Annotated in this window: 41 protein-coding genes; 30 read left to right on the plus strand and 11 right to left on the minus strand. The window is 73.9% G+C overall.

Features of this window, described 5'->3' with window-relative positions:
• Positions 1–122: 122 nt before the first annotated feature.
• Both ACZ5NJ_RS08795 and ACZ5NJ_RS08800 read right to left on the minus strand, forming a co-directional pair.
• Entirely contained in the window at positions 123–2126 is a 2004-nt protein-coding gene (locus tag ACZ5NJ_RS08795) for a galactose-binding domain-containing protein (RefSeq protein ID WP_468764309.1), read from the minus strand.
• 275 nt (positions 2127–2401) lie between these two features.
• Positions 2402–3844 (minus strand): hypothetical protein, encoded by a 1443-nt coding sequence (locus ACZ5NJ_RS08800; protein ID WP_468763990.1) that lies wholly within the window; start codon positions 3842–3844, stop codon positions 2402–2404.
• Positions 3845–4218: 374 nt separating this feature from the next.
• On the opposite strand from ACZ5NJ_RS08800, the gene ACZ5NJ_RS08805 reads away from it, so the two are divergent.
• Positions 4219–5205, plus strand: coding sequence for an alpha/beta fold hydrolase (locus ACZ5NJ_RS08805; protein ID WP_468763991.1), 987 nt, complete (start codon positions 4219–4221; stop codon positions 5203–5205).
• 284 nt (positions 5206–5489) lie between these two features.
• Complete coding sequence (locus ACZ5NJ_RS08810; RefSeq protein ID WP_468763992.1) at positions 5490–5765, plus strand: hypothetical protein; 276 nt, start codon at positions 5490–5492, stop codon at positions 5763–5765.
• Positions 5766–5775: 10 nt separating this feature from the next.
• Here the strand turns inward: ACZ5NJ_RS08810 and ACZ5NJ_RS08815 are convergent, their stop codons facing one another.
• Entirely contained in the window at positions 5776–6231 is a 456-nt protein-coding gene (locus ACZ5NJ_RS08815) for a GNAT family N-acetyltransferase (protein WP_468763993.1), read from the minus strand.
• Positions 6232–6419: 188 nt separating this feature from the next.
• Positions 6420–9902 (minus strand): M28 family peptidase, encoded by a 3483-nt coding sequence (locus tag ACZ5NJ_RS08820; RefSeq protein ID WP_468764310.1) that lies wholly within the window; start codon positions 9900–9902, stop codon positions 6420–6422.
• Between the two features lie 172 nt (positions 9903–10074).
• On the opposite strand from ACZ5NJ_RS08820, the gene ACZ5NJ_RS08825 reads away from it, so the two are divergent.
• From ACZ5NJ_RS08825 to ACZ5NJ_RS08870, 10 genes are all read left to right on the plus strand, one after another.
• Positions 10075–11037 (plus strand): LysR family transcriptional regulator, encoded by a 963-nt coding sequence (locus tag ACZ5NJ_RS08825; protein ID WP_468763994.1) that lies wholly within the window; start codon positions 10075–10077, stop codon positions 11035–11037.
• 68 nt (positions 11038–11105) lie between these two features.
• On the plus strand, positions 11106–12551 hold the full coding sequence (locus ACZ5NJ_RS08830) for a glyceraldehyde-3-phosphate dehydrogenase (RefSeq protein ID WP_468763995.1): 1446 nt from the start codon (positions 11106–11108) through the stop codon (positions 12549–12551).
• Between the two features lie 94 nt (positions 12552–12645).
• On the plus strand, positions 12646–13005 hold the full coding sequence (locus ACZ5NJ_RS08835) for a zinc ribbon domain-containing protein YjdM (RefSeq protein ID WP_468763996.1): 360 nt from the start codon (positions 12646–12648) through the stop codon (positions 13003–13005).
• 394 nt (positions 13006–13399) lie between these two features.
• Complete coding sequence (locus ACZ5NJ_RS08840) at positions 13400–13585, plus strand: thiazolylpeptide-type bacteriocin (protein ID WP_468763997.1); 186 nt, start codon at positions 13400–13402, stop codon at positions 13583–13585.
• A gap of 117 nt (positions 13586–13702) precedes the next feature.
• Positions 13703–16411 (plus strand): lantibiotic dehydratase, encoded by a 2709-nt coding sequence (locus ACZ5NJ_RS08845; RefSeq protein ID WP_468763998.1) that lies wholly within the window; start codon positions 13703–13705, stop codon positions 16409–16411.
• Positions 16412–16481: 70 nt separating this feature from the next.
• Positions 16482–17618 (plus strand): lantibiotic dehydratase C-terminal domain-containing protein, encoded by a 1137-nt coding sequence (locus ACZ5NJ_RS08850; protein WP_468763999.1) that lies wholly within the window; start codon positions 16482–16484, stop codon positions 17616–17618.
• Positions 17615–19444, plus strand: coding sequence for a hypothetical protein (locus ACZ5NJ_RS08855; RefSeq protein WP_468764000.1), 1830 nt, complete (start codon positions 17615–17617; stop codon positions 19442–19444). Before ACZ5NJ_RS08850 ends, ACZ5NJ_RS08855 begins: the two co-directional genes overlap by 4 nt.
• Positions 19441–21357, plus strand: coding sequence for a TOMM precursor leader peptide-binding protein (locus tag ACZ5NJ_RS08860; RefSeq protein ID WP_468764001.1), 1917 nt, complete (start codon positions 19441–19443; stop codon positions 21355–21357). The genes ACZ5NJ_RS08855 and ACZ5NJ_RS08860 overlap by 4 nt, the downstream gene beginning before the upstream one ends.
• Positions 21358–21385: 28 nt before the next feature.
• Positions 21386–23059 carry a thiopeptide-type bacteriocin biosynthesis protein gene (locus ACZ5NJ_RS08865; RefSeq protein ID WP_468764002.1) on the plus strand — a complete coding sequence of 558 codons (1674 nt, stop codon included), beginning with the start codon at positions 21386–21388 and terminating at the stop codon, positions 23057–23059.
• A 126-nt stretch (positions 23060–23185) separates the two neighbouring features.
• Complete coding sequence (locus ACZ5NJ_RS08870; RefSeq protein ID WP_468764003.1) at positions 23186–24103, plus strand: DMT family transporter; 918 nt, start codon at positions 23186–23188, stop codon at positions 24101–24103.
• A gap of 161 nt (positions 24104–24264) precedes the next feature.
• Here ACZ5NJ_RS08870 and ACZ5NJ_RS08875 read toward each other — a convergent pair whose 3' ends face one another.
• A complete protein-coding gene (locus ACZ5NJ_RS08875; RefSeq protein WP_468764004.1) occupies positions 24265–25680 on the minus strand; it encodes an STM4012 family radical SAM protein in 1416 nt (471 codons plus the stop codon).
• Positions 25681–25867: 187 nt separating this feature from the next.
• Here ACZ5NJ_RS08875 and ACZ5NJ_RS08880 point away from each other — a divergent pair, with 187 nt between their 5' ends.
• Together ACZ5NJ_RS08880 and ACZ5NJ_RS08885 are read left to right on the plus strand one after the other, a co-directional pair.
• Positions 25868–26968: a DUF1152 domain-containing protein gene (locus ACZ5NJ_RS08880; RefSeq protein WP_468764005.1), complete on the plus strand. Its 1101-nt coding sequence runs from the start codon at positions 25868–25870 to the stop codon at positions 26966–26968.
• A gap of 45 nt (positions 26969–27013) precedes the next feature.
• A complete protein-coding gene (locus ACZ5NJ_RS08885; RefSeq protein WP_468764006.1) occupies positions 27014–29161 on the plus strand; it encodes an FUSC family protein in 2148 nt (715 codons plus the stop codon).
• On the opposite strand, the gene ACZ5NJ_RS08890 is transcribed toward ACZ5NJ_RS08885, so the two are convergent.
• Both ACZ5NJ_RS08890 and ACZ5NJ_RS08895 read right to left on the minus strand, forming a co-directional pair.
• Positions 29133–30131, minus strand: coding sequence for an FAD binding domain-containing protein (locus ACZ5NJ_RS08890; protein WP_468764007.1), 999 nt, complete (start codon positions 30129–30131; stop codon positions 29133–29135). The genes ACZ5NJ_RS08885 and ACZ5NJ_RS08890 overlap by 29 nt on opposite strands.
• Positions 30128–32689 (minus strand): molybdopterin-dependent oxidoreductase, encoded by a 2562-nt coding sequence (locus ACZ5NJ_RS08895; RefSeq protein ID WP_468764008.1) that lies wholly within the window; start codon positions 32687–32689, stop codon positions 30128–30130. Before ACZ5NJ_RS08895 ends, ACZ5NJ_RS08890 begins: the two co-directional genes overlap by 4 nt.
• A gap of 265 nt (positions 32690–32954) precedes the next feature.
• Between ACZ5NJ_RS08895 and ACZ5NJ_RS08900 the strand changes: the two genes are divergently transcribed.
• The 13 genes from ACZ5NJ_RS08900 (at position 32955) to ACZ5NJ_RS08960 (ending at position 48633) form a co-directional block, all read left to right on the plus strand.
• On the plus strand, positions 32955–34403 hold the full coding sequence (locus tag ACZ5NJ_RS08900) for an MFS transporter (RefSeq protein ID WP_468764009.1): 1449 nt from the start codon (positions 32955–32957) through the stop codon (positions 34401–34403).
• A 104-nt stretch (positions 34404–34507) separates the two neighbouring features.
• A complete protein-coding gene (locus ACZ5NJ_RS08905; RefSeq protein ID WP_468764010.1) occupies positions 34508–35698 on the plus strand; it encodes a trans-sulfuration enzyme family protein in 1191 nt (396 codons plus the stop codon).
• Positions 35699–35761: 63 nt separating this feature from the next.
• Positions 35762–36268 (plus strand): MaoC family dehydratase, encoded by a 507-nt coding sequence (locus ACZ5NJ_RS08910; RefSeq protein ID WP_468764011.1) that lies wholly within the window; start codon positions 35762–35764, stop codon positions 36266–36268.
• Between the two features lie 72 nt (positions 36269–36340).
• A complete protein-coding gene (locus ACZ5NJ_RS08915; protein WP_468764012.1) occupies positions 36341–37180 on the plus strand; it encodes a class I SAM-dependent methyltransferase in 840 nt (279 codons plus the stop codon).
• Complete coding sequence (locus tag ACZ5NJ_RS08920) at positions 37177–38223, plus strand: methyltransferase domain-containing protein (protein ID WP_468764013.1); 1047 nt, start codon at positions 37177–37179, stop codon at positions 38221–38223. The genes ACZ5NJ_RS08915 and ACZ5NJ_RS08920 overlap by 4 nt, the downstream gene beginning before the upstream one ends.
• A 59-nt stretch (positions 38224–38282) precedes the next feature.
• Positions 38283–39176: a diiron oxygenase gene (locus ACZ5NJ_RS08925; protein WP_468764014.1), complete on the plus strand. Its 894-nt coding sequence runs from the start codon at positions 38283–38285 to the stop codon at positions 39174–39176.
• A gap of 34 nt (positions 39177–39210) precedes the next feature.
• Positions 39211–40074: a class-II aminoacyl-tRNA synthetase family protein gene (locus ACZ5NJ_RS08930; RefSeq protein ID WP_468764015.1), complete on the plus strand. Its 864-nt coding sequence runs from the start codon at positions 39211–39213 to the stop codon at positions 40072–40074.
• 1 nt (position 40075) lies between these two features.
• Positions 40076–40840, plus strand: coding sequence for a 4'-phosphopantetheinyl transferase superfamily protein (locus ACZ5NJ_RS08935; protein WP_468764016.1), 765 nt, complete (start codon positions 40076–40078; stop codon positions 40838–40840).
• Positions 40837–42045 carry a methionine adenosyltransferase gene (gene metK / locus ACZ5NJ_RS08940; protein WP_468764017.1) on the plus strand — a complete coding sequence of 403 codons (1209 nt, stop codon included), beginning with the start codon at positions 40837–40839 and terminating at the stop codon, positions 42043–42045. The genes ACZ5NJ_RS08935 and metK overlap by 4 nt, the downstream gene beginning before the upstream one ends.
• A gap of 1 nt (position 42046) precedes the next feature.
• Positions 42047–43030, plus strand: a complete 984-nt coding sequence (locus tag ACZ5NJ_RS08945; protein ID WP_468764018.1) for a carbohydrate kinase family protein — start codon at positions 42047–42049, stop codon at positions 43028–43030.
• 1 nt (position 43031) lies between these two features.
• Positions 43032–46487, plus strand: a complete 3456-nt coding sequence (gene metH, locus ACZ5NJ_RS08950; RefSeq protein WP_468764019.1) for a methionine synthase — start codon at positions 43032–43034, stop codon at positions 46485–46487.
• Positions 46488–46522: 35 nt separating this feature from the next.
• Positions 46523–47929 carry an adenosylhomocysteinase gene (gene ahcY, locus ACZ5NJ_RS08955; protein ID WP_468764020.1) on the plus strand — a complete coding sequence of 469 codons (1407 nt, stop codon included), beginning with the start codon at positions 46523–46525 and terminating at the stop codon, positions 47927–47929.
• Between the two features lie 11 nt (positions 47930–47940).
• A complete protein-coding gene (locus ACZ5NJ_RS08960; RefSeq protein WP_468764311.1) occupies positions 47941–48633 on the plus strand; it encodes a maleylpyruvate isomerase family mycothiol-dependent enzyme in 693 nt (230 codons plus the stop codon).
• Positions 48634–48675: 42 nt separating this feature from the next.
• Here ACZ5NJ_RS08960 and ACZ5NJ_RS08965 read toward each other — a convergent pair whose 3' ends face one another.
• Positions 48676–49422, minus strand: coding sequence for a PIG-L deacetylase family protein (locus ACZ5NJ_RS08965; protein WP_468764021.1), 747 nt, complete (start codon positions 49420–49422; stop codon positions 48676–48678).
• Between the two features lie 145 nt (positions 49423–49567).
• Between ACZ5NJ_RS08965 and ACZ5NJ_RS08970 the strand changes: the two genes are divergently transcribed.
• The 3 genes from ACZ5NJ_RS08970 (at position 49568) to mshA (ending at position 54707) form a co-directional block, all read left to right on the plus strand.
• Positions 49568–51370: an asparagine synthetase B family protein gene (locus ACZ5NJ_RS08970; protein WP_468764022.1), complete on the plus strand. Its 1803-nt coding sequence runs from the start codon at positions 49568–49570 to the stop codon at positions 51368–51370.
• A 221-nt stretch (positions 51371–51591) separates the two neighbouring features.
• Positions 51592–53166 (plus strand): class I tRNA ligase family protein, encoded by a 1575-nt coding sequence (locus tag ACZ5NJ_RS08975; protein WP_468764023.1) that lies wholly within the window; start codon positions 51592–51594, stop codon positions 53164–53166.
• Positions 53167–53366: 200 nt separating this feature from the next.
• Complete coding sequence (gene mshA / locus ACZ5NJ_RS08980; protein ID WP_468764024.1) at positions 53367–54707, plus strand: D-inositol-3-phosphate glycosyltransferase; 1341 nt, start codon at positions 53367–53369, stop codon at positions 54705–54707.
• A gap of 320 nt (positions 54708–55027) precedes the next feature.
• On the opposite strand, the gene ACZ5NJ_RS08985 is transcribed toward mshA, so the two are convergent.
• From ACZ5NJ_RS08985 to ACZ5NJ_RS08995, 3 genes are all read right to left on the minus strand, one after another.
• Positions 55028–56080: a helix-turn-helix transcriptional regulator gene (locus tag ACZ5NJ_RS08985; RefSeq protein WP_468764025.1), complete on the minus strand. Its 1053-nt coding sequence runs from the start codon at positions 56078–56080 to the stop codon at positions 55028–55030.
• 133 nt (positions 56081–56213) lie between these two features.
• Positions 56214–56654 (minus strand): Fur family transcriptional regulator, encoded by a 441-nt coding sequence (locus tag ACZ5NJ_RS08990; RefSeq protein ID WP_468764026.1) that lies wholly within the window; start codon positions 56652–56654, stop codon positions 56214–56216.
• A 109-nt stretch (positions 56655–56763) separates the two neighbouring features.
• A complete protein-coding gene (locus ACZ5NJ_RS08995; RefSeq protein ID WP_468764027.1) occupies positions 56764–57669 on the minus strand; it encodes a class I SAM-dependent methyltransferase in 906 nt (301 codons plus the stop codon).
• Between the last annotated feature and the right edge of the window lie 2 nt (positions 57670–57671).

Consider the following 57671-nt stretch of genomic DNA (forward strand, 5'->3'; position numbering starts at 1 on the left):
GGGGATCGCGGCCTCGGTGACTTTCCCCACCCCCTCCACAGAGGACATCGGGGCAGGGGGCCCCTTTTCTTCTGGGGGGGGGGGGGGGGCCCCCCCCCCCCCCCCCCCCCCCCCCCCACGCCTCAGCTGCTGAAGACGCCGACCTCGTGCAGGGAGTAGCCCCACTGGGTGGCGCGCCGGACCCCCTGGACCCTGAGCCAGCGGGCCGTCACCCCGTCGAACCGGGCGGTGTCCAGGCCCCCGTCGCTGTCGCTCGTCGACCAGACAGTCTGCCAGTTCGAGCCGTCCGTGGACGTCTCGATCCGGTACGCCTTCCCGTACGCGCGTTCCCAGTCGAGGGTGACCCGGCCGATGCGGTGCGCGGAGCCGAGGTCGATGCGCAGCCACTGGTCGTCGTTCCACTCGCTGGCCCAGCGGGTGCCGGAGTCGCCGTCGACGGCCCGGGCGGGCGAGTAGTCGACGAACGGGTTCCACCACTCGGAGGTGGACGCCGAGGCGGACGAGCCGGCGGCCAGGTTGACGCTGCCCTGGTGCTTCTCGGAGGCGCCCCAGGTGGTCAGGTAGGACTCGGCGCCCTTGAACAGGTCGTCGACCACGTCCTGGCCGCCGACGAGCCGGATGTCCTCGATCCAGTCGGGCACCAGGCCGTAGTGGGCGGCGCCGTCGGTGTTGAGGTCCCAGGTGCGCTGCCCGGCGGTCTGCCGGTCGATGACCGAGCCCCCGTCGGTGCTGCGGAAGGGGTACTTCACCGGGTTCGGGGTGTTCGCGCCCCGGGGGCCGGGCCAGCCGCCGACGCCGTTCATGTCGGTGCCGTAGCCGTAGCCCACGTGGTACTTCTCGCGGAGCGCGTCCGTACGCTTGGCCTCCGCGCTGAAGGCCTCCGAGCCGTTCATGTACTGGGCGGCGAATCCGCCGAGTTTGTACAGGCGCTCGGTCCAGCCGAGGTCCATCCAGCTGTGCGAGGAGATCACGCCCGGGTAGGACTCGGACTCCAGGATGTCGAAGGCCCGGCCCGCGGCCTTCACGCTCATGTGGTCGACTTCGAGCATCATCTTGCGCTTCATCATGCCGCGCACGGCGTACTCGCCGAGTTCGGTGAGCCCTCGGGTGTTGCAGCGCGCGTCGGCGGAGTACGAGGGGACCGCCACGCCCGCCGGGAGCTCCTTCTGTGCCGTGGGAGCGGGCGCGAGGCCGATCGGGTTGTCCTTCTGGGGGCCGGTGCACGGCTCGGTCTTCCAGAAGGTTCCGGTCGACAGGAACTGGCCGACGTTGATCGCCGTGCCCAGGGCGCCCTCGTCGAACCGGACCCCGCACAGGGCGTTGTCGAACTTGTGGCAGAGGAACATGCTGCGCACACCCAGCTTGTACAGCTCGTCCAGGCCGCGGTCGACGTCCTCCTTGGAGCACTGCGCGACGTCGAGGATCTGCTTGCAGCCGAAGGGCTCGGAGGTCTCCACACCCATGACGACGGCCAGCTTGCCCTGCTTGATCACCTCGCGGGCCTGGTCGGAGCCGGTGACGATGCGGAACCAGCCCTTTCCGGGGCCGCCGTACATCTTGTCGATGAACGCCTGCATGTCGTACGTCTTCTGCGCCTCCAGGCGGATGGCGGTCATCTCGTCGCAGCCGCGGTCCTTGAAGAAGTAGACCGAGCAGATCACCCCGTTGGTGACGAGGTCGTTGACGAGGACCCGCTGGCCGCCGCGCCAGGCGCGTTCCACCCAGGCGTAGTAGTTCTGCTGGTGGGTCAGGGAGTCGTGGGCGGGCCAGTCCTTGAAGGTGGGCCAGCCGTCGGGGTCGTGCTTGCCGTCCCCGCCCTTGGTGATGAAGTCGAAGACGGCGAGGCTGCCGTCGGGGTAGTGCTCGGGGCAGTCCTTGAGGGCGTCGGCGACGCCGAGTTCGGAGAAGGGCTTGCCGCAGATGAGCCGGCCGCCGAAGCCCTCGTTGGACATCAGGTGGTCGTGGGCGTCGACGAAGCCGCGGACCTTGCCCTGGGCGTCGGTGCCCTTGAAGGGCTCACCGGTGACGTCGATGCCGGAGTCCGGCTGCGGCCGGGCGGTGGGGTTCCACCAGCCGGGGTCGGCGGCCGGGTCGGCGAGGGAGGCGGGCGCGGGCCCGAGCACCATGGCGCACGCGGCGAGGAGGAGCGCGAGCAGCGCGAAGGGGCGCCGACGGCGGTGGCGCGGGCGCGGGGGAGGGTGAGGGGTCAAGGTGATCACTCATGCCTTCGGTCGGCGGAGAGCGCGGTCGGACCGAGGCATGGATTGTCATGCCCGGCACAATGGTGGGCATGAGAATCGCTACTGGCGCGTAAGGAGTCAAGAGTCCGGGACGCTTGACCTGATGGACCGTCGGATGCCGTGCGCAGGCGGACGCCCCCGGATGCGGGCCGCCGTCCCGGTCACGGAGCGGAGCCCGGGCCCTGGCTGGGGGTCGCCGTGCCGAGGCGGTGTTCCGCCAGCGCCTTCGCCTTTTCCAGGAGTTCCGCGAACGGCTTCTGTGCCATGGAGCCGCGTACGGGGACGAGCCCGTACCTTCCGTGGTTCCTCCGCTCGTTCGGGCTGTATCGGGGGTGGAATGGTTTGTTCTCCTCAGGAGGCCCCAGCTGCACGAACAGGAACGGATGGGCCGGGTCCGTCGTGTGCCAGAGGGTGATGCGCTGCCGGCCTCGGGTCATGTTGAGGATTTCATTGCTGTTCGTGACAATGCCCTGATATCTGTAGTACGGAGGGTCCGGCCCCGGGGGCAGCTTGTCCGTCTTCTCGTTCTGCACCACCGTCCAGTCCTTCCGCTTGGTCACGTAGTCGTCGTTGATGGCCATCCTGTCCTTCCGGGCCACCCACACCTCGGTTTCGATCTTGATCGTCTCGTACGGGGCCTCCGCCGGCCTGTCGATCACGGCGACCTCGTCCTCTTCCCATTCCTCCCCCGGATTCAAGGGTCTGCCCGACGGCTGGATGAATTCGTCCGACTTGATGACCCTCTGCTTTGCGGCGTCCTGCGGCTTCGCGCCGGCGGGCTGTCCGCGGACCCAGTAGATGCTGCCCAGGACGTAGACGGGGATCCGGCCGGTGTTCTTCATCTGGATGTGGAACGGAACGAACAGCTTCGTGCGCTCCTCGTTGAGAGCGGGGGCGCCGAACACGGGTGTGATCTCCATCAGCGGAGACGTCGTGGCGGGGATGTAGACATGGGTGTACGCGAGGTTGGCGAACGCCAGGAGGGTGGAAATGATCACCCCGATCGCGATCCGCCGGGGATTGGGCAGCCCCTTCCACGCCCGGTCGTGGATGAGCACAGACAAGGCCCAGAGGGACCAGGGGATGAGGACACACCAGAGCAACAGCCAATGCGTGTACCGCCCGCCTCTGATTTGCACGAAGAGCAGGACCGCACTGGCGCAGAGGGAAGCCGCCGCTGCGACCAGGATCAACGTCCCCGAATACCGGATTCTCCGTTTGCCCCAGTAGTCGAAGGTGGCTGCCGCGGCCGCCATTTCGGTCACCGTCAGCAGGAGGAAGATGACCCCGGTGATGCGCCCGGGATAGGTCAAGGCCGTGAAGGCGTCCGATATGCCGATCCTGACGAATACGTATGCGGTTGCCAGGAGGCCGATCGCCACGAGGAGAGCGCAGATCCGCCTGCGGCACGTGTGGTCCGGCCACACGGTACCGTCACCGCCGTGCCAGCGGATGTCGAATGAGAAGGGGATGCCGGAACGGCGCAACAGTTTCTGGAGCCCCCTGGGGCTGCGGACCTTACCGACGGGCTTGTCGTCGATGGTGACCTTCCGCCACCCGAACGCATCCGGCGGTCCCACGGCTACCACGGGTGTGTTCGCCATGACTCCAGTCTGCTTCCGGACCCGCGTGAGCGCCCCCGGAGGCGACAGCGGATGCGGTCCGGCGGGGAGTGGGGCGAAACTGGAAGTGACTCCTGCCTCGCTCTTTTTCGGGAGGTCCCCATGCGCAGAAGGATTCTCGGCCTTGTCGCCGCCGTTGTATTCGCGGTTCTCGGTGTCGGGGTCCCTGCCGCACAGGCCGACGTGGACACCAACACGTGCAGGCACGGCGGGGGAACGGTCGAGTACGACCCCTCGACAGGATTGTGGACCTGTGTCGGAGGCGTGCGCGACGGAGAGGCCATCGTCTGACGCGGCCCCGTGAGGGGTGTCCGGAATCGTCCGGCGGCGGAGGAGCCCGCGCCTAGAGTCGCCGCATGAACGAACCCGAAGACACCAGGAGTTCCGGAGCGCGCTCCCGGCGCGGGGTGCTGAAGGCGGCCGTGGCGGGGGCGGGGGCCGTGGCCGCCGTCGCGGCCGGCGGGGGCGTCGCGTACGCGGATGAGCGGCGGTGCGCGGCGCCCGTGTTCGTGCTCGTGCACGGGGCCGGAGGGAACTCCTGCGAATGGGCTCCCGTCCTCGCCGAGCTGGGGCTGCGCGGGCACAAGGCCGTCGCCGTCGACCTGCCCGGGCACGGGCGCGGCGCCCACTACCCGCTCTCCTACCAGACCCCGCAGGACCTGGAGGCGCTGCGCACCGAGCCCTCGCCGCTCGGGACGGTGACCCTGGACGAATTCGCCGAGCACGTCGTGGGCGTCGTGCGGCGGGCCTCCCGGCTCGGGGCGGTGGTGCTGGTCGGCCGGAGCATGGGCGGGGTGACCCTCAACGCGGTCGCCAACCGGGTGCCGGAGCTGATCTCCCACCTGGTGTACGCCTCCGCGTTCTGCCCGACGGGGCACGCCTCCGCCACGCGGCTGATGTCCACCCCGGAGGCCTCCACCAGCGCACTGCCGCGGGTGGACCGGGTCGAGACCCCGCCTGAGCTCGGGGTCGACCGGGTCAACTGGCGTTCCGGGGACCCCGCGTTCCTCGCGGCGGTCAAGGAGGCCCTGGCCGCGGACCGGTCCGACGCCGAGGTGCGGGCGCTGATCGCCACCCTGGAGCCGGACGAGTCGGCGGCGATCGGGAACGCGGACGCCCGGGGGCTCCCGGAGGCGTGGGGGCGGGTGCCACGCACGTTCCTGCGGTTCACCCGGGACCGTACGATCCCGCTCGCGCTCCAGGACCTGATGATCCGCGAGGCGGACGCGGCGACCCCGCGCAACCGCTTCCGCGTCCGCTCCCTGGCCGCGCCGCACGCCGGCCCCCGGGACGCGGCGGTGTGGGCGGACGAGCTGGAGCTGGCGGCGAGCGCGTGCCGCTGACCGCACCTCCGCGGCGGCGCCAGGCCGTCTCTTCCGGATCTTGCCTGGCCCGCGCCGCCCGGCACCGCACCTCGCCGCCTTGGCGGGGCACCAAGTACGTCCAGTACGGCGGCGCCCCGCCAAGGCGCCGATGCACGGCACCTGGGGGCACCTCCCAGCGGTAGCTGGGGGAACGACGCGGGCTTGACCGGCAAGATCCGAAAGAGACGGCCTCGGGGGCCGGGTGGGCGGGGTGGCCCGCGTCGGTCCGGCGGGGTGCGGGTGCGCGGCCTATCGTCGGGGGTATGAGCGAGACCGTCGTGGTGTACGAGTACGACCGGCCCGGCGCGGTCCACCCCGCCGGGGAGCCGGCCCCCCGGGACGTCCTGCGGGTGCACGCGGCGCCCACCGCCCCGGGACGGCACGACGTCCGCGGCCCGCGGACCCTCTGCGGCCGGGACACCTTCGCCATGGAGACGGCCTCCTGGCGGCACTCCGGCCACCCCGGCTCGCCCTGGTACCCCGAGGAGTACGCCGACCGTGTCTGCCCCGCCTGCGCGGACGCCGCCGGGGAGGTGTGAGCGGGAGCGGTCAGGCGCCGGGGGCCATGTCGTACGTGACCCACATGGTGCGGGTGGCCACCTGGTCGTACTTGGACCGGGCCCGGTGGTTGTCGTCGGCGGTGATCCACCGGACGACGCTCCAGCCGCGTTCCGCCGCCAGCTCGCGCAGGGCGGCCAGCAGCAGGTCGGCCGCGCCGGAGCCGCGGTGTTCCGGGGCCACGAACAGGTCGTCCAGGAAGCAGCCGGTCGTCGCGGACAGCGGACGGGCGAACGGGCGGTAGTGGGCGAGGCCCAGCAGCCGGCCCGCGGCGTCCTCGGCGACCAGGGCGCCGGTCTCGTGCGCGGGGTCGTTGATCCAGGCCCACACCGTCGCGGCGGCCTCCTCGGTCTGCTCCACCCCGTAGAAGTCGGCGTAGCCCCGGTAGAGGGAGCGCCACTGGGCGAAGTCCCCGGGCCGGGCGGCGCGGACCACGATGTCGGACATGTGCGGTGTCTCCTGGGATCGGTGTACGGGGAACCGATCATGCCGGAGGGCCCTGCGGCCCGGGAGGCGCCGCCGTGTCCAAAGCCGGGCCCCTCTCCTTCCGTGATGGACAGCCGGGGGCCGGCCGGACGCGGCGGAGCCCGGTCCGGCGGGGTGCCGGACCGGGCTCCTGAGGTGGTGCGGGGTGGTCAGCTCACCCGGAGGGTGACGTCGTCGACCACGAAGGAGGTCTGGAGGGACTGGTCCTCCACGCCCTGGAACGCGAGGGTGACGGTCTGCCCGGCGAACCGGGAGACGTCGTAGCTCTTGAGCACGTAGCCGGAGCCCGCGTCCACGTTGGACAGGGTCTCCAGGGTCTGGCCGCCCACCGAGACGGTGAACGTGTCGTAGACGGTGTTCCCGGTCTCGTCGGTGTCGATGTGCAGGTAGAAGGCGAGGCGGGCCGAGGAGCAGCCGGCCGGGAGGGTCAGTGACTGCGAGGCGCTGTCGGTGCGCGGCGAGCCCCAGCCGTTGAGCCACGCCATGTAGGCGCCGGCGTGCGGGGCCTCGCCGGCCTGGTTGGTGATGACCCCGGAGGTGGTGCTCCAGGGGCTCGCGCCGTTCTCGAAGCCGCCGTTGGCGACGGTCTCGGCCGGGGTGCAGCTGCCGCCGCCCCCGCTGATCGTCAGGGTGTAGGTGGTGCTGTGGGTGGCGGTGCCGGTGCCCGTCACGGTCAGGGTGGCCGTCCCGGGGGCGGTGCCCGCGGCGACCTGGACGGTGAGGGTGGCGGACTGGCCGGACTGGACGGAGGACGGGCTGAGGGTGGCGGTGACGCCGGCCGGGGCGCCCGAGACCGTCAGCGCGACGTTCTGGGGGCTGCCGCTGACGGTGGCGGTGCTCACCGTCGAGGTGACGCTGCCGCCCGGCGCGGCGGTGCCGGCGGCGGGGGAGGTGGAGAGGGAGAAGTCGGAGGCCGGGGTGCCGCTGCCGACGGCCTGCTTCCAGATCGCGTAGGCGACGCCGTCGGCGCTGCGGTCCAGGACCGTGGCGTTGATGTTGCTCGGGGTGTCGCAGGAGCTGTGGTAGCAGGAGTCGTACGCGGCGTTCGCGGTGCCGCCCCACTTCGAGGCCTGCGCGGAGGTCTTGCGGGCGCTGGCGCCGGCCGCGTAGCCGGAGGTGGGGATGCCCGCCTGCTGGAAGGAGTAGTCGTCACTGCGGCCCTGGCCCTCGGTGTTCTCCTCGGGGGCGAGGTTCAGCGAGGTCCAGTACGCCTTCAGGGGCGCGGCGGTGGTGGAGCCCAGGTTGTTGATGAAGTAGCCGCCGTTGGGCGAGCCGACCATGTCGAAGTTGTAGTAGCCCTTGATGGCGGCGCGCTGGGCGCTGCTCAGCTGGCCGACGTAGAACTTCGAGCCGTTGAGGCCCTGCTCCTCGTCGGTCCACCACGCGAAGCGCACGTGCTTGGTCATGGTGGGGTTCTTCTGGGCCAGGACCAGCGCGTTCTCCAGCAGGGTGGCCGAGCCGGAGCCGTTGTCGTTGATGCCGGGGCCGGCGGAGACGCTGTCGAGGTGGGCGCCGAACATCACGGTCTGGTCGTCGGGGCCGCCCGGCCAGTCGGCGATCAGGTTGTTCGACGGGTAGGTGCAGGAGGTGCAGCTCTGTTCGGAGACGGTGTAGCCGGCGGCCTGGAGCTTGCCCTTGATGTAGGCGAGGGACTGGGTGTGCCCGCCGCTGCCGGCGCGGCGGTTGCCGCCGTTCTGCGAGGCGATGGTGCCCAGCTGGTTCAGGTGGGCCTGGACGTTGGCCGCGCTGATGTCCGGCGGGGTGGTGGGGTCGGGCTGGCCGCCGCCCACGGTCAGGGCGTAGTCGGCGGTGTGCGCGAGCGAGGCACCCTGGCCCTTGACGGTGACCGTGGACGGGCCGGGGGCCGTGGTGGAACTCGCGGTCAGGGTCAGGGTGGAGGACTGGCCGGACTGCACGGTGGCCGGGTTGAAGGAGGCGGTGACGCCGGCGGGCAGGCCGCTCGCGGAGAGGGTGACCTGCTGGGCCTGGCCGGTGGTGGTGCTGGTGGCGACGGTGGTGGTCACCGAGGCGCCCTGCTGCACGCTGCCCGAGGCCGGGTTGAGGGTGAGCGAGAAGTCACCCTGCCCGCTGGGGGCGCAGGACGGGTCACCGGACTGGGCGGGCACGCTGATGGCGTCCCAGGCGGCCTTGGTCTTGTTGAACAGGTCGCAGCTCGCGTCCAGGGTCTTGGCGGAACTCAGCGTCGCCGTCCGGTACTTCTTGTACGACATGCTGCTGGTCTTGAGCAGCATGCCGCCGTAGAAGATCTTGCCGGCGTTCTGGACGCCGACGCCGGTCACCGTGGACTGGTTGCAGGTGCTGCTGCTCGGCTTGCCGCCGCCGGGGTTGCTGCCCTCGGCCAGCAGGTAGAACCAGTGGTTCAGCGGTCCCGCCGCCGCGTGCACCTCGGTGTTCGGTATGGAGGAGCTGTAGCAGGACGGGTCGTTGTTGACGGCCGAGGGGTTGTACATGTTCCGGATCGGACCCCGGCCCTGGAGGTTGATCATCTCGCCGACGGTGTAGTCGGGGGTGTCGTACGGGGAGGGCTCGTTGGCGTAGGCCTCGGTCAGCGCGCCGAAGATGTCGCCGGTGCCCTCGCCGAGGCCGGACTCCTGGCCGCTGGTGCCGCCGGGGGTGTTGGTGTCGATGGCGTGCCCGTACTCGTGGCCCACCACGTCGATGCCGGCGATCCACTCGTTGGCGCTGTTGTGGCCGATGGTGACGGAGCTGCCGTCCCAGTACGCGTTGAGGTCGCCGAGCCCGACCTTGCCGGGGAAGCTGCGGCCGTTGCCGTCCACGCCGCTGCGGCCGAGCCACTGGCGGAGCATGTCCCACTGCTTCTGCGCCGCGAACATCAGGTCCGTGCACCCGGTCTCCTTGGAGGTCGGGTTGCCGGTGCCCCAGGAGTCCGAGGACTTCGAGAAGACGGTGCCGGTGCTGTAGTCCTGGCAGCTCAGACCCGGGCGGTTCGGGTCGCGCAGGGAGTACGTGCCGCCGGACGCGGTGGTGTCGACCGTCAGCGGGTTCGGGCCGTTCCACTTGCTGGTGCCGGTGCCCGCGACGACCTCGTCCCAGCGGTCGACGACCTTGCCGGTCCGGGCGTCCACGTAGACGTGCATCCGGCTGGGCGCCGTCTTCGTCGCGCCGGTCAGGACCGTCTCCCAGGCCAGCACCGGCTTGTCGTCCTTGAGCCGGACGACCAGGCGGCTGCTCTCGACCTTGTCCACCTTCGTCAGCTCGGCCCGCGAGGAGGACTCCGCCGCCTTGGCGGTGACGGTGGGGGTGACCGACACGTCGATCACCGTCGAGGAGGCCGACTGGAGGGCGCGGACCTTGCCCTCCCCGTCCGCGAGGACGACCGCGTCGCCGCCGACGACCGGCAGGCCGCGGTAGCTGCGCTCGTACGCGACGGAGAACAGGTCCTGTACCCAGGGGGTGACCAGGCGGCGGTCGTACTGCTGCTGCGGCTGGTTGACCAGGCTGTCCAGGCCGCTGCGGACGGCCGCGTCCGCGGCGGCCACGGCCCGGTCGGCCCGGGAGGGCCGGGGCGGTACGGGATCTGGCTGCTGCGCGGCCGACGCGGTACCGGCCAGCGCACCGGCGAGGCTCGCGGTCAGCGCGAAGGCCGCCACGGACGCCGTCCATCTGGTGGGCTGCACGAGTCCACTCCGATCGTGTGTGTGGGGGGTGTCTGGCTGTACGCCGTCGCCGAGTATGGGCGTGTGCATGGCGGGATTGGGACATCCCTGCGGGCATAAGGCGCGGGTTATGGTGCCGTGCGGTCGCGGTTCGTAAGCTGCCGGGATGCAGCTGGAGTTGAGGCACCTGCAAGCCGTCTGCCGGATAGCGGAAGCAGGCAGTCTGGGCGCGGCGGCGCGGCGGCTCGGGGTTTCCCAGCCGGCGCTCTCCGCCCAGCTGCGCAGGATCGAACGGGTCACCGGAGGCGAGCTCTTCGTCCGCGGCCGCAGCGGCGTGGAGCCCACCCCGCTGGGCCACTTCGTCCTGTCCAAGGCCCGCCGCGTGCTCGGCGAGATGGACGCCCTGGGGGCCGAGGCCCGGGCGCTGTCGGCGGCGCCGGTACCCCTGCGGCTCGGCTGCATCCTGCTCGTGCTCCTGGACGGCCTGCTCGCGCGCACCGACCTGGCCCCGGCCGGGCGGGAGGTGGCGGTGGACCTGGAGAACTCGGTGACCACCCTCGTGCGGATGCTCGGCGCAGGCCAGTACGACGCCATCGTCTACGGCGAGGTCAACGACTACGAGGTGCCGCTGCCCGGCGGCGTCCGGGCCCGCACCGTCGTGCCCCGCGAACCGTTCTGCATCCGGATGTCCGCGCGGCACCCGCTGGCCGGCCGCGCCCGGCTGGACCTGGCCGACCTGGGCGGCGAACAGTGGATGACCCTGGTCCAGGACGACGACGGCGGTCCCGAGGCCCTGGTCGAGGCCTGCGCCAAGGCCGGTTTCACCCCCTCGCTGCGCTACCGGATCACCGACCGCAAGATGCAGCACGACCTGATCGCGGCCGGCCGGGCGATCTCGCTGAGCCAGCCCACCGCCCCCGCCGTGCCGGGCACGGTCATGCGCCCGCTGGCCGGAACCCCGATCACCGGCCGGATCCGGCTGGCCTGGAACCGGGCGTCGGTCTCCGCCCGCCAGGGGGAGCTGCTGCACCGGGCGGCCGTGGAGGCGTACCTGGCGAACGTGGACAACAACGCCTTCCACCGGACATGGTGGGACGCCCACCCGGAAGCCCACCCGAGCCTCGGCTGACCCCTGCAGAAGGGTCGGATTCCGGTCGGGTTACCATATGAGCGCCGCCTAGCTCGAAAGATAACTCTGTGACTGTCAACGAGGACTCGTTCAGCAACTGGAAGACCCGCGAGGAGATCGCGGAGTCGATGATCCCGATCATCGGGAAGCTGCACCGCGAGCGGGATGTAACGATCCTGCTGCACAGCCGCTCCCTGGTGAACAAGTCGGTGGTCAGCATCCTCAAGACCCACCGGTTCGCCCGGCAGATCGACGGCGAGGAGCTCTCGGTCACCGAGACCATGCCGTTCCTGCAGGCGCTCGCCGCACTCGATCTCGGTCCGTCGCAGATCGACATCGGCATGCTCGCCGCGAACTACAGCGCCGACGACCGCGGACTCTCCGTGGCCGACTTCACCGCCGAGGCCGTCGCCGGCGCCACCGGTGAGAACAAGCTGGAGGGCTCCTCCGGCCGCGACGTCGTCCTCTACGGCTTCGGCCGCATCGGCCGCCTCGTCGCCCGCCTGCTCATCGAGAAGGCCGGCTCCGGCAACGGTCTGCGCCTGCGCGCCATCGTCGTCCGCGGTGGCGGCGAGGCCGACCTCGTCAAGCGCGCCTCGCTGCTGCGCCGCGACTCGATCCACGGCCAGTTCCAGGGCACGATCACCGTCGACGAGGCGAACAGCACGATCGTCGCGAACGGCAACACGATCCGCGTGATCTACGCGAACGACCCCTCCGAGGTCGACTACACGGCGTACGGCATCAAGGACGCCATCCTCATCGACAACACCGGCAAGTGGCGCGACCGCGAGGGCCTGTCCAAGCACCTGCGCCCCGGTATCGACAAGGTCGTCCTGACCGCCCCGGGCAAGGGCGACGTCCCGAACATCGTGCACGGCGTCAACCACGACACGATCAAGCCGGACGAGCGGATCCTGTCCTGCGCCTCCTGCACCACCAACGCCATCGTCCCGCCGCTCAAGGCCATGGACGACGAGTACGGCGTGCTGCGCGGCCACGTGGAGACGGTCCACTCGTTCACGAACGACCAGAACCTCCTGGACAACTACCACAAGGCCGACCGCCGCGGCCGCTCCGCGCCGCTGAACATGGTCATCACCGAGACCGGTGCCGCGTCCGCCGTCGCGAAGGCGCTGCCGGACCTCAAGGCCCCGATCACCGGCAGCTCGATCCGCGTCCCCGTCCCGGACGTCTCGATCGCCATCCTCAGCCTGCGCCTGGGCCGCGAGACCACCCGCGACGAGGTCCTGGAGTACCTCCGCGGTGTCTCCCTGCACTCGCCGCTGAAGCGCCAGATCGACTTCACCACCGCCCCCGACGCCGTCTCCATGGACTTCGTCGGCTCGCGCCACGCCTCGATCGTGGACGCCGGTGCCACCAAGGTCGACGGTGACAACGCGATCCTGTACCTCTGGTACGACAACGAGTTCGGCTACTCCTGCCAGGTCATCCGTGTGGTCCAGCACGTGTCCGGCGTCGAGTACCCGACCTACCCGGTCCCGGTCGCCTGACCCTTCCCGGCAGAGCGTGTCCCGGGGTGCCCCGTCGACCCCGGTCGGCGGGGCACCGCCGCGTCGTGCGGACGGGCCTCCCTAGACTGGACGGGTGACCGACAACGCACTTCCCCCCTGTCCCGCATGCTCCGGCGTGTACACCTACGAGATGGGCGCCCTGCTCGTCTGCCCCGAGTGCGGGCACGAGTGGCCCGCCGCCGCCTCCGCGGCCGGCGACACCGCGCCCGAGGAGCGGGTGATCAAGGACTCGGTCGGCAACGTGCTCAGCGACGGCGACACCGTCACCGTCGTCAAGGGCCTGAAGGTCAAGGGCCACCCGACCGGCATCAAGGCCGGCACCAAGGTGCGCAACATCCGCCTCGTCGACGGAGTCGACGGCCACGACATCGACTGCCGGATCGAGGGCTTCGGCTCCATGCAGCTGAAGTCGAGCGTGGTGAGGAAAGGCTGATTTCCGACTGACATCCCACCGACCTCCGCCCCCGTCCACCCTCCGGTGGGCGGGGGCGCCGCCGTTTCCGGGGCTCCCGCGACAGGGTTGTTTCAGCCGCGGTGGCCCGAATTACGCGATCTGCCCCGACGGGGACGCCTCTTTCCGCGAAAACGCGCCAGAAGCCGTACGGGTCCGCAAGCGCGTCCGGATCTCGGCTCTAGCGGACCGTCGAGCCACCAGGTGATCCTGGGTTCCGGGTCAGCCGCTCCACAGGCCGGAAGGGATCGATATCCGGCCGGGCCGAAACCCGAGCACATCCGGCATTCCCTTCCGCGGGGAGCGGCCTTTCACCGGCCCGCGGACCTTCCACCCAGTGCCATCGGCTTCCGCTTCCACACTCAGGGAGACACCCATGTCCGACACCGCGCGCACCCCCGAATTCGGCTTCGAGGACCTGGACCTCGACCTCGGCGACCTGACCGTCACCGCCATGCGGGACACGGTCGCGCTGCCCGAGGGCGGCGCCTCGTGGGGCTCCTGCTCCTGCCAGGGCTCCTCGTCCTGCCAGAAGCCGACCGTGGACACCCCCATCCTCTGACCCCGCGCGGGGCCGGCTCGCCCGACCCCTGCCATCCCGACGCGGACCCGCTTCCCGCCGCACCCCGAGTGCGGCGGGAAGCCCCCGCGCACCCACCCACCCAGGACGGGGACCAGCATGCAGCAGCCACCCGGCACGCCGCCCGGAGCCCCGGCCGGGGCCGGAGACGACGCCGACGCCTACCGGGTGTCCTCCGCGCCCTACGTGCTGGTCCGCGCCACCGTACTGGCCCACCCCGCCCAGACGGCCGCCGCCACCGGCTTCCGCACCCTCCTCGCCCGGCTCCACGACCTCGACCGGCAGCTGCTGGAGAGCACCGCCCCGCTCTGCGACGACCTGCACGACAGCCGCGCCGGCCACCCCGCCGCACTCCACCGCGACGTGGTCCTCCCGCTGCGCCGCGCCCTGCACAACGGGCGCGAACCCCGCCCCGCCCTGCTGGAGCGCCTCGGCGACCTCCCCGACCGGCTGCCCCGGCTCGCCCACTGGCTCGACCTGCGCACCCGCCGCGCCGCGCTCCTCGCCGGCCTCGCCCCCGCCGCCGAGCGGGCCCTGAACGCCGAACGCCGCGCCCTCGCCGCCCTGTGCCGCGAGCCGGCCCTCACCAAGGCCGTCGCGCTCACCAGCGCCGACCTGTTACGGGCCGTCGAACGGGCCGGCACCGGCGCCCAGGACCGCAGGACCCGCAAGGAGGAACCCGCCGTCCTGCGCTACGCCCTGCGGGCCAGCACCAAGACCAGCCCGCTGTCCTGGTTCACGGCCGTCGGCTGGGGCCCCCTGCCGGCGGCCCCGGGCCGCGCCGTCCCCTCCTGGGGCCGCGCGCCGCTGTTCACGGGACCCCTGCGCGAGGTCGTACAGCCCAGCCGCACCCTGACCACCGCCCTGACCCTCGCCCTCCTGGACGCCCCGCACCGCCGGGCCGCCCTGCCCCACCGGATCACCAGCACCGCCCGCGTCGCCGACGGGCGGGCGGCGTACTCCCGCGACCGGACCGCCTTCGCCGGGGGCCGCTACCTCATGGCCGCGGAGGACGAGGCGCGGCTGCCCCGCACCGGCCCGCTCGCCCTCGTCACCGAGCACGCCGGACATCCCGTACCCCTCGACGACCTGACGGAGCTGCTGGCCGCGGCCCTCCCCGGCGGCGGGGACGGCGACGCGGACGGACGGGCCGCGGCCGCCGGGTTCCTCGCCCGGCTCGCCGGGACCGGCCTGCTCGTGCCCGCCGACCCGGTCCCCCCGCAGGACCCCGATCCGCTGGGCCGCATCGCCGGCTGGCTGCGCTCCCTCGACGGGGCCACCGCCGAGGAGGCCGCCGAGGACGCCGCCCACGCCGGCCGCCTCGACGTGCTCGCCCGGCTGACCGCCGCCTTCGCCGAAGCCCCCGCCGCCGCCCGCCCCGCCCTGCTGACCGGCCTGTCCCACCGCTGGACGGAGGCACTGGCCGCCGCCGGACGCCCCGTCCCGGCGGTGTCCGCCCCGCTCAGCCCGGTCTCCGAGGACGTCGTCGCCCCGCGCCCCCTCGACCTCGACGGCTTCCTCGGCCCCGCCGACCACGAGGCGCTCGGCGAGGTCACCGCCCTGGCGGAGCTCTTCGACCTCGGCCACCTCCTGCGCCGGACCGTCCGCGACCGCTTCGTCGCCCGCTACGGCCCCGGCGGCCGCTGCCCCCACCCGTGGGAGTTCGGCGCGGACATCGCGGAGGCCTGGGAAGCCGCCGGACGGCTCGCCGCCCTCGACCCCTCCGACCCCCTCCCCAGCGGCACCGACGGGCCGGCGGCCCTGCGCGCCGAGGCCGTCCGGGCCGTCCGGGACGCCCTGCACGGCGACCCGGCCACCACCCCCGAGGTCCTCCTGCCGCCGGACCTCCTCAAGGGACTCGGCGACCGGCTGCCCGGCTGGGCCCTCTCCCGCCCGCTCAGCTACGCCTACTTCCTCCAGCGCGACCCCCGCCACGGCCTGCTCTGCGTCAACCAGGTCTACGGCGGCTGGGGCCGCTTCACCAGCCGCTTCCTGGACGCCCTCGACCCCGCCGCCCGCACCGAAGTGTCCCGGCAGGTCCGCCGCGCCCTCGGCCCCGGCGCGCACGCCGCCCAGATCCGCCCCGTCGGCGGCTTCAACGCCAACCTCCACCCCCTCCTCGTCCCGGACGAGATCGGCCCCGACCGCCGCTGGGCCTCCCTCGGCGAAGCCGACCTGGAACTCGTCCACGACGAAGCCGCCGACCAGGTACGCGTCCGGCTGCGCGGCACCGGCGAACCCCTCGACGTGCTCTACCCCGGCTTCCTCGCCCCGGTCCTGCTGCCGCGCCGCCTCGGCGCCCACCTCAGCGACCACCCCCACGGCCTGGTCGACCTCCGCCCGCTCGTCCCCCGGGGCACCCGCCCCGCGCCCGGCGGCGGCCCCGTCACCCACGTCCCCCGGCTGCGCCACCGCGGCCTGGTGCTCCGCCGTCGCCGCTGGCTGCTGCCGCCCGACGCCGTGGAGCGGCTGCGCGCCGACCTCACCGCCGCCGGACCCGTCCCCGTGGAGGCCGCCGCCCGCTGGCGCGCGGCCCTGGACCTCCCCGAGCAGGTCTTCCTGCACCCCGCCGGAGCGGTACCCACCGGCCGGGCCGCCGAGGACTTCCTGACCGGGCTCAGCCGCCCCAAACCGCACCTCGTGGACCTCGGCAACGCCCTGCACCTGCGCTGCCTGCCCAAATGGCTCTCCCGCCACGGCGCCGGAGCCGTCCTCGAAGAGGCCCTGCCCGCCCCCGGAGGCTTGGACGACCCGGCCCGCGCCGTCGAACTCGTCCTGGAGGTCTACCGGGCCGGGCGAGGGCGATGAACCGACGGACCCACGAAGGAACGAGCCGATGACCCGGCACCGGACGACGACGGAAGGGGGAACGGCGCACATGCCTCCCCACGAACACGCCCTCGACGTGGTGGCCCACTACCACCACCCCGACAAGGCCCCCCTGCTGCGCGGGGCCCTGCTGCCCCTCGCCGAGTCGGCCGTCGCCGGCGGCCTGGACGCCCACGTGGAACGCCACTGGCTGCACGGCCCCCACCTGCGGCTGCGGCTCCGGGGCCCCGCCCGGCAGGTGGCCCGCACGGCGGACTCCGCCGCGGCCGCGCTGCGCGACTGGCTCCGCGACCACCCCTCGCACGCCGACCTCACCGACGCCCAGCTGCTGGAGCGGGCCGCCGAGGCCGGCCGCGCCGAGCTCGTGCCCCCGCCCTACGGGCCCATCGAGCCCGACAACACGGTCCGGATCGAGCCCGTCGACCGCTCGTCCGTACGGGGCCTGCTCGGCGAGGACGGCGCCGACCTGCGCGACGACCTGCTCCGGGCCGGCCTGGGCGCCCTGCGGGCCGGCGCCGGCTTCCTCGGGGAACACGGCGACGGGGCGCCGGCCCGGATCCGGCTCGCCGTGACCGCCCTCGCCGCCCACGCCGGAGCCCACCCCGACGGGCTGGCCGGCGGCCACTGGTCGTACGTCTCCCACCTGGAGGACTTCCTCCTCCACGACGACCCGGACGGCCGGCTGCGGCAGCGCTTCGAGCAGTACGCCGAACGCGCCGACACGGCGGTGACCGCCCTCGTCGGACGGATCGCCGACGGCGGCGCACGCGGCTGGGAGCGCGCCTGGCCGGAGTTCTCCGCCGGCGCCCGGCGGCTCGCGCGGGCCCGCCACGACGCGGGCGCGGACCTGTCCGGCACCCCGGCCGAGTACGGCGCCCGCGCCCTCGCCACCGGCGACGCCGGCACGGCGGAGCGCTGGAACCGCGACCTCCGCACCCGGTACAGCGAGTTCCACCACCTGCTGGGCCGCGCCGACCCCCGGGGGCGGATGTTCGCCAGCCCCGACTACCTGGTCCACCGGGCCTGCACCAACGCCCTGTACCGGCTCCTCGCGATCTGCGACGTCCGCCCGCTGGAGCGGTACCTGGCGGCGCACCTGGTCATCCGCGCGGTGCCCGGCCTGACCGGCAGCGACTGGCGCACGGAGCTCGCCGAGACCATCGACGCGGTGGAGGGCCGGGCATGACCACCGCCACGCGCCCGACGACCGTACGGAGACTGCGGCCCGGGGTGGCCGTGACCCCCCTGCGGGCCGGCCTGCACCTGAGGGGGCGGAGCGGCAGCCTCACCCTGGAGGGGAGCGACGCGCTGCCCGCCCTCTGGAAGCTGCTGGAGGAACCGCTGCGGGAGGGCCGGCTCGAAGACCTCCTCGCAGGGATGGCACCGGGGTCGGCGGTGCGTGGGGCGGTGGAGGCCCTGCTGCGGCAGCTGGAGGCGCACGGCCTGCTGACCACCGGGGAGGCGCGGCCCCCGGATCCCGGCCCCGTCGGGCAGTGGCTCGCGGAGAGCGCCGGGCGGCCCGCCGCCTCGGCCGCCGCGCTCGCCGTCGCCTGCGCCGAGGTGCTGGCCGGGGACCCGGACGCGCCGCTGCCCCGGGCCGCCGCAGACGCGCTGGCGCACGCCGGACTGCCCGTCACGTACACCGCCGACCCGGACCTGCCCGCCGGCCGGGTCCTGCTGCGCGTCCACGGCGCCGGCCCGGACCGGGCGGTCGCCGCCGGACGGTGCGGCGGGGGCGGCTACGCGACCGCCCCCGGCAGCCCCGCCCAGGCCCGGGCCGACGCGCGGGCCCTGGAGGCACGCCTCGGACCCGCCGGGGAGGCGGCCCTCGCCGCCCTCGTCCCGCTGCTGGCCGGGACGGCCGCGCACCGGCTGCTGTGCGCGGCCGCGGGGCTGGCGGACCCGGCGGCCGAGGGCGGGGACGAACGGCTGCTGCCGGGGCTGCCCGCGGTGCTCCTCGCCGACGCCCGGCCGCTGCGCGCCGACTACCGCAGCTGGCTCGGCCCGGAGCGGCTCGACGCCGACCGGCGCACCGGCCTCGCCCCCGCGCGGACCCTCGGCGAGGCACTGCGCCGGCTGGACGCCCTCGGCGATCGGCGCTGCGGCCTCCTGCCCGGGCCGGAGCCGGCCGACCTGGGCCAGCTGCCCGTGCCGCTCGCCCGCTGCGTGCTCCCCGGGGCCGGGGGGCCGGGCGGGCTGCTCACGGGCGGGGCGCCCCGGCTGGACCTGGCCCGGCTGGAACTGTTCTGCCGGGCGGCCGAACTCCTGCTGGGGGAGGGCCGCGTCATCGGCGCCGACCCCGGGCACGCCCGGGGACGGGCCCTGCGCGCGGCCGCCGCCCGGCTCCCCGCAGGGGCGGCCATGCCCGAACGGCGGTGGTCGGGACATCCGCAGGCCCGGCACTGGTGGACGACGCTGACCGGCCGCCTGGGCGTGCCGGCCCGGCTGGAGGTCGTGCGCGCGGCCCCGGACGAGGAGGTGTACCGCGCGGTCGTCCACCGCACCGGCCCCCCGGCCCCGCTGCCGCTCGGCGAGGCCGTGGAAGCCACCCCGGGCGACGCGGCGGCCTTCGCCGCCCTCACGGCGGTCGCCACCCTGACCGCCACCACCCCCGCCTCCACCCCCATGGGCGACACCGCATCCACCAGCGCCACCGCCTTCCGCCCGCCTGACCCCACCCCGCCCGCCGGGCCGGGTCGCCGGCGGGTTCCGCCCTCGGGCGGGGCCGTCGCGCCCCTGGCCACCGCCGGGGCGCGGATCGCCGCCTGGGAGGACGCGGGCTGGACCAACGGCTGGATGGCGGACGTGGCCGGCCGTGAGGAGGCGTTCCAGGCCGCACTCCACCGGCTCACCGGATCCGCCCTCCTCGACGCCGCCGACGCCGACGGGCCCTCCGGCCGCCTCGAACCCGCCGCCGGTCTCCACGGCCGTGGGGCCGCCGAACTATCCGCGCAGCTGAGGGCGTTCGGGTTCACGGTGCTGGACCTCGTCACCCAGGAGGAGGCTTCATGAACGTGCCCGGGCCCCTGGGGGTCCTTTCCGTTCCGGTGCTCGGGCCCGCCGCCGCGCTGGCCCTCACGGGTGGTTCCGCGGTGGTGCTGATGACCCGGTGGACGCTGGGGCTCGCCGAGGAGCTGAGCCGGCACGCGCTCGCGCACCCCGTGGCCCTGGTACCCGTACGGTTCGACGGGCCGCTGGCCGTGGTCGGGCCGCTGCTGGCGCCCGGCGCGGCGGCCTGCCTGAGCTGTACCGAGTTCCAGCGGCTGGCCACCACCGGGGGACGGGTGCCCTGGCGGAGCCCGCTGCTGGAGCTGGCCGGAGTGCCCTCACCGGCCCTGGCCGCCCCGCTCGGCGCCCTGGCGCGGGACCTGCTGGCCGGGGAACGGGAAGGCGAACGGCGGGAGGAGGGCGACGGGGCGGGCATCGTGCACGTCGTCCATCAGGGGCGCGGCACCTGGTCCACCCACCGCCCCCGCCCGATCGGCGGCTGCGCCGTCTGCCACCCCCTCCCCGCCGACTCCGCCGCCGAGCCCGCCCCGCTGCCCGGCGCGCCCCGCCCGCTGCCCGACCCGTACGTCCTGCGCCTCCCCAACCCCCGCACCGCGGGCCCCGAACGCCTGCGGGAGGCGCTGCACGACGAGCGGTTCGGGCCGGTGCGCGGCCTCTTCCGCTCCGAGGACTCCGCCTTCTCCCTGACCAGCGCGCTCGTCACCGACGGCCGGCCCGTCGACGACGGCGGGTACGGTCGCGGCCGCGACTTCGCCGACAGCGAGCGCATCGCCCTGTTCGAGGCCGTCGAACGGTACGCGGGCATGCGCCCCACCGGCCGCCGCACCGACCTGCGCGCCTCCTTCGCCGCCCTCGGCCCCGACCGGGCCCTGGACCCCGAGCGGCTCGGCCTGCCCGACCCCGCCCACCACGGGCACCCGGCCTCGACGACCGTCCCGTACGCACCCGACCTGGAACTGGACTGGGTCCGCGGCTGGTCGCTGACCCGGCGGCGCCCCCTGCTCGTCCCCGAACACGTCGCCTACTGGGACGTGCCCGGTACCGGCCGGCCGCGCGTGGTGTACGAGTCCTCCAACGGCTGCGGCCTGGGCAGCAGCCCCGAAGAGGCCGCCCTGTACGGCCTGTTCGAGGTCGCGGAACGCGACGCCTTCCTGATGGCCTGGTACGCCGCCACCCCGCTGCGCCGCGTCGAGCCGCCCCCCGACGACCCGGACACGGCCCTGCTCGCGGACCGGGCCGCCGTGGCCGGCTACCGGCTCCGGCTGCTCGACGCGACCAACGACTTCGGGATCCCGGCGGTCGTCGCCGTCTGCCGCTACGAGGGCTCCCACCCCGACGCGCCCCGGATGCTCCTCGCGGCGGGCGCCCACCACGATCCGCGCGCCGCGATCCGCTCGGCCGTGGCGGAGGTGGTCACCAACGTGCTGGAATCCCCCGGGCGTTCGTTCGCCGAGGACGGCGCCCGCGACCCCCGCCGGCTGCGGTCCATGCTGGAGCGGCCCGAGCTGGTGGTGGGCCTGGACGACCACGTGGGGCTCAGCGCCCTCCCCGAGGCCGCCCCGCGCCTGGAGTTCCTCTTCGCCGACACCCCTGCCGTCACGGCCGAACACGCCTGGCCGGGAGCGCCGGAGCCGGTCGCCGACCTCGCCGCGCTGCTCACGGCCACCGTGGAGCGGCTGGCCCGCGCCGGCCTGGAGGTGGTCACCGTCGACCAGACCGAACCGGGACTGCGCGACCGGCTCGGCCTGCACTGCGTGAAGGTGGTCGTCCCCGGCTCGCTCCCGATGACCTTCGGGCACGTGAACCGGCGCACCCGGGGCCTGCCCCGGCTGCTGGAGGTGCCGCACCGCCTGGGCCGCACCCCGCGACCGCTCCGCCACGAGGACCTGGCCCTCCACCCGCACCCCTTCCCCTGACCCGCACTCCTCCCGCCAAGGACCGCAGATGACCACGACCGACCCCTGGTACAGCCTCCACGTCTTCCTGCACGCCGGAACGGAGGACACCGACGCGTTCCTGCTCCGCGACGCGGCCCCGCTCCTCGACGGTCTGGTCGCGGCCGGGGAGGCTGAACGGTGGTTCTTCATCCGGTACGCGGAGGACGGCCCCCAGGTCCGCGTCCGGGTCCGCGGACTCGCCCCGGACGCCGCCGCCCGGCTCCCGGACGAACTGGCCGGGGCCGCCGGGAAGGTGGCCCCGGTGTCCGGCCCCTGGTCCTCCCGCCACGGCGAGGTCCGCGCGGTGCCGTACGAGCCCGAGACCGAGCGGTACGGCGGCCCGCGCGCGCTGCCCCTCGCCGAGGAGGTCTTCACGGAGTCCTCGCAGGTGGTGCTGGGGGTCCTGCGGGACCTCGCCGCCGGGGGCGGGGCGTCGGCCCGGCTGACGCACGCCTGCGACCTGGTCCACGCCACGGTGCACGCCCTCGGCCTGGACCGGCTCACCGCCGCCCGCTGGCTGCGCCGGCACGCGGCGGGCTGGCGGTGGGTGCGCGAGGTGCCGCTGCTGCCGGGGGCCTCCGTGCACACCCGCGTCAACTCCGTCTACGCCGCGCAGCGTTCCGGCCTGGAATGGCGGGCGCAGGGCCTGCGCGAGCGGCTCGCGGACGGCACCGCGGCACCCTGGCTGCTGCGGTGGGACCGGCGGGTCCGCGCCACCGACGGCCTGCTGCGCGCGGGGGAGGCGGCGGAGGCGGCACCCGACGCGACGGCCTGGATCTGGGGCTCACAGCTGCACATGCTGCTCAACCGGCTCGGGGTGACCCCCGACGAGGAGCGGGCCGTGTGCCGGCTGGTCGCCCGCACCCTGATGGAGACCGGGGAGCCGGCCGACTACTTCCCGGCCGGGCACACCGCCCCCGACCTCCAGTACCTGGAGCGCAGCAAGTTCCAGATCGGCCGGAACGAGGACACGGCCCTGCGCGCGCTGCCCTCCGGGCCGCCCGGCCCCGCACCGTCGGCGCCCGAACTGCCCCTGCCCGCCGGCCCGCTGCCCGCGATGTCGCTCGGCGCCGCCCTCGCGGGCCGGGCCTCCGTGCGCGGGCCGCTCGTCGGGCCGCTGGACGCGGCCGGCCTGGGCGCGCTCCTGTGGCACTCGACGGCCGACGGGGAGGACGGCGGACGGCCGCTGCCCGCCGGCGCCCCGGTCCACCGCGCCCACCCCAGCGCGGGCGGCCTCTACACGGCCCGGGTGCGGCTGCTGGTGCTCGACGTAGAGGGCGTCCCGGCGGGCACGTACGACTGCGTGCCCGAGCGGCGGACCCTGCGGCCCGTCGGCCCGGCCCCGACCACGGCGGAGATCGCCTCGCTGTCCACGTACCTGTCCCGGCCCGCGACCGACCCGCACTGGATCGGCATCGACGCCGCCCCGCTGGTCCTCGCCCTGTACGCGGACCTCGGCCTGCTGCGCCGCCGCTACGGGCTGCGCGCCCTGCGCCTGGCCCTGCTGGAGACGGGCCACCTGGCGCAGAACCTGCTGCTCACCGGCACGGCCCTGGGACTGGCCGGCACCCCGCTCGGCGGGTTCCACGACGACCTGGCCCACGAGCTCCTCGGCCTGGACGACCTGGAGCAGCCCCTCCAGTACCTGCTCCCGCTCGGACGCCGCCCCGCCGCCGGGTGACGGGTTGGTGTGAAGGCACGGACCGACCGGTGGTTCCGCATGGAATCTTATGGTTTCGGACAGTAGGTCTGGCCGGTCCCGCCCCGATAGCTTCGCCACGACCGGAACGTGGTGGAGGGGGTTGTCATGGGAGCGGTGGCGTCCGTGCTGGCGGCGGCGGTGCTGTGGGGAACGGTGGGGCCCGCCCAGCTCTGGGCGGACACCGGGGTGCACCCCGTGGCCCTCGGGGCCTGCCGGATGCTGCTGGGCGGGCTGGCGCTCAGCCTGGTGACGGTGCGCCCGGCCGGGCTGCGCACCCTGCGGCGGCCCGGGACGGGGCGGTGGCTGGGACTGAGCGTGCTGGTCACGGCGGCCTTCCAGGTGTGCTTCCTCCAGGCCGTCGAGCGCGGTGGGGCGGCCCTCGCGACGGCGGTCGCCTTCGGGACCGTGCCCGTCGTCGGCGGCCTGTGCGCCCGGGCCCTGTCGGGGGAGCGGCTGACGCCCCGCTGGCTGGGGGGGACCGGCTGCGCCGTGATCGGGATCGGACTGTTGCTGCTGCCCAGGAGCGGGGCCACCGCGGACCTGACGGGCGTGCTGTTCGGCGTGGTGGCGGGGGCGAGCTTCGGCGTGTACATCGCCGCCACGAAGGAGCTGGGGGCACGCGGCGCGGACCTCGGCGCCGCGGCCCCGGTGAGCGTGCTGTGCGCGGGACTGCTGGTCTCCCCGTACCTGCTGGTGGCCCCGCAGGGCCTGGCCACCGTCCGCTCGGCGGCCCTGATCGGCTGGCTCGGCCTGGGCACCACCGCCCTGGGCTACCTGCTGTTCACCCGGGGCGTCGGCCGGCTCGGCGCCGCCACGACGGGGACGCTGAGCCTGACCGAGCCGCTGGTCGCGACGGTGCTCGGGGTGGCGGTGCTGGGGGAGCGGCCGGGGCCGTCCGCGGCGGCCGGGGCAGCGCTGCTGCTGCTCGGGCTGGTCCTCGTCTCCCTCCCCGAGCGCCGCCGCCCGCCGCGACCCGGCCCGGCCCCGCACACCGAGCCGCAGCCGGCTTCCCGCGGTGCCTAGCCCGTCTCTTCCGGATCTTTCCTGACCCGCGCCGCCCGGCACCGCACCTCGCCGCGTTGGCGGAGCACCCGAGTACGTCCAGTACAAGGGCGCCCCGCCAACGCGCCGATGCACGGCACCGGACGACGCGGGCTTGACCGGCAAGATCCGAAAGAGACGGCCTAGCGGTCCTGGTAGGAGCGCATGTTCTCGTTCACGCGGTCGGAGAAGAACATGGGGCCGACCGCGTCGGCCCAGGCCATGCCCTCCAGGGTCAGGGCCAGCGCGCCGCCCCGCTCCCGCAGCCAGCGCCGCTCCAGCAGGGCGGCGAGCTGCGGGCCGAAGTCGTCCTCGAAGCGGGTGGCGAACGCCTCCTCGTACGCGGCGGGGCGCAGGCCCGTGGACTCCAGCAGGTGCTGGAGCACGTACATCCGGCGCCGCTCGCCCTCGTCCATCCGGAACGCCCACTGGGCCCGGCGGAACCGCTCGGTCGGGGTGGCGATGTAGTCGTCGATGATCCGCCGCACCTCCGGCACCGCCACCGCGTAGTCGGTGGTGTAGTGCAGGCCGGTGGTGAACGAGCGGGCGCCGACGCCGAGTCCGACCATGCCGGCCTGCTGGTTGTACTCGCTGATGCTGCTGCCGTCGGCGTCGTCCACGGCGGCGGTGCCGATCCGCCGGAACACCCGCATGGAGGTCTGCTCGTACCCGGAGGAGAGGAGGTAGTCGCGGCCGTAGCGGTAGAGCCGCAGCCGCTGGTCGTTCCACTCCTCCAGGGTCTTGGCGTGGCGGGAGCTCAGCCCGGTGAGCGGGCGCACGTACAGCGGGTAGAGGTAGACCTCCTCGGGCTCCCAGGAGAGGGCGGCGTCGAGGGACACCTTGAAGGTTCGCTCGGTCTGGCCGTCTATGCCGTAGATGAGGTCGATGTTGAGGACGGGGAAGGCCGCCTCCTTCAGGCGGGCGAGCGAGGCCTCCACTTCCTCGCGCTTCTGCGGCCGCACCGCCGCGCGGGCCTCCTCGTCGATGAAGCTCTGCACCCCGATGCTGACCCGGGTCGCCCCGCGCTCGGCGAGGACGGCGATCCGGTCGGCGGTGGCGGTCGCCGGGGAGGTCTCCACCGACCAGGAGGCCGCCTTGAGGTCGGCGCCCATGACCTTCTCGCTGATGTCGCAGAGCCGGGTGAGCTCGTCCGCCGTCAGATAGGTCGGGGTGCCCCCGCCGAACGCGGCCAGGGTGAACCGGACGGGCTCGCCCTTGGCGTCGAGGGCCTCCCGGGTGACGCGGGCCTGCCGCTCCAGGGTGTCGAGGAACGCGCCGGTGACCTCCTCGGGGGCGCCGGTGCGGGTGAAGAGGTTGCAGAACCCGCAGCGCATCTCGCAGAAGGGCACGTGCACGTAGAGGGAGAGCGCGTCGAGACGCTCCTTCGACCACAGCTCCGAGAGCAGCGGGCCGTCCTCCAGCAGGCGGTAGGCCTTCTGGTGCGGGTAGGCGTACACGTACTGCTCGTACGGGGTGCGCGGCTCTTCGGCGGCCGCGGCCGCGGCCGCGGTGGCGGGGCGCGGAACGGTGGGCATGGGGAGCGGAACAGACTGGGTCATGACGGGAATTGACTCTCTTTCAACAACCGGTCAGATCACTGTTCGTGACAGTTCGTCACCCTAGGGGTCCGGCCGGGCCGATTTCTGTAGTGCAATTCCCATAAACTGGGTTTCACCGTGTAGAGATTCATATGTACTTTTTGGTGGAACGGCCCATTCCGTCCCCGGCTGCGGTTCCGTTTCCCGTATGAAGAGACTTCTCATCGCCGCGGGCGGCGGCGGCGACCCGATCACGGCGGCCATGGTCCACGCCGCCCTCCACGGGGCCGGTGCCCCGGCCCTCGTCCTCACCTACGCCTGGGAGCGCCTGGTCGTCGACCCCGTACCGGGACCCCGGAGCGCCGCCGACTTCACCGGCACCGAAGCCGCCGCCCCCGGCCTCGCCCTGATCACCCCCGCCAGCGCGCCGGTCGCCCCGGCCGGCTCGCTGCTGCCGAGGCTGTCGGGCGCCCTGCGGCCGGAGCTCGGACTGCTCGACCCGTACGGCGGCACGCGCGGCCTGGCCCGCCAGATCGCGGCCGCCGCCCGCTGGTGCGGGGCCGACCGGATCGACCTCGTGGACGTGGGCGGCGACATCGTCGCCCGCGGCGACGAGCCCACCCTGCGCAGCCCCCTCGGCGACGCCCTCGCCGTCGCCGCCTGCGCCGCCACCGGCCTGCCCACCACCGTGTACGTCGCCGGCCCCGGCCTCGACAACGAGGTGCCCCTGCCCGACCTGCTGCCCCGGCTCGGCGCGCCCGCGCTCACCCTCGGCGCCGCGCACACCCGGGTGGTCGTCGACGTCTTCGACTGGCACCCCTCCGAGGCCGGCGCCCTGCTGGTCGCGGCCGCCCGCGGGGTGCGCGGGGTCTGCGGCACCCGCGACGCGCCCCGGCCCGTTCTCCTCGACGACACCGCGCGCCAGGTCCACCGGCTCACCCTGGACCGGGTCCTGCGGCTCAGCCCGCTCGCCCGGGCGCTCGCGGGCTGCGCGAGCCTCGAGGAGGCCGAGGAGGCCTCCCGCGCGGTGTGCGGCTTCTCCGAGATCGAGCGCGAACGCCGGCGCGCCGCGCACCCCGGCACCCCGCCCGCCCCGCAGCGCCCGGACCGGGACCGCGCCACCGTCCTGGACCGCTTCGCCGCCTGGGAACGGGAGACGCTCGCGCGGGGGATCGCGTACGCCACGACCCGCCGCATCACCGAGGAGCTCGACCTGACCGCCACGGAGGCCCGGGCACTGCTCACCGGGCTGCGCACGGCCGGCCCCCCGCGCCACGTACCCCCGCTGTGGCGGCTGGCGGCGGGCTGACCGGGTCGTGGTGCCGGGGCGCGGGAGGGAGGTGATCCTGGGGGAATGGGTGGTGTGCCCAGACGGTGGATCCCGCAGGCCTACCGGGCCCCGGCGGTCCGGGCGGTCCGGGTGGCGCTGGTCGGCGCCGCCGGGTTCTACCTGTTCCTCTACGGCTTCGGCTCCACCGTCGCCGCCACGTACGCGTTGTTCTCGGCCGTGGCCCTCGCCGGACTGTCGCGGATCCCCGGCACCGGACCGCAGCGGGCCGCCACCGTGCTGCGGCTGGTGCCGGTGTGCTGGCTGCTGGTCGTGGTGGGCACCTTCCTGTCGGTGCGCACCTGGAGCGCGGTCGCCGGGATGCTCGTCATCGGCTTCGCGCTCGCCTTCGCCGCCGTGGGCGGTCCGGGGCCGGCCGGCGCCGGACCCGGGCTGCAACTCCTGTACATCCTGCCGTCCTTCCCGCCCTACGACCCCGGCTCGCTCGGGCTGCGGCTGCTCGGCACCACCGCCGGACTCGCCCTGCTCGTCCTGGCCGAGCGGTACCTCTTCCCCGAGCCCACGCCCCCGCCCTACCGGGAGCTCGCGGCCCGCGCGGCCGACACCGCCGCGCACTGCGCCCGGGAGCTGGCCGTGCCGCCGTACGCGCTGCCGCCGGCCTCCGCCGAGCGGGCGCGCCGGGACGGCACCGGCCTGCGCCCGCTCAAGGTGCCCGAGGCCGACCGGCCGGCCGGACCCGGGGTGCGCGACCGGGCACTGACGCACACGGGCCTGGCCGCGCGGACCCTGCTCAGCCGGCTCGCGGCCCTCCACGGCCCGCCGGACGGGGCCGTGGAGGTGCTCGGGGCGGTGCAGCGCCTCGCGGAACGCACCGCGCAGGAGCTGCGTCCCGGGCCGGACGGCGCCACCGCCACGGAGGACGCGTACGAGGAGCTCGCCGCGGCCCGCGCCCGGCTGGCCGCCGTCCCCGCCGCCCCCGCCGTGCTGCGCCGGGACGCGGCGGTGCTGGAGGTGGCGGACGCCGCGCTGACGATGGCCACGGCCGCCTCCCTCGCCGTACGGGGCCGCGCGGCGGCGGACCGCGTGCGGCCGGGGCGGTTCTGGTACGCCCGCACGCCCGCGCCGCTGCTGTGGTGGCACCGGATCCGGGGGCACGCCGGGCGCCGGTCGGTGTTCTTCCAGAACGCGGTGCGGATCGGGCTCGCGCTGGCCGCGGCCCGCCTCGTCGCCGGACTGGACACGCTGCCGCACGGGTTCTGGGCGATGCTGGCGACGCTCTCCCTGACGCGGACCACCGTCGGCGAGACCTGGAGCACCATCCGGATCGCCCTGGCCGGCACCTTCGCCGGTGCCCTGTTCACCGCGGGCCTCCTCACCGTGGCCGGCCCGCACACCGCCGTGTACGCCCTGGTCCTGCCGGTGTGGATGCTCGTCGCCTTCACGGTGGGGCCGGTGAAGGGGGTCGGGTGGGCGCAGGGGCTGTTCACCGTGCTGGTGGCCATGGTGTTCGCGCAGCTGGCCCCGGCGACCTGGCGGCTGGCCGGGGTGCGGATGGCGGACGTGCTGATCGGGAGCCTGATCGGCGGCGCGTTCGGGCTGCTGGCCTGGCCCCGCGGCGCGCACGACGAGCTGGGGCGGGCGGTGGCGGGCCTGCTGCGCCGGGCCGCCGAGACCGTGGTCGCGACCAGCGCCGCCGTCGCCGCCGGCGCCGTCGCCGCGGGGGCGGGTGCCGGCCGGGGGTACCGGTCGCTGCAGCACGCGCTGATCCTGGCGGAGTCGGCGTACGCGCAGTCCCAGAGCGAGCCCGCCCGCTTCGGGGCGTCCGCCCCGGGGCCGCCCGGCCCCGACTGGCAGGCGGCCCTGATGGCCGGTCACCACGTCCTGTGGGGCGCCGACCGGCTGACGGCCCCGCCCGACGCGCCCGCACCGCCCGACGCGCCCGCACCGCCCGCCGTCCCCGCCCTGGGGCCGGAGCCGGCCGAGGGGCTGACCGGGGTCGGGGACCGGGTGGCGGGGCGGATGCTGCTGCTGTCGGCGCACCTGGACCCGGGCGGGGACCGCCCGCCCGTGCCCGCGCTGCGGGACCCGGCGTACCGGGGGTTCGCGGCGGACCCGCCCGGCGCGCCGCGCCGCTACTACGCGGCCGTGTCCTGGCTGGACTCCCTGATGACCGACCTGGAACGGGTCACGGCCCCGGAGGGCGGGACCCGGTGACGGCCTCCCCGGGACGCGGCCCCCGGGCCACCGCCCGCTCCAGGGCCTCCAGGACGGTGTCGCGGAACAGGGTGGCCTTGTAGCCGGTGCGCGGCAGGGGCCGGCACCGGCCCAGGACCGTCGACGCCGCCTCGGCGAGCACCCCGGGGGTGGCCTCCAGACCGGTCAGGGCCTCCTCCACCTCGGGCAGCCGCAGCGGGATCCGGGCCACTCCGCCCGCCGCGACGGCGGCACGGGTGACGGTGGAGCCCCGGAGCGAGAGCCGGACGACGGCCTCGACCAGGGGCCACTCGGCGCGGGCCCGGCTGATGGCCCGGTGGCAGGCGGCGCGTTCGCCGGGCAGCGGGGCGGGCAGCCGGACCGAGGTGAGGATCCGGCCGGGAGCGAGCAGGTGGTCGGCGTCGTGCAGCCGGCTGCCGTCCCCGTACAACGCGGCGACCGGGCGCGGGGATTCGCCGTGCACCTCGGCCTCCGCGTCGTAGGTGAGCAGCGCCACCGCGAGGGTGGAGGGGTGCGGGGCGACGCACGGGCCCTCCCCGGTGACCACCCCGTAGTGGTGGTCGCCCTCGCGCGCGGGGCAGCCGGTGCCGCCCTTCTGCAGGCAGGCGATGTGCGGGTTGCGGTAGTACCAGCAGCGGTTGCGCTGGAGCAGGTTGCCGCCCAGCGTCCCGGCGGCCCGGACCTGAGGGGTGGCCGTGGTCCCCGCCGCGAGCGCCAGGGCCGGCCAGCCGTCCCGTACCAGGGGGTCGGAGGCCAGTTCGGCCAGGGTGGTCAGGGCGCCGACGCGCAGCCCTCCGCCCGGCAGCGCGGTGGCGCCCCGCAGGTGGGAGGCGCCGGACAGGTCGGTGAACGGGCCGGGGGAGACGCCCGAGCGCTGCCGGGCGGTGGTGTCGGTGCCGCCGGCGCGCAGCTCCCCGCCGCGCGCCAGGACGGCGGCCGACAGGTCGGTGAGGGCGGGCTCGGTGCTCACGCGCGCAGTCCTTCCAGGAGCCGGTCGGGGCGGATCGGCAGGTCGTACGGGCGCCAGCCGGTGGCGTCGTACACGGCGTTGGCCAGCGCGGCCGCGGTGGGCAGGGTGGCCACCTCGCCGAGGCCCACGCCGCCGCCGGGGACGTGCTCGAAGCCCTCCTGGTGGAAGTGGACGGTGATCTCGGGGGTGTCGCCGATGCCGGGGATCCGGTAGTCCTCCAGGTTCTCGGTCAGCACCCGGCCGGTCAGCGGATCGGTGCGCCGCTCCTCGTACAGCGCGTAGCCGACGCCCTGGACGACCGCGCCCTCGCACTGGTTGCGGGCGAGGCGTTCCTCGTGGATCCGGCCGGCGGAGATGCCGTTCCACACCCGCAGCGCCCGGGTCCGGCCCAGCCGCGTGTCCACCTCGACCTCGGCGACCTGCACCGAGCCGGTGAAGCCGCGGCCGACCGCGAGACCGCCCAGGGTGAACGGCAGGGCGAAGCCGCGCCGGTCGCGCGGCCGCCTGCCGGTGACGCGGGTGCCGTGGGCGGAGTCCAGGAGGGAGGCGACGTCGCCGCCGCCGAGCGCGGCGCGCAGCCGCTCGGCGGCGTCCCGGGCGGCGGGGGCGAGGGAGGGGGTGGTGCGGCTGCCGCCGGAGACCGGGCCGTGTACGGGCCCGCTCAGGCCGATCTCCACCCGGACCCGGGTCTCCTCGACGCCGAGCCCGTCGGCGACGGCCCGCCGCAGGACGCTGCGGGCGCCGGTGCCCATGTCCTGGACGGCGCAGCGGGCGACGATCGTGCCGTCCTCGACGGTGAGTTCCACCTCGGTGGCGGGGTCGACGAAGTAGAGCCAGTTGGCGGCGGCGACGCCGACGCCCCGCCGGTAGCGGCCCGTGCCGCCGTGCCGGGCCCGCGTCCAGACGGGCAGGGCCTGCGCCCAGTCGTACAGGGCGCGGCGCTTGGGGTTTCCGTCCCAGTGGCGGCGCAGGTCGATGGGGTCCTGGCCGAGCAGGTGGGCCATCTCGTCGACGGCCTGTTCCAGCGCCCAGCACAGCGGGGGGCCGCCCGGGCCGCGGAAGGGGGCGCCCGGGGGCCGGTGGGTGACGGTGTCGAAGTCGCGGAGCCGGCGCGGGGCCCGGCCGTACATGAAGCGGGCCAGCGCGGCCACGGAGCCGCCGACGGACACCCCGCCGTCGCTGTCGGCGTCGACGGCCAGCGCCGAGAGGTCCCCGGCCGCGTCGGCGGCCATCGCCAGCCGGATCCGGGTCGCGGGGCGGTAGCCCCCGTCCGTGAGCTCCTCGTCGCGGTCGAGCGCCACCCGGACGGGGGCGCCGTACAGCCGGGAGAGTTCCACGGCCGCGACGACGTCGGTGGTCAGGCCCACCTTGGAGCCGAAGCCGCCGCCCACGTGCGGTGCGCTGGCGAGGACCCGTTCGGGGGGCAGGCCCCAGCGCTCGGCGGCGAGCTGCGCCACGCGCTGGACGGCCTGGGTGGAGACCTCCAGCCGCAGGGTGCCGTCGCTCCAGTGGGCCAGGGCGGCGTGCGGTTCGAGCGGGGTGTGGCTCTGCGCGGCGGTGGTGTAGAGCCCTTCGACCAGCCGGCCGGGGCTCTTGGCGCGGGCCCTGAGGATCCGGCGCACGGCCTCGCCGCCGCGCTTGTTCATGCTGACCGGGCCGCGCCGGTTGCCCTCCCACTTCGCGGGGAGCCCGAGGCCGCCCTCGCCGGAGCTGGGCGCCCCCTTGCGGGCGGCCTTGTCCTCGTAGACCAGCGGCCCCCGGCCGGCCCGGGCGTCGCGCACGTCGAGGGCCGCCGGCCGTACCTCGTAGTCCACGACGACCTTCCCGGCGGCGGCCCGCGCCGCGGCCCGGGTGGCCGCCGCCACGGCGGCCACGGGCTGGCCGACGTAGCGGACCACCCCGTCGGGCGGCAGCAGCCGCACCAGCGGGAGGTCGCCGCCGTCGAGGGAGAGTACGAGGGCGTGCGCGTGCGGGGAGCGGATGACCACCCCCTCCAGCAGCCCCTCGGGGCGCAGGTCGGTGGTGTAGCGGGCCGTCCCGCCGGCCTTCTCGGGGGCCTCGGCGCGCGGGGGAGGGGCCGGGGGGTCCGGCTCCGCGTCGTACTCGCCCGCGCAGGCGGCGCCGACCGCGGCGAGGATCCGCTCGTAGGCGCCGCAGCGGCACAGGTGGCCCGCCAGGGCCTCGGCGATCCGCTCGCGCCCGGGCGCGCCGCGGCCGTGTCCGGCCCGCCAGCGGTCGTGGAACGCGGCCGCCTCGACGACGAACCCCGGGGTGCAGTAGCCGCACTGGAGGGCGTCCTCTGCGGCGAAGGCACGGGCGACGGGGTGGCCGGCCAGGCCCTCGGCCGTGGTCACCCGGCGTCCGGCGAGCAGGGCCGCGGGGGTCAGGCAGGAGACCCGGGGTTCGCCGTCGACCTGGACGGTGCAGGCGCCGCACACCCCGCCCGCGCAGACCAGCTTGGTGCCGGTGAGGCCGAGCCGGTCGCGGAGCACCTCCACGGCCGCCGGGTCGTCGTCCGTGTCCGCCGTGTGCGGGACGCCATTGACCTCGAACTCCACGGGTCGTACTCCTCCGGGCCGGGTGGCGACCGCCGGGCCCGCGCGCTCACCTTCACGGTCCTTGATATCCCGCCCGCGGGGCCGCCGCAGCGTGCCCGCGCCCGGGGCGGGGCCGTGCGGGTGACGGGGTCGGCCGTGCGCGTCGAGTCCCGCTCAAGCGCCCGACCGCACGCTCACCTACCCGCTTACATACCCCCCTTGGGTATGCTACGTTGCATCGCGAAGGTACCCCCTAGGGGTATACGACAGAGGAAGGGCCAGGGCAATGTCAACCGTCAATCCCCGGCGCTGGTGGGCACTTGGCGTGCTTGCCGCCGCTCAGTTCATGGTCATCATGGACACCTCGATCATCGGGGTGGCGCTCCCCGAGATGCAGAAGGACCTGGGCTTCTCGCAGGGCGAGCTCCAGTGGGTCTTCAACGCCTACGTCATCGTCTTCGGCGGGTTACTGCTGCTCGGCGGACGGCTCTCCGACCTGTTCGGGGCGCGCAGGATCTTCGCCACCGGCTGGGTCGTCATGATCGTGGGCTCCGTGCTCGCGGCGGCCGCGCAGAGCGCCTCCGTCGAGATCGCCGGCCGGGCCGTCCAGGGCGTCGGCGGCGCGCTGATCGCGCCCTCGGCGATGACCCTCCTGATGATGCTCTTCGGGCACGACCCGAAGGAGCTCGGCAAGGCGATGGCCCTCTACGGCGCCGCCGCCCCGGCCGGCGGCACCGCCGGCGTCTTCCTCGGCGGCGTGTTCACCGAGTGGGTGAGCTGGCCCTGGTGCTTCGTCATCTACGTCCCGATCGGCGTGGCCACCCTCGCCCTGACCAGGCTGCTGCCCGCCGTCCAGTCGCGCCGCGGTTCCGTGGACGTCCTCGGCGCCGTCGCCGTCACCGCCGGTCTCGCGCTCGCCGTCTTCGCCGTCGTCCGCGCCCCCGAGGCCGGCTGGGGATCCACCGCCACCGTGCTGGAGCTGATCGGCGCCGCCGTCCTCCTCGTCCTCTTCTTCGTGGTCCAGAAGACCGTCCGCGAGCCGCTCATGCCGCTCGGCGTGTGGCGCATCCCGCGACTGGGCTCGGGCAACCTCGCCATGACCCTGCTGGGCGCCGCCTGGATCCCGATGTGGTACTTCCTCAACCTGTACCTCCAGCAGGTGCTCGGCTACGGCGCCTTCGCCTCCGGTGCGGCCCTGCTCCCGATGACCGTCCTGCTGATGGTCTTCATGACGGCCATCACCGCCCGCCTCATGGGCCGCTTCGGGGCGAAGCCGCTGATCGTCGGCGGCCTGCTGGCCCTCGCCCTCGGCCTGCTCTGGCTCTCCGCCGTCGAGCCGACCGGCACCTTCCTGGTCGACGTCCTGCCCGCCTCGCTCGTCGCCGCGCTCGGCATGGCGCTCGCCTACATCCCGGCGATGATCGCCTCGATGTCCGGCGCCCCGCAGGAGCAGGCCGGCCTGGCCTCCGGCATCGTCAACACCACCTACAACGTGGGCTCGGCCCTCGGCCTGGCCGCCCTGACCGCCCTCGCCACCACCCAGGGCGCCGGCGAACTGGGCGACCTGCCCGCCCTCACCGAGGGCTTCGGTTCCGCGTTCATCGCCGCCGCCGTCATCGCGGCCGTCGGCGCGGTCGTCACGCTCGTCGCCATGAAGAGCGACAAGGCCGTCGCCGCGGCCGCCGCCCCGGCCGCCGACGCTCCCGCGTCGCGCAACCAGACGGCGGGGGTCTGACGCACGGGGGACGGCCCCGCGCCCACCCCAGGGGTCGCCCGACGTCCTCCCCGGACGTCGGGCGGCCCCTTTCCCGTACCCGATCGAGAGAGGCAGACCCCCCGATGAAGGACATCCGCACCCGGGCCGTGCACGTGGCCCACGAGCTCGAAGTTCCCGCCAGCCGGCCCCTGTCCGTCCCGCTCGTGCAGTCCTCCGCCTTCGCCTTCGACTCGGCCGACGAACTGGCGCGCGCGATGGCGGGCCCCGACGGCGGCTACGTCTACAGCCGCCGCGGCAACCCCACGGTGCGCGCCCTCGAACGCACCCTCGCCGGACTGGAGGGCGGCGCCTCGGCCATCGCCTTCGCCTCCGGGATGGGCGCCATCAGCGGGGTCCTGCTCGCCCTGCTGCGCCCCGGCGACCAGGTGATCGCGCAGCGCTGCCTGTACGGGGGCACGTACGCGGCGCTGGGGGACCTCTCGGAGCGTTACGGGATCCGGGTCGACCACCTCGGCGGCGACGACGCGGCGGAGTTCGAGGCGCTCGCCGGCCCGCGCACCCGGCTGCTCGTGCTGGAGACCATCGCCAATCCCACCGGCCAGGTTCCCGACCTGCCCGGGCTGCTGGCGGCGGCCCGGCGCCTCGGCGTGCTCAGCGCCGTGGACAACTCCCTGGCCTCGCCCGTCCTGTGCCGTCCGATCGAGCACGGCGCCGACATCGTGCTCCACTCCACCACCAAGTACCTCGCCGGCCACTCCGACGTCCTCGGCGGGGCGGCCGTCTTCGCGGACGACGCCCTGCGCCGCGAGGTCTGGCCGCGCACGGTCGAACTCGGGGCCAGCGCGGACCCGTTCGCGGTCTGGCTGACCCTGCGGGGGATCGCCACCCTGCCACTGCGGATGCGCGAGCACTGCGCCAACGCGGGCGTGCTCGCAGAGCGGCTGGCCGCCCACCCCGCCGTGGCGGCCGTCCACTGGCCCTGGCTGAGAACGCACCCCTCGTACGCCCTGGCCCGCACCGTGCTCTCCGGCGGCGGCGGGCTGCTCTCCTTCGAGCTGCACGGCGGCCGGGAGGCGGGCCGGGCCTTCGTCGAGGGAGTCAGGCTGGCCCGGCTCGCGCTGTCGCTGGGCGGCGTGGAGACGCTGGTCACGCATCCCGCCAGCACCTCCCACCGGGAGCTGGACGAGGGCGCGTTGGCGCGGGCCGGCATCGGTCCGGGCCTGGTGCGGATGTCCGTCGGGATCGAGGACCCGGAGGACCTCTGGCAGGACACTGAACAGGCACTGCGGTCTTCTTTTGGGTTGACAAAATAAGCGTCCGATTCGTAGATTGGTTCACGCCAGAGAAACACTCCTCTACGTCAAGGGGGGCGCGTGATGCGCTATTTCGAGGACTTCCGGACCGGCGACGTCCACGAGCTGGGGACCATCACCGTCACGACGGAGGAGGTGCTGGAGTTCGGCAGGCGCTTCGACCCGCAGCCCTTCCACACCGACCCGGAGCTCGCCGAACAGAGCCCGTTCGGAGGCCTCATCGCCAGCGGCTGGCACAGCGCCTCGATGTTCATGCGCCGCTACGTGGACGGACTGCTCGCCTACAGCGCCTGTACCGGCTCGCCGGGCGTCGACGAGATCCGCTACCTGCGGCCCGTCCGCCCCGGCGACGTGCTCACGGCGCGCGTCGAGATCCTCGGCTCGCGCCCCTCGCCGTTCAACCCCGCCACCGGGGTCGTCCAGCCCAAGTGCACGCTGTCCGACGCCGAGGGGAACGTCGTCTTCAGCATGGTCCTGCACAGCATCTTCCGGCGCCGCCCCGCCGAGAGCGCGACGCCGCACCCCTGCGCCGCGCAGGACCCGGTCGTCCGCGTGAGCTCCCTGGCCTGACCCTGCCGGGCGCGGGACCCCGCCCCGCGCCCGCCCCCCTCCCCGTCCGCCGAAGTGAAAGGGAGTCCTCCCGTGGAGGCCGTATCCCGCACCGCCCAGTGGACCGCCGCAGCGCGGGCCCTGGAAACCGACCGCGAGGACCGGCTGTTCGCCGATCCGTACGCCCGCACCGTCGCCGACACCATCGGCTTCGAACTCCTGGAGCGCTACGCCGGCGCCGGCACCGTGCCGTTCCTCGCGATCCGCACCACCTACCTCGACCGGCAGATCGTCAAGGCCGTCGAGGAACACGGCATCCGCCAGGTCGTGTTCCTCGCCGCCGGCATGGACACCCGCTTCTACCGGCTGCCCTGGCCCGACGGCGTCACCGTCTACGAACTCGACCGCCCCGCCCTCCTGGAGGCCAAGGCCGAGATGCTGGCCGGCGAGCCGCAGCCGGCCGGCCGCACCCGCACCGCCGTCCCCGTCGACCTCACCCAGGACTGGACCGGCCCCCTGAAGGAGGCCGGCTGGCGCTCCGACGAGCCCGTGCTGTGGGTCGTCGAAGGCCTCCTCTTCTTCCTCCCCGAGGTCGCCGTCCGCAACCTGATCTCCACTCTCGCCGGACACTCCGCGCCCGGATCCGTCCTCCTCGGCGACGTCATCAGCAGGTCCGCCCTGGAGAACCCGCTCTCCCGCCCCTTCCTGAAGTGCCTGGAGGAGGACGGCAACCCCTGGCTGTTCGGCACCGAGACCCCCGAGCAACTTCTCGCCGAATGCGGCTGGGACGTCCGCGAGGTCCGCCAGCCCGGCGAGGACGGCGCCGACTTCGGCCGCTGGCCCTACCCCGTCCCCGCGCGCAGCGTCCCGCGCGTCCCGCGGTCCTTCCTGTTCACCTGCGACCTCCCGGCCACCGAGGTGAGAGCGGCATGAGCGCCACCCACGACTTCCACCAGCGCGTCATCGGCGACGCCGGCGCCGCCGTCCGCGGCCTCACCGTCGCCCTCGGCGAACGCCTCGGCCTCTACCGCGCCCTCGCCGCGGCCGGCCCGCTCACCCCCGCCGGCCTCGCCGAGCACACCGGGATCCACCCCCGCTACGCCGAGGAGTGGCTGCACGCCCAGCTGAGCGCCGGCTACGTCGAGCGCGACCCGGACACCGGCACGTACCTCCTGCCCGCCGACCACGCCCCGGTCCTGGCCGACCCCGACGCGATCACCTTCGCCGCCGGGTTCTTCACCGCCCTCAAGGCCCTCTACGGCACCGAGGACCTCCTCGTCGACGCCTACCGCACCGGCGACGGCGTCGGCTGGGCCGACCACGACGCGGCCCTCGACACCGGCATGGGCAGCTTCTTCCAGCCCACCTACGAGCACCGCCTCGTCCCCGAATGGCTGCCCGCCCTCACCGGGGTCACCGGCAAACTGGCCGCCGGCGGCACCGTCGCCGACGTCGGCTGCGGCGTCGGCCACACCACCCTGCTCATCGCCAAGGCCTTCCCGCAGGCGACCGTCCACGGCTTCGACTACTCCGAAGAGGCCATCGCCATCGCCCGCGGGCTCGCCGAGGAGGCCGGCCTCTCCGACCGCGTCGTCTTCGACGTCGCCTCCGCGGACGACTACCCCGGCAGCGGCTACGACCTGGTCACCTTCTTCAACGCCCTGCACGACATGGGCGACCCGGTCTCCGCCGCCCGGCACGTGCACAAGTCCCTGGACGCCGACGGCACCTGGATGCTCGTCGAGTCCAACGTGTCGCCCGAGGACATCGACACCCAGACCCCGCCCGCGCGCATGTTCATGGCGCTCTCCGCCGTGATGTGCCTGCCCGTGGCCGTCGCCCAGCACGGCCCCCACGCCCTCGGCAACCACTCCGGCGAGCGGGCCTTCCGCGCCATCGCCGAGGAGGCCGGCTTCACCCGCTGGCGCCGCGCGACCGAGACCCCGGTCAACGCCGTCTACGAGGTCCGCCCGTAGCAGCCGGCCCGCCGGCCCCGGGGCCGCACGCCCCCCACCACCACCGACGAGGAGTCGCCATGGGCGTCAGCGCCCCCCTGCCCGTCAACGACCGCTTCCTGGAAGTCCTGGAACGGCTGAGCTCCCGCTCCATCGAGGAGTACTACAACCCGTACCAGCAGTTCGACTGGCCCGAGAAGCTCGACGAGGGCCGCATGTGGATGACCCCCGAACTGCTCACCGTCTACGGGACCCCCTTCTACGACGAGCTCGGCGAGGAGACCCTCCGGCGCCTCTCGAAGTGGGAGAGCATCAACTTCTACAGCCTCAACGTGCACGGCATCCGCGAACTGCTCATCGAGGTCGTCGGCCGCATCCACATGCCCGGCTTCGAGGTGCCCTCGGACTTCTTCCACCACTTCATCGGTGAGGAGAACGAGCACATGTGGTTCTTCGCCGAGTTCTGCCGCCGCTACGGCGACAAGATCTACGGCTCCACCGCCCTGCGCGCCGACTCCGCCTGGGAACCGGAGGTCGAGAACTTCCTCGTCTTCTCCCGGATCCTGTTCTTCGAGGAGCTGGTCGACCACTACAACACGCGGATGGCGCGCGACGAATCGCTGTGCCACACCATCCGCGAGGTCAACCGCATCCACCACCAGGACGAGTCCCGCCACATCGCCTTCGGCCGCGAGCTGGTCTCCCTCCTCTTCACCCGCATGAAGGAGGCCGTCCCCGCCGCCCGCGTCGCCGAGGTCGAGGCCTACCTCAAGCGCTACGTCGTCTACAGCATCAACTCCCTCTACAACCCCCACGTGTACCGGGACGCCGGCATCGCCGACCCCATCGGCCTGCGCAACGCGCTCGTCGCCGACGAACGCCGCCGCCCCCACGAGCGCAAGGCCGTCCGCAAGCCGCTCGGCTTCTTCCTGAAGACCGGGATCTTCACGGACGACGTCCTGCCCGTCGTCTGAGAGGGCCCACCGCCGTCCGAGAGGTGACACCCCCATGAGCGTCACGACCGTCCACACCACCACCCCAGACACCCGGGGCCTGCCGTCGCTCGGCCCCGAGGGGACCGCCCTGCTGCGGCTCCTCGACGACACCTTCGAGAGCTGGGGGGTGCACGCGGGGGCCCGTTCGATGACCATGCCCCCGCTGCTGCCGGCCGCCGACCTGGCCCGGCTCGACTACTACGACAACTTCCCCCACCAGGCCGTCGTCGCCGCCCCGCTGAACCTGGACGTCCGGGAGACCAGCGAGTTCTGTACCGACACCGGCTGCTTCCCCTGCGACGCACTGGAGCCGGCCGCCCTCGGCCTGCCCTCCGCGTCCTGCTACGCCGTCTACATCGACCACCAGGGCCGCCCGGCCGCCGACGACGAACTCGTCACCGTGGTCGGCTGGTGCTTCCGCAAGGAGCAGCACTACGAGGGCCTGCGCCGCCAGCTCGGCTTCCGCATGCGGGAGATCGTCGCCATCGGCACCCGGGAGCACGCCGAGGAGCACCTGGCCCGCTTCACCCGGCGCATCAACGCCTTCGCCGAGGCCCTGGACCTGCCGCTGACCAAGGAGGCCGCCTGCGACCCCTTCTTCGACAAGGGCAGCTCCAAGGCGGTCCTGCAGCGGCTGACCCCGGTCAAGCACGAGTTCCTCCACGAGGACCTCGCGATCGCCTCGGTCAACACCCACCGCAACTTCTTCGGCGACCGGTGCGAGATCCCCCTCGCCTCCGGCGGCGGCCCGGCCTTCACCAGCTGCGTCGCCTTCGGCCTGGAGCGCTGGCTGTCCGCGCTCACCCGCCGCCACGGCAGCTGGGGCGCGGCGACCGCCGCCGTCCTGAGCGCGAACGCGGCGGGTCCGGCGATCTGACGTGCAGACCCGACCCGTCGCCCCGCCGGCGGGCGGCCTGGGCTGGGCGAACCTCGGCATGGACATCGTGTCCGTCGGCCGTGTCCGCCGGCTGCTCGCCGCATACGGCGAGGACTTCTTCCAGCGCATGCTCACCCCCGGCGAACTCGCCGACTGCCACACCTCCGCCCGGCTCGACGTCCTGAGCCTGTGCGGGCGGATCGCGGCCAAGGAGGCGGCCTTCAAGACCCTGCGCGTCGGGGCCGTGGTCCTGCCCTGGCGGGACATCGTCGTACGCCGCTCCGAGGGCGGCTGGCCCCTCGTCGAACTGCGCGGGGCGGCGGCCGGCATGGCCGCCGACTCCGGCATCACCGGCATCACCGTGACCATCAGCCACGACGTGGACTACGCGGTGGCCGTCGCCGCCCCGCTCCTGGAGCCCGGCCCGCCGGGTCCCCCCGTACCGCCCGTACCGCCGGACCCGGCCGCCGGGCACGCGCCCACCCCGCAACCCGTACACAGCACTCCAAGGAGAGACACCATGTCCGAAGGCCTTCAGCTCGTGAAGAACTGGCTCCTCGCCCGCCACGAGGAGCTCGACGACATCGCTTCCGACCTGGACCTCATCGAGAACCGGCTGATCGACTCCCTGTCCTTCGTCGAGTTCGTCTTCCTGCTCGAACAGCACAGCGGCCGCGCCATCCAGATGGAGACCCTGGAGGTCGACGAGATCCGCACCCTCGACGCCATCGCCACCCACTTCTTCTCCGCCGAGGTGAAGGCATGAGCAAGCGGCTCTTCACCTCCGAGTCGGTCACCGAGGGCCACCCCGACAAGATCGCCGACCGGATCAGCGACACCGTCCTCGACGCCCTGCTGCGCGAGGACCCGGCCAGCCGCGTCGCCGTCGAGACCCTCATCACCACCGGCCAGGTCCACATCGCCGGCGAGGTCACCACCACCGCGTACGCGCCGATCGCCGAACTCGTCCGGAGCGCCATCCTCGACATCGGCTACGACTCCTCGAAAAAGGGCTTCGACGGCGCCTCCTGCGGGGTGTCGGTGTCCATCGGGGCGCAGTCCCCGGACATCGCGCAGGGTGTCGACACCGCGTACGAGTCGCGGGTGGCGGGCGAGGGCGACGAGCTCGACCGGCAGGGCGCGGGCGACCAGGGCCTGATGTTCGGCTTCGCGTGTGACGAGACGCCCGAGCTGATGCCGCTGCCGATCCACCTCGCGCACCGGCTCTCCCGCCGCCTGACCCAGGTCCGCAAGGAGGGCACGGTCCCCTACCTGCGCCCCGACGGGAAGACCCAGGTCACCATCGAGTACGACGGCAACCGGGCGGTCCGGCTGGACACCGTGGTCGTCTCCACGCAGCACGCGGCGGACATCGACCTGGAGGGGCTGCTCACCCCGGACGTCCGCGACCACGTGGTCGAGCACGTCCTGAGGCAGCTGGCGGAGGACGGCATCAAACTGGACACCGAGGGCTACCGGCTGCTGGTCAACCCGACCGGCCGTTTCGAGATCGGTGGGCCGATGGGTGACGCCGGCCTGACCGGCCGCAAGATCATCATCGATACGTACGGCGGTATGGCCCGTCACGGTGGCGGCGCGTTCTCCGGCAAGGACCCGTCGAAGGTGGACCGCTCCGCCGCGTACGCGATGCGCTGGGTGGCGAAGAACGTCGTCGCGGCGGGCCTCGCGGCGCGGTGCGAGGTGCAGGTCGCGTACGCGATCGGGAAGGCCGAGCCCGTCGGCCTGTTCGTCGAGACCTTCGGCACCGGCGCCCTGCCCGACGAGCGCATCCAGGAAGCCGTCTCCGCCGTCTTCGACCTCCGCCCGGCCGCCATCGTCCGCGACCTGGACCTGCTGCGCCCGATCTACGCCCAGACCGCCGCCTACGGCCACTTCGGCCGCGAGCTCCCCGACTTCACCTGGGAGCGCACCGACCGCGTGCAGGCGCTGCGCAAGGCAGCCGGGGTCTGACATGCGGATCGCTGTCACGGGTTCCATCGCGACCGATCACCTGATGACCTTCCCCGGCCGGTTCGCCGAGCAGCTGCTGGCGGACCGGCTGGACCGGGTCTCCCTGTCGTTCCTCGCCGACCACCTGGACGTGCGGCGGGGCGGAGTGGCGGCGAACATCGCCTTCGGTCTGGGCGTACTGGGCCTGCGCCCCCTGCTGGTGGGCGCGGTGGGCGGGGACTTCGAGCCGTACCGGGTGTGGCTCAAGGACCACGGCGTGGACACCGACTCCGTACGCGTCAGCGACACCCTCCACACGGCCCGCTTCGTCTGCACCACCGACCAGGAGCAGAACCAGATCGCGACCTTCTACGCGGGTGCGATGGCCGAGGCCCGCGAGATCGACCTGCGCGAGGTCGTCGCCCGCACCGGCCGCCCCGATCTGGTGCTCATCTCCCCGGACGACCCCCGGGCCATGCTCCGCCACACCCGCGCCTGCCGCGAACTGGGCCTCCCCTTCGCCTCCGACCCCTCCCAGCAGCTCGCCCGGCTCACCCGGGACGAGGCGCTGGAACTGCTCGACGGGGCGACGCGGCTGTTCACCAACGAGTACGAGTCCGCCCTGCTCCGCGAACGCACCGGGCTCACCGAGGAACAGATCCTGGACCGGGTCGGCTCCTGGGTGACCACCCGCGGCGAGGACGGCGTACGGATCCGCACCGCGGGCGCCGAACCCCTGACCGTGCCGGCCGTACCCGTCGCGGACGTCGTCGACCCCACCGGCGTCGGCGACGCCTTCCGGGCCGGCTTCCTCGCCGGAACGGCCTGGGGCGTACCCGAGCGGTACGCCGCCCAGCTGGGCTGCGCGGTCGCGGCGACCGTACTCGACCACGCCGGCACCCAGGAGTACCGGCTGACCCGGGAGGCGCTGTTGGCCCGGCTGCGCGCCGCCTACGGGCCGCGGAGCGAAGAGGAACTGTCCGAACACCTGAGGGGACTGGAATGAGATGGGACGGTCACTGAGGGAGGAGTTCGCGACCCGCGTGGTGGTCGCGGACGGAGCCATGGGCACGATGCTCCAGGCCGCCGATCCCACCATGGACGACTTCCTGGGCCTGGAGGGCTGCAACGAGATCCTCAACACCACCCGCCCCGACATCGTCCGCTCGGTGCACGACGCCTACTTCTCGGTGGGCGTGGACTGCGTCGAGACGAACACCTTCGGCACCAACCTGGCCGCGCTCGCCGAGTACGGGGTCGAGGACCGGATCTACGAACTCGCCGAGGCCGGCGCCCGCATCGCCCGCGAATCCGCGGACGCCTTCACGGCGGACGACGGCCGGCCCCGCTGGGTCCTGGGCTCCATGGGCCCGGGCACCAAGCTCCCCACCCTCGGGCACATCGGCTACGACCGCCTCCGCGCCGCCTACCAGGAGAACGCGGAGGGCCTGATCCGCGGCGGCGCGGACGCCCTCCTCGTCGAGACCACCCAGGACCTCCTCCAGACGAAGGCCGCGGTCATCGGCGCGCGCCGCGCCCTGGACTGGTGCGGGATGGGGGACCTCCCCCTGATCGTCCAGGTCACCGTGGAAGCGACCGGCACGATGCTGCTGGGTTCGGAGATCGGTGCGGCGTTGACGGCGTTGGAGCCGCTCGGGATCGACATGATCGGTCTGAACTGTGCGACGGGTCCGGCGGAGATGAGCGAGCACCTGCGCTATCTGGCGCGTAACGCCCGTATTCCGCTCTCGTGCATGCCGAACGCGGGTCTGCCGGTGCTGACCAAGCAGGGCGCGCACTATCCGCTGTCGGCGGTCGAGCTGGCGGACGCGCAGGAGACGTTCGTCCGCGAGTACGGGTTGTCGCTGGTGGGCGGTTGTTGCGGTACGACGCCGGAGCATCTGCGGCAGGTGGTGGAGCGGGTGCGGGGTACGGCGGTGACCGCGCGTTCCCCGCAGCCGGAGCCGGGTGCGGCTTCGCTGTATCAGACGGTGCCGTTCCGTCAGGACACCTCGTACATGGCGATCGGTGAGCGGACGAACGCGAACGGGTCGAAGAAGTTCCGCGAGGCGATGCTGGAGGCGCGCTGGGACGACTGTGTGGAGATGGCGCGGGATCAGATCCGTGAGGGCGCGCACATGCTGGACCTGTGCGTGGACTACGTGGGCCGTGACGGTGTCGCGGACATGCGGGAGCTGGCGGGGCGTTTCGCGACGGCTTCGACGCTGCCGATCGTGCTGGACTCGACCGAGGTTCCGGTGATCCAGGCGGGTCTGGAGAAGCTGGGCGGGCGTGCGGTCATCAACTCCGTCAACTACGAGGACGGTGACGGTCCGGAGTCCCGGTTCGCGAAGGTGACGCGGCTGGCGCAGGAGCACGGTGCGGCGCTGATCGCGTTGACGATCGACGAGGAGGGCCAGGCCCGCACGGTCGAGCACAAGGTCGCCATCGCCGAGCGGCTGATCGAGGACCTGACGTCGAACTGGGGCATCCGCGAGTCGGACATCCTCATCGACACCCTCACCTTCACGATCTGTACGGGTCAGGAGGAGTCCCGCAAGGACGGCATCGCCACGATCGAGTCGATCCGCGAGCTCAAGCGGCGTCACCCGGACGTCCAGACCACCCTGGGGTTGTCGAACATCTCCTTCGGTTTGAACCCGGCCGCCCGCGTCCTGCTCAACTCGGTCTTCCTCGACGAGTGCGTCAAGGCCGGCCTGGACTCCGCCATCGTCCACGCCAGCAAGATCCTGCCGATCGCCCGCTTCGACGAGGAGCAGGTCAACACCGCTCTGGACCTGATCTACGACCGTCGTGAGGGCGACTACGACCCGCTCCAGAAGCTGATGGCGCTCTTCGAGGGCGTCAACACCAAGTCGCTGAAGGCCGGCCGAGCCGAGGAGCTCTTGGCCCTGCCGCTGGACGAGCGGCTTCAGCGGCGGATCATCGACGGGGAGAAGAACGGCCTGGAGGCCGATCTCGACGAGGCGCTCCAGACCCGTCCGGCGCTGGACATCGTCAACGACACCCTGCTGGAGGGCATGAAGGTCGTCGGTGAGCTGTTCGGCTCCGGTCAGATGCAGCTGCCGTTCGTCCTCCAGTCGGCCGAGGTGATGAAGACGGCCGTGGCCTACCTCGAACCGCACATGGAGAAGACCGACGACGAGGGCAAGGGCACCATCGTCCTGGCCACCGTGCGCGGTGACGTCCATGACATCGGCAAGAACCTGGTCGACATCATCTTGACCAACAACGGCTACAACGTGGTCAACATCGGGATCAAGCAGCCGGTCTCCGCCATCCTCGAAGCGGCCCAGGAACACAAGGCCGATGTGATCGGCATGTCGGGTCTGCTGGTGAAGTCCACCGTGATCATGAAGGAGAACCTCGAAGAGCTGAACACCCGGGGACTCGCGGCCCGTTTCCCCGTGATCCTCGGCGGTGCCGCCCTGACCCGCGCCTATGTGGAGCAGGACCTCCACGAGATCTACGAGGGTGAGGTCCGCTACGCCCGTGACGCCTTCGAGGGCCTGCGGCTGATGGACGCGCTGATCGCCGTCAAGCGCGGCGTCCCCGGGGCCGAACTCCCGCCCCTCAAGCAGCGCCGCGTGCCCCGGCGCGCCGCCGTCCTCGACGTGCGGGAGCCGGAGGAGGCCGGCCGCTCCGACGTGGCCGTCGACAACCCGGTGCCCACCCCTCCCTTCTGGGGGACCCGGGTCGTCAAGGGCATCCAGCTCAAGGAGTACGCGGGCTGGCTGGACGAGAGCGCGCTGTTCAAGGGCCAGTGGGGCCTCAAGGAACAGGACTCGATAGCAGCCGAGGGCCTGCCGCGGCTGCGCGGCTGGCTGGACCGCATGCACACGGAGCGGCTCCTGGAAGCGGCCGTGGTCTACGGCTACTTCCCCTGCGTCTCCAAGGGCGACGACCTGATCGTCCTCGACGAGGACGGCGCCGAGCGGACCCGGTTCACCTTCCCCCGCCAGAGCCGGGGGCGCCGCCTGTGCCTGGCGGACTTCTTCCGCCCGGAGGAGTCCGGCGAGACCGACGTCATCGGCCTCCAGGTGGTCACCGTCGGCTCGAAGATCGGCGAGGCCACCGCCAAGCTGTTCGGGTCCGACTCCTACCGCGAGTACCTGGAGCTGCACGGACTGTCCGTCCAGCTCGCCGAGGCCCTGGCCGAGTACTGGCACGCCCGCGTCCGCGCCGAGCTCGGCATCGCCGGCTCCGATCCGGCGGGCATGGACGGCATGTTCCGTACCGAGTACCAGGGATGCCGGTACTCCCTCGGCTACCCGGCCTGTCCCGAGCTGTCCGACCGGGCCAAAATCGCCGACCTCCTCCAGCCGGAGCGGATCGGCGTCCACCTCTCCGAGGAGTTCCAGCTCCACCCCGAGCAGTCCACCGACGCTCTGGTCATCCACCACCCCGAAGCCGGCTACTTCAACGCGGGAGGCCGTCGATGACCTCCGCCCCCGTACCTCTTCAAGGAGCACACCGCATGTCTGCCGCATTCACCGACTACAAGGTCGCCGATATCTCTCTCGCCGAGTTCGGGCGTAAGGAGATCACTCTGGCCGAGCACGAGATGCCGGGTCTGATGTCGATCCGGCGGGAGTACGCCGGGGCGCGGCCGTTGGCGGGGGCCCGTATCACCGGGTCCCTGCACATGACGGTGCAGACGGCGGTGTTGATCGAGACGCTGGTGGCGCTGGGGGCGCGGGTGCGGTGGGTGTCGTGCAACATCTACTCGACGCAGGACCATGCGGCCGCGGCGATCGCGGCTGCGGGGATTCCGGTGTTCGCCTGGAAGGGCGAGTCGCTGGAGGAGTACTGGTGGTGCACGGAGCAGGCGTTGACCTGGCCGGGGCACGCGGGTCCGAACATGATCCTGGACGACGGTGGTGATGCCACCCTGCTGGTCCACAAGGGGGTGGAGTACCAGAAGGCGGGCGCGGTGCCGGACGTCTCCACGGCGGACAGCGAGGAGATGGCGATCGTCCTGGGTCTGCTGGCGAGGACGGACCTCGACTGGACGGCGCTGGCGGCGGGGATCCGGGGGGTGACGGAGGAGACCACCACGGGTGTGCACCGCCTCTACGAGATGATGGCAGTGGGCGAGCTTCTCTTCCCGGCGATCAATGTGAACGACGCGGTGACGAAGTCGAAGTTCGACAACAAGTACGGCTGCCGCCACTCCCTCATCGATGGCATCAACCGTGCCACGGATGTCCTGATCGGCGGCAAGGTCGCGGTCGTGTGCGGTTATGGCGACGTCGGCAAGGGCTGCGCGGAGTCGCTGCGGGGCCAGGGCGCCCGGGTGATCGTCACGGAGATCGACCCGATCTGCGCGCTGCAGGCGGCGATGGACGGCTACCAGGTCGCCACCCTCGACGATGTGGTGGAGATCGCGGACATCTTCATCACGACGACGGGCAACAAGGACATCATCATGGCCGCGGACATGGCCAAGATGAAGCACCAGGCGATCGTGGGCAACATCGGCCACTTCGACAACGAGATCGACATGGCGGGCCTGGCCAAGATCGACGGCATCGTCAAGGACGAGGTCAAGCCGCAGGTCCACACCTGGACGTTCCCCGACGGCAAGGTCCTGATCGTGCTGTCGGAGGGCCGCCTGCTGAACCTGGGCAACGCGACCGGCCACCCGTCGTTCGTGATGTCGAACTCCTTCGCGGACCAGACCCTCGCGCAGATCGAGCTGTTCACCAAGCCCGAGGAGTACCCGACCGACGTCTACGTGCTGCCCAAGCACCTCGACGAGAAGGTCGCCCGCCTCCACCTCGACGCCCTCGGCGTCAAGCTCACCACCCTGCGCCCGGAGCAGGCCGCCTACATCGGCGTGAAGGTCGAGGGCCCGTACAAGCCCGACCACTACCGCTACTGACCGCCGGGGACATCGTGGACACCATCGCCGACACAGCCGTGGAAACCGTCCCCGACGTACGGGACCCCTGGCTGCCGGACCTGCTGCTGCGCACCGAACGGGACGCGCTGATCCCGCTGTTGAGGCGTACGCCGGAGGCCAGGTACGGGCTGCGCACCGCCTGCCCGGGCTGGACCGCCCGGGACGTCCTCGCCCACTGCGCGGCCGCCCTCGTACGGATCGTCGAGGGCCGGCTGGAGGAAGGGGTCTTCCTCCCCGCCGCCAACGCCGCCGACGTGGCCGAACGCGCGGACTGGCCCGTGGGCCGGATCGTCGACGAGCTGGAGCGCGGCTTCAGCGAGGCCGGCCCGGTCATCGCCGCCGGTGACGGCAGGCTCGACGCGGTGGCCCTGGGGGAGTGGATCCACGCGGGCGACGTCCGCGAGGCCTTCGGGGAGCCGGGTGCGTACGCCGGGGACAGCCTGGCGCTCGCCCTGCCCCTGCTGCGCGTCACCAGCCGCACACGCGAGACGCCCCGGCTGATCGCCGACATCGACGGTCACGCCGGAGCGCTGGAACTGGGCAACGAGGTGGGCGGCCGGCCGCCGGCCCGCTTCAGCGGCGACGCCCCCACGCTGATCCGGATCTACTCGGGCCGCCCGCTGGTCGCCACCCGCTACGAACTGGCGGGCGCGACCGAGGCGGAACTGCTCATCTACCGCTGAGCACAGGGGCCCGCCCGGGCCGGGACCCGGCCCGGGCGGACCTCAACCGTCGATCCGCACCACCTGGAAGGCCTCCGCCATCCGCCCCGCCGGCAGCCCCGCCGCCCGCGCGTGCTCGCCCAGCCACTCCCGCAGCAGCCCCGCCAGGTCGTCGAAGTGGGCGGTCTGCGAGGTGTGGATGCGCAGCGCCTCGACCTTCCGGTCGAAGACCGGGGTGACGTCCACGTACTGGTTCGGCGTCGGGCCGGTCATCAGCCACAGCTCGGGCACGATCCACGGCTCCAGCCCCTCCTCCTTGAGCAGGGACGGATGGGCGAACGGATTGCGCGCCTCCGGGTAGACCGCCCGGAGGGCGGCGTCACCCACCGCCCGGTGGTCGGGGTGCAGGTCGGCGACGCGGGACCAGTTGATCTCCGGGCTGGGGATGACGGCCCGCTGCGGACGGACCTCCCGGATCACCCGGCACAGGTCACGGCGCAGCTCCACGCTCGGCTCGACGTAACCGTCGGCGTAGCCGAGGAAACGGACGTCGTCGACGCCGCTGCGCTTGGCCGAATGGACCTGCTCGGCCCGGCGCAGATCGCCCATGGCCTGGCGGGGGAGCCGCTCGTCGTAGCCGCCGGCGCCGCCGTCCGTGACGATGCAGTACGTCACGCGCTTCGTGCCCTGCGCGATCCACCGCATGACCGTCCCGCTGACGCAGAACTCGATGTCGTCCGGGTGCGCGGCCACGACCAGCAGGGATTCCGGTGCGCTGCGGTCTATGAGAGGGGTCGCGAAGTGTTCCATGCGATCAGCCTGTTGGGCCCGGCCGTGGCCCGCAAGGCGGCCCCTTTGGCGTACAGGCGACATGTCGCGAGTACGCCACCCGAGGACTTCACCGCGGCACAACGCCCAGGAACCACGCGCGCGTGGGAAGCGGAGGCACCCGTCCATGTGCAGGATCTTCGGCTCCCTCTCGGCCGCGCCGGCCCACCCCGACCCGGCCGAACTCGCCGCCGTCTCCGCCCGGCAGCGGCACGGCGGCCCCGACGAGCACCGGGTGCTGCGCGGGCCCGGCTGGGCGCTCGGCTGCGACCGCCTCGCCGTCACCGACCCGCGCGGCGGGAGCCAGCCGTACCGGCTCGCGCACCTGCCCGGGATCACGGCCGTGCTGAACGGCCAGATCTACAACCACGCCGCGCTCCGGCGCGCGCTCACCGCCCGCGGCCACCGGTTCCCCGACCGGTGCGACGGCACCCTGCTGCCCGCCCTGTACGCCGAGTACGGGCCCGACTTCGCCGGGTACCTCGACGGGATGTTCGCCGTCGCCGTCCTCGACCTCCGCGCGGACCCCCGGCTGGTCCTCGCCGTCGACCCGCTCGGCACGAAGCCCCTCCACCACCACCAGGGTGCGGACGGGACGTTCCGTTTCGCCTCGGAGATCCCGGCGCTGCTGGCGTTCGACGGGGTGCGGACGGCCCCCCGCGAGGACAGCCTCGACACCGTCCTGTGCCTGCGCACCCCGGTCTCCGCCCGCACCGCGCTGGAGGGGATCGGCCTGCTGCCGCCCGGCGCGACCGCGGTCGTACGGGCCGGACGCGCCCCCGTCGTACGGCGCCGGCCCCCCGGACCCCCCGAGCCGGAGGCGGCCGGCGCGGACGCCGGGGACCTGTTGCGCCGCGAAGTGCGGCGCCTCGCGCGGGCCGACGTGCCGGTCTGCGCCCTCACCAGCGGCGGGCTCGCCTCCGGCCTCGTCACGGCCCTCGCCGCCGACTACGCCCGGGAGACCGGGGCACCCGCCCCGCACAGCTTCCACCTCGCGCTGCGCGGCCGGCGGCCCGGCGCCGAGGACGCCCGGGCCCGCCAGGTCGCCCGGCGCACCCGCACCGTCCACCACGAGGTCGCCCTCGACCCGGCCGAACTGCCCTCGCTGCTCACCCGGACCACCCGCCACCTGGGCCAGCCCGACGCCGACCCGGCCGCCCTGGCCTCCTACGCCCTCTTCCGGGCGGTCCGGCAGGCCGGCTACACCGTCGCCCTCACCGGGGACGGCGCCGACGGGCTGTTCGGCGGGGCGGCCCGGCTGCACACCGCCTCCTCGACGTCCTCCGGCCCGGACTGGGCCGCCTCCTACGCCGATGGACTGGGCGCCGCGCCCCGGATGCTGCGCGAGTGGCTGTACACGCCCGCCTACCGCGCCTTCCTCGCCGCCGAGGGGTCGGCCGCCGACCGCGTCGCACGGGAGCTGCGCTCGCGCCCGGACGGCGACCGACGCGCCGCCGTCACCGCGTTCGAGACCCGCTGGCTGCTGCCCGCCGGCCCGCTGCGCCGGGCCGACCACCTGGGCATGGCCTGGTCGGTGGAGGTCCGCATGCCGTTCTGCCGGCCCGCCGTCGCCGCCCGCGCGCGGGCCCTCGCGCCCACCGCCACGCCGGACCGGCGGGTCCTGTCCGGGGCCGCGCGCGAACTGCTGCCCCCGGCCCTGGCGCAGCGGCCCCGCCAGCCGTCCGCGCTGCCCGTCGCCGCGCTGATCGCCCCCGGCGGCCCGCTGCTGGACCCGGTACGGGAACTGTTGTCGCCGGAGCGGCTGACGCGGGCCGGGCAGGTCCGGCCCGACCGGGTGCGGGCCCTGCTGGCGCGCCAGTGCGAACGCCCCTCGGAACGCGACGCGCTCGCGCTGTGGGCGCTGGCCGCCCACGAGCTGTGGACCGAGGTGGTCCGCGGCCTGCGCGTCCCCCTCGACCACGCCGCCTGACCGGCCCCGCACCGGCCGGCCGACCGGCCGGTACGTCCTGGCGTATCCACGCAACGGCGTGAACGCGCACCCCCATACCAGACCGCGCGGTTCGTTTCTCTGTCACGCTGGTACGGCACCCCGGGCTTCCCGGCGGCGGCCCGCTCGCCCGCCCGCCCCGATCCGCTCATCCCGTGCCAAGCCCCGCTGCGTACCGCGCACCACCACGTCAAGGAGGTCCCATGAGCACCCCCGTATGGATCACCGCGACCCCGCCGGCCACCCACGGCGAACTGCACGTCGGCCACCTCGCGGGCCCCTACGTCGCGGCGGACGTCCTGTCGCGCTACCTGAGGGCCGAGGGCGAGCCCGTCCTGTTCACCACGGGCACCGCCGACCACAACAGCTCCGTGCACGCCCGCGCCCTGCGCGCGGGCCGCAAACCGGAGGAGGTCGCGGAGGGCTACCGGGCCGCGATCACCTCGGACTGGCTGCGGTCGGGCGTGGAGTTCGACCACGTCGTGCGCCCCCGCCAGGACAAGGGCTACGGACGCTGGCTCGCGGACCTCTTCCGGCGCCTGCACGCCGAGGGCGTCATCGCCGCCCGCACCCGCCTCACCCCGTACTGCGAGTCCTGCGAGCGCTGGCTCCACGGGGCCCACGTCACCGGGAACTGCCCGCACTGCGCGGCCTCCAGCGACGGCGGCATGTGCCACGAGTGCGCCCGCCCCAACGACGGCGGCGACCTCCTGGAGCCCCGCTGCGCCCAGTGCGGCTCCGCGGCCGTGCCCCGGCGCTGCCGCCGGCTCTACGTCCCGCTGGAGCCGCACCGCGAGGCCCTCGCCGAGTACTGGGCCGGCACCGCCCTGCCGCCGCGCCTGGCCGCGCTGTGCGAGTCCCTCGTCGAGGACGGCCTGCCCGACATCGCGGTGGCCCACCCCGCGGAGTGGGGGCTGCCCGTCCCCGTCGACGGCTTCCCCGAGCACCGCGTCGACGGCTGCTTCGAGGCCGCCGCGATGCACCTGTTCGGCTACGGCGACCAGGCCCTGCCCGAACGGGCCATCCACTTCTGCGGGTTCGGCCACGCCTTCTGCCACGCCGTGCTGCTGCCGGTCCTGCTCATCGCCCAGGGCGTCAAGCTGCCCCAGCGCTTCTGCGTCAACGAGGCGTACGTGGTGGAGGACGCGGCCCTCGTCTGGGGTTCCGCCCAGAAGGCGTGGGCCCTGGACCTGATCACCGAGTACGGGTCCGACACGCTGCGCCGCCACGTCCTCCAGGCCCGTCCGCTCGGCCGCCGGACCGAATTCCGCCCCGAGCGGCTCGCGGCCGCCCGCCGGGAGCTCGACGAGAGCTGGAACAGCTGGCTGGCACGGCTGTTCGCGGCCGTCCGCGAGGAGTGCGCCGGACTGGCCCCGGCGGCCCTGCCGGGCGGCGCCGGCTGGGAGGTGCTGGAACGGCGGCTGCTGCGCGGAGTGGAGGACCTGCGCGAGGCGTACGCTCCGGACTCCTTCGACCCGCGCAGGGCCGTCGCCCTGCTCGACGAGATGGTGCGCTCGGCCGCCGACTTCGGTCATGTCAACGCGCACGAGGCACACCGCCCCACGGCGGACAGCCGCCACCTGCCGGCCCTCGTGGCGCAGCTGGCCGTGGCCCGGGCGCTCGCGGCGTGGGCGCGGCCGGTGATGCCGGAGGGCGCGGACCGGCTGGCCGCCGCCCTCAAGGTGCAGCCGGGTGGGCCGGTCTCGGCGGCGGTCCTCGTCCCGCCCGCCCCGGGCACCCGGCTGGCCCCGCCCTCGGGCCCGGTCTTCGGCTTCTGACCGGCCCGGCCCCGGCCTGGGCCCCGGCCCGGCCCCGGCCCGGGCATCGTACGCGGACCCGGACGGCCGCCGCTCCCCACACGGCGGCCTGTCCCGCACCACCCGTACCCCAGCGAGACGACCACCCTCCTTCGCCGCGTGACCGCGCGCCGGTCACCCGGCGGCGCGGGGCGCGCGGCCTCTCCCCGTAGGAGTTCCACGTGTCCCTGCGCGTCGCCATGCTCAGCGTCCACACCTCGCCGCTGCACCAGCCCGGCACCGGGGACGCGGGAGGCATGAACGTCTACATGGTCCAGCTCTCCCGCGCCCTCGCCGAACACGGCGTCGAGGTGGACCTGTTCACCCGCTGCCGGGGTGAGGAGCATCCGGACCCGGCCGGTCTCGGCCCCGGGGTGCGGGTGCGCCACCTGGAGGCCGGACCGCGCGCGCCCCTGCCCAAGGAGGACATGCCCGCCCTGGTGGTGCCGTTCTCGCTGGCGCTGCTGAAGCAGGAGCGGCGCTACGACCTGGTGCACTCGCACTACTGGCTCTCCGGCCAGGCCGGCCGGATCGCGGCCGCCGGGTGGCGGATCCCGTTCGTGCACACCGCCCACACCCTGGCCCGGGTCAAGAACGCCGCCCTCGCCGAGGGTGACCTCCCCGAACCGGAGTTGCGCGTCCGCGGCGAGCACCAGGTCGTCGGCTCGGCCGACCGGCTGATCGCCAACACCGCGGACGAGGCCCGGGCCCTGCGCGAGCTGTACGGGGCCGACGCGCGCCGGACGCGGGTCGTCCGGCCGGGCGTGGACCTGGACACCTTCGGCCCGGGGCGGGGGAGGGCGCGGGCGCGGGCCCGGCTGGGGCTGCCGGCCGACGCGTTCGTCCCCTTGTACGCGGGCCGCATCCAGCCCCTCAAGGGGCCCGACGTGATGGTCCGCGCCGTCGCCGGACTGCTGGAGCGCGCCCCGCACCTGCGGGCACGGACCCTCGTCCCGGTGGTGGGCGGCGACTCGGGCGCCGGACCGCGCGGGGAGGCCTGGCGGCTGGCCCGGGAACTGGGGGTGTCGGACGTGCTGCGCCCCCACCCGCCGGTACCGCAGGAGGAGTTGGCGCTGTGGTACCGGGCGGCGGACGTGCTGATGGTGCCCTCGCGCAGCGAGTCCTTCGGGCTCGTCGCTCTGGAGGCGCAGGCGTGCGGGACCCCGGTGCTGGCCTCGGCGGTCGGCGGGCTGCCGACCGCGGTACGGGACGGGGTGACCGGGGTGCTCGTGGGCGCCGACGACCCGCAGGAGTACGCCCGCCGGCTGCTCTGGTTCGCCGAACACCCCGGGGAGGCCGCGGTGATGGGGCGGGCGGCGGTGGCCCACGCCCGGAACATGAGCTGGCGGAGCGCGGCGGCCGCGACCCTGGAGGTCTACCGGGACGTGCTGCGGGAGGAAGGGGCGCGACCGGGCGCGGACAGGGGTGAGGCAGGAGCGGCGGCACGCCCCTGCCTCGCCGGCACCTCTCCCCTGGAGGGCCGAGAGGGCCGGAATTCCACCCTAGCAGCACTTTTGGGCTGACCAAAGGTGCGGAGGTGTAACGTCTGTATGAACTCCTGCAGTTCCGCCTCAGGTGCGCTATAGGGAACTGGTCCGCTCCGGGAATCCGTACGACAATGGAGAGGTCTTCGAAGGAATACCGGCGGCACGGATCCGCGAAGACCGAACCGACCTTTCGCAATTCCTGGAGGAATCATGTCCGTTGCGCACACCGCCCCCGCCCGCCCGCTCTGTACGCTCCGCGCCAACGGCAACGGCTGGGACTGAACGCCCGGTCAAGCGAGCGGACATCGCCCGCGACCGCCCTTCCGGGCGGTCGCGGTTTTTTCTTTGCGGCGGAATCAGTCCAGCCAGCCGAGCCGCTGTGCGCGCACTCCCGCCTCGAACCGGCTGGACGCGCCCATTTCCTGCATCAGTTCGGACAGCATGCGGCTCACCGTCCGCAGGGAAACCCCCAGGGTCCGGGCGACCTTTTCGTCCTTCATTCCCGACGCCAGCATTTTCAGGGCGGCCCGCTGCTGTTCCGACAGTCCGTCGCCGCCGAGCTCCGGCGCGACGTCGTCGCCGTAGGGGGTGGCCGCGTGCCAGCAGTGCTCGTACAGCGCCAGGTAGGAACGGACCAGGGCCGGGCCGCGGGCCAGGATCGCCCCGGCGGATCGGTCGTCGGGGTGCACGGGCAGGACCGCGAACTGCTGGTCGGCGATGATCATGTTCATCGGCACCGCGGGGGAGAGGCGGATCTCCACACCGGCCTCGACCCGGCGCCGGAGCATCTCCACCGCCTCCGGGGACGTGGTGATCCGCTGGTGGTAGATGGCGCGGATGCGCACCCCGTTGTCGATCTGCCGGCGGTCCCGGCTCAGCACCCGGTCGGCCACCTCCCGTACCAGGGCGGTGACGTGCATGGACGTCAGGTCGTGCCGGATGACGTCCGTGATGTCCTCCAGCACCTGCTGGATCCGTCCGTAGTCGTCGAGGATCTCCACCTCGACCTCGGAACCGCCCAGCGCACCGGGCCGCAGGAACCTTCCGACCAGCGTCTCCAGCGCGCTGTAGGCGCGGTCGGACTCGTCGAGGTGCTCGCGCAGCCGCTCCCGCTCGCGCTGGAGCATCCGCAGCAGGGCGATCTCCGGGTCGACGGCCGCGACCGCGTCCGGGCCCGGCCGCCACGCGCCGGACTGGAGGTCGGCGCGGGTGGCGTGGGTGGTGCCGGTGGGGACGATGAGGCCGAGCGCGATCAGCTCCGCCCGCCACTTCTCGCGCTCCTCGGGCGGGAGGGCGAGCTCCTCGAAGGCGTCGTTGAGGTTGGACACCCCGCGCAGGCGCAGCTCCTGATAGAGGGCCAGCACCTTGTCGGCCGACTGGATGCCGTCCCTGCCATCGCCCGTAGCCATCGCGAAGCGACCCCCTCGTCTTACGAATCGACAGTCACACTTTGGCACATGCCAATGCGGGAGCCGACGCCCCCCCGTTTCTGATGTGACGGGGGTCACAGGGGGGTTCTGAGGTGCGTGCCTTCGCCGGGGCTCAGTCCCCGGGCGCGTTCCGGCAGTCGGGGCACAGCCCCTTGAAGACGACCTCCGCGCCCCCGTCCATCCGCCAAGCGGCGAGCGTCTCGCCGGCCGGCTCGGGCACCTCGGCCTCGACGTTCTCCACCCGGCCGCAGCGCACGCACAGTGCGTGCTGGTGCGGCGGGCCGGCGATCTCGAACACGGCGGGCAGGCCCGGGCGGTCGAACTTGGCGGCCAGGCCCGTCTCCTGGAAGTGCCGCAGCATCTCGTAGACGGCCTGGCTGGTGAGGGTTCCGAGCCGCTCGCGGGCGGCGGCCGTGAGCGACTCGACGTCCATGTGGCCGCCCGCCGCCAGGACCTGGAGCACCTCCAGGCGAGGCCCCGTGACCCGCAGCCCCACGTCACGGAGGCGCTGGATCACCGCCTCGCGGCCGGTCGACTCCTCCACGACAGCCATCACTGCGCCACCATCCGCCATCTGGTCCACTCAAACCTTTGGGGGCATCGTACCTCTTGCAAGCCCCTCTCAAGCGGGGAACGAGAGGCGGGAAGGGGGCTGCGGCCCGTCAGCCGCCGGCCCGGCAGACCAGCAGGACGCTCTCGGTCCGCGCGTCCACGCGGTGGGCGCGGCGCCGTTCCACCCGCAGCCCCGCCGCGCCCAGTTCGGCGGCCAGACACTCCGGATCGATGATCCACTTGTCGGTGGTCCGCGCCACCCGCTCGGTGCGCACCTTGCCCGTGCGCACGGAGTGGTACGTGATCCGCTCGCTCATCGCGTCCAGGTCGAACACCTGCCGGGCCACGGTCCACTCCTCCACCCCGTCGAACCGCGGCACCTGGAACGCCCAGGTGCGCCGGGGCTCCTCGGAGAGCCCGCGCAGCCCGTGGGCGGTGTAGTCGAGGGCCAGCGCCCCGCCCGGCTCCAGATGCCCGGCGATCTCCCGCAGCAGCCCCGGACGGGCGTGGGGCGGCACGGCCGAGATCATCGTCCCGGCCAGCAGGGCCAGCCGGTAGGTGCCCCGCAGCCGCAGCTCCGCCAGGTCGGCCCGGGTGGTGACCAGGAGCCGCGAGACCTGCGGCCCGATCCGCCGGCCCCAGGCCCGCAGCCGCTCCAGGCTGGCCGCGTCCCGGTCCACCGCCTCGACGCGGAACCCCTGCCGGGCGAACGGGACCGCCAGGCGCCCCGCCCCGCAGCCCAGGTCCAGGACCGGGCCGCCGCAGCGCCGGGCGAGGCGCAGGTAGCCGACGATGTCGGCGCTGTGCGGCCCCAGCAGCGCGTCGTGCAGCCATCCGGCGTCCTCGTCCGCCGGGGCGGCCGACTCCAGGCCGGGCAGACGGTCCGCAGGGGGCACCACGGCCGTCCCCTCCGGGACGCGGAGGCGGGGGCCCGCCGACGCGGGCGGCGGGACCGGTGCGAACGCGGCGGGCACGACCGGCATGACGGGCAGGGAAGTGCCGCTCGGTGGGTGCATCG

It is taken from the genome of Streptomyces sp. NPDC032091 (genome assembly GCF_055580265.1).

Coding starts and splice junctions, on each gene's coding strand:
- ACZ5NJ_RS08795 (WP_468764309.1), bottom strand. CDS start 2,126: ATGGTGCTCGGGCCCGCGCCCGCCTCCCTCGCCGACCCGGCCGCCGAC.
- ACZ5NJ_RS08800 (WP_468763990.1), bottom strand. CDS start 3,844: ATGGCGAACACACCCGTGGTAGCCGTGGGACCGCCGGATGCGTTCGGG.
- ACZ5NJ_RS08805 (WP_468763991.1), top strand. CDS start 4,219: ATGAACGAACCCGAAGACACCAGGAGTTCCGGAGCGCGCTCCCGGCGC.
- ACZ5NJ_RS08810 (WP_468763992.1), top strand. CDS start 5,490: ATGAGCGAGACCGTCGTGGTGTACGAGTACGACCGGCCCGGCGCGGTC.
- ACZ5NJ_RS08815 (WP_468763993.1), bottom strand. CDS start 6,231: ATGTCCGACATCGTGGTCCGCGCCGCCCGGCCCGGGGACTTCGCCCAG.
- ACZ5NJ_RS08825 (WP_468763994.1), top strand. CDS start 10,075: ATGCAGCTGGAGTTGAGGCACCTGCAAGCCGTCTGCCGGATAGCGGAA.
- ACZ5NJ_RS08840 (WP_468763997.1), top strand. CDS start 13,400: ATGTCCGACACCGCGCGCACCCCCGAATTCGGCTTCGAGGACCTGGAC.
- ACZ5NJ_RS08845 (WP_468763998.1), top strand. CDS start 13,703: ATGCAGCAGCCACCCGGCACGCCGCCCGGAGCCCCGGCCGGGGCCGGA.
- ACZ5NJ_RS08850 (WP_468763999.1), top strand. CDS start 16,482: ATGCCTCCCCACGAACACGCCCTCGACGTGGTGGCCCACTACCACCAC.
- ACZ5NJ_RS08855 (WP_468764000.1), top strand. CDS start 17,615: ATGACCACCGCCACGCGCCCGACGACCGTACGGAGACTGCGGCCCGGG.
- ACZ5NJ_RS08860 (WP_468764001.1), top strand. CDS start 19,441: ATGAACGTGCCCGGGCCCCTGGGGGTCCTTTCCGTTCCGGTGCTCGGG.
- ACZ5NJ_RS08865 (WP_468764002.1), top strand. CDS start 21,386: ATGACCACGACCGACCCCTGGTACAGCCTCCACGTCTTCCTGCACGCC.
- ACZ5NJ_RS08870 (WP_468764003.1), top strand. CDS start 23,186: ATGGGAGCGGTGGCGTCCGTGCTGGCGGCGGCGGTGCTGTGGGGAACG.
- ACZ5NJ_RS08875 (WP_468764004.1), bottom strand. CDS start 25,680: ATGACCCAGTCTGTTCCGCTCCCCATGCCCACCGTTCCGCGCCCCGCC.
- ACZ5NJ_RS08880 (WP_468764005.1), top strand. CDS start 25,868: ATGAAGAGACTTCTCATCGCCGCGGGCGGCGGCGGCGACCCGATCACG.
- ACZ5NJ_RS08885 (WP_468764006.1), top strand. CDS start 27,014: ATGGGTGGTGTGCCCAGACGGTGGATCCCGCAGGCCTACCGGGCCCCG.
- ACZ5NJ_RS08900 (WP_468764009.1), top strand. CDS start 32,955: ATGTCAACCGTCAATCCCCGGCGCTGGTGGGCACTTGGCGTGCTTGCC.
- ACZ5NJ_RS08905 (WP_468764010.1), top strand. CDS start 34,508: ATGAAGGACATCCGCACCCGGGCCGTGCACGTGGCCCACGAGCTCGAA.
- ACZ5NJ_RS08910 (WP_468764011.1), top strand. CDS start 35,762: ATGCGCTATTTCGAGGACTTCCGGACCGGCGACGTCCACGAGCTGGGG.
- ACZ5NJ_RS08920 (WP_468764013.1), top strand. CDS start 37,177: ATGAGCGCCACCCACGACTTCCACCAGCGCGTCATCGGCGACGCCGGC.
- ACZ5NJ_RS08925 (WP_468764014.1), top strand. CDS start 38,283: ATGGGCGTCAGCGCCCCCCTGCCCGTCAACGACCGCTTCCTGGAAGTC.
- ACZ5NJ_RS08930 (WP_468764015.1), top strand. CDS start 39,211: ATGAGCGTCACGACCGTCCACACCACCACCCCAGACACCCGGGGCCTG.
- metK (WP_468764017.1), top strand. CDS start 40,837: ATGAGCAAGCGGCTCTTCACCTCCGAGTCGGTCACCGAGGGCCACCCC.
- ACZ5NJ_RS08945 (WP_468764018.1), top strand. CDS start 42,047: ATGCGGATCGCTGTCACGGGTTCCATCGCGACCGATCACCTGATGACC.
- metH (WP_468764019.1), top strand. CDS start 43,032: ATGGGACGGTCACTGAGGGAGGAGTTCGCGACCCGCGTGGTGGTCGCG.
- ahcY (WP_468764020.1), top strand. CDS start 46,523: ATGTCTGCCGCATTCACCGACTACAAGGTCGCCGATATCTCTCTCGCC.
- ACZ5NJ_RS08965 (WP_468764021.1), bottom strand. CDS start 49,422: ATGGAACACTTCGCGACCCCTCTCATAGACCGCAGCGCACCGGAATCC.
- ACZ5NJ_RS08970 (WP_468764022.1), top strand. CDS start 49,568: ATGTGCAGGATCTTCGGCTCCCTCTCGGCCGCGCCGGCCCACCCCGAC.
- ACZ5NJ_RS08975 (WP_468764023.1), top strand. CDS start 51,592: ATGAGCACCCCCGTATGGATCACCGCGACCCCGCCGGCCACCCACGGC.
- ACZ5NJ_RS08985 (WP_468764025.1), bottom strand. CDS start 56,080: ATGGCTACGGGCGATGGCAGGGACGGCATCCAGTCGGCCGACAAGGTG.
- ACZ5NJ_RS08990 (WP_468764026.1), bottom strand. CDS start 56,654: ATGGCTGTCGTGGAGGAGTCGACCGGCCGCGAGGCGGTGATCCAGCGC.
- ACZ5NJ_RS08995 (WP_468764027.1), bottom strand. CDS start 57,669: ATGCACCCACCGAGCGGCACTTCCCTGCCCGTCATGCCGGTCGTGCCC.